The sequence below is a fragment of the Kribbella sp. NPDC004536 genome, from assembly GCF_042873835.1.
Taxonomy (GTDB): Bacteria; Actinomycetota; Actinomycetes; order Propionibacteriales; family Kribbellaceae; genus Kribbella.
This window is the reverse complement of record NZ_JBIALY010000003.1, coordinates 1,568,150-1,622,224: the sequence shown is the minus strand read 5'-3', so window position 1 is coordinate 1,622,224 and position 54,075 is coordinate 1,568,150. Positions and strand designations below refer to the sequence as shown.

Genomic DNA, 54,075 nt, shown 5'->3' with positions numbered 1-54,075 from the left:
GACTCATCGCCCGCCAGATCTACTACACCCTCCAACACCCCAAACCCACCCCGAACCAGCAGCCAACCGCCGCTTGACATCCATAGGAGCATCCAACCTCGTCGGTCGCCGCCCACGCCACGCTCAGCAACGCCCCGAGCGGACGCCGCAGGCGCTGTTGGTGAGTGCTGGCGGTACGCCTCCTAGACGACCTGGCGCCGCGAGGCGACGAGGTTGCCTGACTCGTAGCCGTCGGCGCGGAGGAGTTGGCCGGGGGCGGCGTCGAGGATGTCGAGGTTGAGCGGGCCCATCACGTCCTCGGAGCTGATCGGGCGGCCCTCCAGGTACAGGTCGACCCGATCGATGCCTTGGGCATCGACCGCGACGGTTAGCGTGCTACCGCTCAGCGAGGTCTTGAGCTCGAGCCGGCGCACCGGCATCGCGGCGAGCAGTGCGCCCGCCTTGTTCAGCAGGTCGACGTTGCCGTCGAGCACGTCGGCCCGGGTCATCCGGTGGGTCTCGTGCGGTCGCACGCCGAGGTCCTCGACCGGCGTACCGGCGAGCTTGCCGACCCGGAGCGTCCGGCGGATCGCCACCCGGAGGTTCGCGCCGTTCGGCAAGGCGATGTACGGCGAGGTCTCGTCCGGAGGCGGTGGTTCGTTGAGCAAGGACGCGAGCAGCCCGTGCGTCCACACGTTCGCGCCACCCGCACCGGTGTTGTCGTCGACGCCGAGGATGATGCCGATCTCGTGGTCGGCGAACCCCGCGGTGAAGATGTCGGTCGCCGAGTACACCCGCGCGTCGGTGATCAGTACGACCGGGCCGTGGTACTGCTGCCCGATGTCGTTCGCGCCGTCCTCGGGCGTGATCGGCTTCGCCGCCGAGTACTGCGCACCGGTCTCGATCGCCAGGTCGAGCGAGTCGAACCACGGACCGAGGTCGATCCCGGACGGGTTGAACCGGTGCCGCCGGCAGAGCTTCAGGTTCAGCGCCGTACTGATGAACTGCACCGGCTCCGGCGCGATCCGCCGCGGCGTCATCGTCTGCAGGGTGAACTCGCTCGCGTAGATGTGCCCGCCGCCGTTGTCGCGGACGTCGACGATCAGCCCGTTCTGCGGCAGTACGCCGGCCAGCCGGACGAACTCGTCCCGGAACGCGACCGGGTCGGTCACGCTGAACGTGAAGATCCGCAGCTGGCCGAAGATCCCGGACGGCGTACTGACCTCGCGGGCCCGGAACACCCCGGGCATCGTGGTCGGCAGATCCGCGCCGGTGACCGCCGCGGGGGTCGCGAGTTCGGCCGAGCTCCGACCGCGTTCGAGTTCGACGACGTCACGCACGTACAGCGTCTTCTTCGCGCGGGACTTCTCGTCGGAGTCGAGGTCGAGGCCCATCGCCGCCGAGGTCTCGCCGACCGCGTCCAGGTTCGTCATCGGCGGGAGGTTGTCGGTCACCTTCCACTGCTCGCGCAGCTCCTGGTTCGAGCCGTCGAGGCCGACGTAGGTGAGCGTCACCCAGTCCTCGTCCGGCGGCGCCTGGATGACGAGGGGGCGGAGCGTCAAGGATTCGAGACCGCGGGCGAGGTTCGCCGCCTCGTTGCTGCCGGCGAAGCGCTCGCCGTTGAGCGCGACCGCGCGCGCGATCGGCGTACCGTTCCAGTGCGTCACCTCGGCGCCCGGACCGAACTGCGTCGCCACATAGCCCGTGACCGTCTGCGTGATCAGGTAGTGCTCCTCGCCGTCCGCGTCGTAGCACTTCTCGATCAGGAACGGCAGGTACGCGATCTTCCCGGCGAACGGCGCCGGCAACAGGTAGTTGGTGTGCAGGTCGCGGACCGAGTTGACGATGCCCGACATCTCCCGGTGGAACATCCACTCGGGCTCCATCGTGTCCGGCGTCTGCCGTTCCATCCGGGCATGCATCACGCGCAGGCGTTGCACCGGGTTCACCGCGTGCATCGCGATCTTCAGCGGCAGGTGTACGTAGTTCTCGCTGAGTAGCAGAAGCGCTTGATCCACAAGGATCTTCCGCTCGTCGAGCGTCAGGCTCCCGGCCGCGTCGAGGAAGTCGGCCAGCGGGACGACGGCCGCCGTACTGGTCGCCTGCGACCGGGTGCGTCCGGCCGTGGGACGTTTGATCGTACGTGGTTGAGACATCTCGCCCCCAAGCTGCAGCAGCCCCTCCCCGGGCCACGGTTCCTCCACCGTCGTCCGCGGCCGAACCGATGTCAACGGCGGGCAGTCGACCACCTGCCTGTAAGGATGGGCGGGTGAAGGAGTTCTGGAGCAACATCACGTCGGTACAGCCGGAGCCGTCGCTGCGGCTGGTGATCGGGACAGGCGTGGTGGCGCTGCTGCTGATCGCATGGCGGCCGATCTGGAAGTACACGCGGCAGGTCGTGACGATCGCGCACGAGGGCGCGCACGGATTGATCGCAGCGCTGGTCGGGCGGAAGCTGTCCGGGATCCGGCTGCATTCGGACACGTCCGGTGTGACGGTTTCGCGGGGCAAGCCGACCGGTGGCGGCATGATCGCCGTACTGGTGGCGGGTTATCCCGGGCCGGCGTTGTTCGGGTTGGCTGCTGCGTTCGTACTGAGTCGTGGGTACGCAGTCGCGCTGTTGTGGGGACTGTTGCTCGCACTGGTGATTCTGCTGCTTCAGATCCGGAACCTGTTCGGGCTGTGGTCTGTACTGGTGTTCGGCGCGGTGGTGTTCGGTGTCACGTGGTGGGGTTCTACTTCGGTCCAGACTGCTTTCGCTCACCTGCTCACGTGGTTCTTGTTGCTTGCCGCGCCGCGGGCCGTGCTGGAGTTGCAGTCGTCACGGCGACGCGGGCAGGGGCGGAGTTCGGACGCGGACCAACTGCGGCGGCTCACCGGTGTACCCGCGCTGATGTGGGTCGGCGTGTTCGGGCTGGTGACCCTGGCGTGCTTGGCGATCGGTGTGATCTGGTCGGGCGTGTTGCCGAGCTAAACCGGTGGAAGCGTTACGCCGAAGCCTGTCACTGCCAGTCGTAGCAGGACCTGCCCTGGGCGTAGGAGGTCGGCTACCTTCGCTGCACTAAGCACCTCCAGCTCTGCTAGCCGCTTGTCGTACGTGCCGTCCAGACGTGCGTGCTGGAGCTCCACGGTGTTGTGCCAGACCTTCTGGCGCGACTCGCGGAGGAATCGCTGCGAGGACAGGCGGTTGAGTGGAGTCAGCACGCGGTCCAGCAGGCTCTTCGCGCTGCTTGCTGCGAGTTCGTCGTCCTCAGCACCCACTCGCTCCGCGAGCACCCCGTCGATCCGCTCATGGTCCCGCCGGCGCCGATCCATCAACCGCTGGTCGAGAAAGTCCTCGTCACTGATCACCGCGAGCAGAGCCTGCGGCAGGTCGTAGTTCACATGCGCGTTGATCCCCAGCAACACGTGCGCCAACGCCGGCAATGTCTCCGGCGCATCGAACGCCAAGCGCCACGGCCGTGCGACCAGCTTTCCGTCATGAGCTTGCAGATAGAGCTCGGCGAACTGTACGTCCCAGCGCTCCACCCAGTCGGGGTCCTCGAAGCGGGCACGGTCTATTGCCCGGCCGACCGCCTCCGTGGTGCGTAGGTACGTACTGAGGAAGTACCGGCGGTGGGCGAGTTCCTCCGGCAGCGTGTCGAGCCGGTCCTGCATCCGCGCGACAACGTCCGCGATCGGATTACCATCAGTCATCGAACCTCCCCCGAGGAGGGACACATGCGAACAGGACCACTGTCCTTCGACCCGGTGCTCGTCGGCAACCGCGAGACGGACGCCTGGGCCGCCTACTACCGGCACGAGTGGCGCACGTTCCTGACCGCGGCAGTCGGAATGGTCGCCGCAGGGTTCGGGATGGCGGCGCACCGAACACTCTCCGGAGCCTGGTACGTACTACGCGCCAACCAGGCGTGGGCGCCGTACCCGGACAACCACCCGGACGCGGCCCGCGCGTACATGCGCCGCTTCTACGAACTCGTCGCGTTGTCCGGCGGCCTGTCGCTGGAGCCGGTCGAGGCCGCCCGCCTGGAGGTGGAATGGTGGCGCGTCCACCGCGCCCACCAGCACTCGCAGGACGTCACCGAGGAAGAACTCGTCACCGCCCTCGTGGACCTCTACTCGTACGTCTACTGCACCGACCGCGACGCCGTACGGCCGGCCGCGGAGAAGCGGGTCGACGCGATGGACCTCTCGGACCGCTGGGTCCGGGCGGGGTGCGATCGCGACGACCCGCTGCTGGCGGCGGAGCGGCGTGCGCTGGTCGCCTCGTACGCCGCCTTGCGTGCTGCCGTGGAGCGTTAGTGCTTGATCGGCTGACCTGACATCGGGTCCAGGGGCAGCGTCTTGTTCTTGTGGTGGAAGTCGAACAAGTTGTCCAGCGAACCCGCCTTCGCGTCGAAGGAGAAGTTGCCGATCGGACCGGTCTGCCAGTTGTCCTCGACGAACTTCAGGATCGAGGTCTGGTCGGTGACACTGTGGTCGACGAAGTTCTGCCGGGCGTACGGCGAGACGACCAGCAGCGGGAGCCGCGGGCCGTAGCCGCACCGGTCCTGGAACCCGCCCGCGATCCGCGCCGGGTTCGTACCGCAGTTGGTCCCCGTGAGCGCGTCGTGCACCGGATCGTTGGACTGGTTCACCACCGGCCCGACCTGATGGTCGTACCAACCGTCACTGTCGTCGTACGCGATGACGACCGCGGTGTTCTTCCAGTCCTTCGACTTCTGCAGCCGGTTGATGGTGCCGACGACGAACTGCTGCTCGTCCAGCGGCGTCGAGTAGCCGGCATGCCCGTCCTGGAAGGCCGCGGCCTTCAGGTAGCTGACCGCGGGCATCGAGCCGTGGTCCACCGACGCCCAGAAGTCCGTGAGGTCGTACTGGTGGTTGGCAGGTCCGTTGTGACCGATTTCCGCCACCGAAGCGGGCGGAGTGTGCTGCAGGTTCTGGGTGCTCTTGTAGTACTGGAAGGGCTCGTGGTGCGGGATGTAGTCGACGCTGCTCACACCGCCGACGTCCGTGTGCTTCGCCGTACAGTCGGCGAAGCCGCCCTCGAACCAGCCCCAGCTGACGCCCTTCGCGTTCAGCAGGTCACCGATGTTCTTGTTGTTCGGGTCGGTCACGGTGGAGCTGTCCCGGGTGTTGCACTTGTCGCCGGCCGGCTGCGGATCACCGATCATCGTGCCGGTCGCCGCCGGGACCGCCTCGCCGTCGGCGCTGAAGCCGTGGGTCTGTCCCGACACCAGGTTGATCGCCCCGACCGAGGACGGCCCGTACGTGGTGCCGTACGAGTTGTCGCTCATCGCGTACTGCTGGGCGTAGTTCCACAGACCGGTGACGGTGTTGCCGTCGTAGTACCCCATCACCAGGCCCTTACCGTGGCCGTAGTCCGCGCAGGTACCAGCGCCGCGGCCTACCGTCTCGACGACCTTGTCCATCAGGCCGGCGTCGACGGCCTTCTGCTCGTCGAGGTAGTTGTGGTCCTGGTCGCAGGTCTGCGCCTGGTCACGGCCGAGCCGGAACGGCTGCGCCGAGTTCGGGTTGTTCGGCGCGGCGAGCGGGGTGTTCAGGCCGTTCACGCTCGGCGTCCCGGCGGCCGCGGTGAAGCGCGGCTCGCCGGCCGGGTTGGCGGCGTTCGGGTACGTCGCGAAGTAGTGGTCGAACGCGACGTTCTCCTGGAAGATCACCACCAGATGTTTGATCGGCGTCGTGGTCGGCGCGCCCTGGGCATGACCAAGGGCGACGGCCGGGATCGCGGCCGCGGCCACCAGGGCCGCGCCGAGACCGGCGACCAGGGGAAGTCGGCGTTTGCTGCGGAGGGACACGTTCCAACTCCTTCGGGCTCGAGGAACCGGGCCCGCCAAGCCTCCACCACACTCCTGCTCCGCGAAACCCCTCAACCAAAACTCCTGGCGAACGGGCAGATTTTCCCAGCTCTCGTCAAAGTGTCCGAAGCGGAGACTACGGTGGCCGGTATGAAGACAAGTGAAGTGCTTCTCGACGGCCACAGCCGGGTCCAGGAGGTCGTGCACGACGTCGTGACCGGTCTGGACGACAAGACGCTCGCGACGCGGCCGGGTGACGCGGCCAACTCGATCGCGTGGCTGGTCTGGCACCTGACCCGGGTGCAGGACGACCACCTGGCGGACGCGGGCGGATATGAGCAGGTCTACACCACCGACGGCTGGTTCGAGCGGCTCGGGCTGCCGCTCGCCGCGGCCGACACCGGGTACGCCCACACCTCCGAGCAGGTCGGCCTGGTCAAGCTCTCCGCGGAACAGCTCCTCGGGTACTACGACGCCGTCCACGCACGTACGGTCGAGTTCCTGAAGACCGTGACCGACGAGGGCCTGGACCGCATCGTCGACCGCCGGTGGAACCCGCCGGTCACGCTCGGGGTGCGGCTGGTGAGCGTGATCGACGACTGTGCCCAGCACGCGGGCCAGGCGGCCTACGTGAAGGGTCTGCTCAGCTGAGCCTTAGGTAAGTGTGGTCTGCCAGAGCGAGGTGCCGGCGATCAGGTAGAGCTTGTGACCGGGCATCAGTACGGCGGCGGTCGGCGTGCCGTCCGGACCCTGTGCGTCCTGCACGGTCCAGTGCCCGTCCTGCCCGCTGAGCACCTTCACTTTGTTGTCCTGGGCAATCACCTGGACGATCTTGCCGTCGCTGAGCACCGGCGCCGGCAGCTTGTCCTTGTCCCCGACCGGGATCGACGGCACGCCCTGCAGGCGTTTCGCCGTACCGGATACGTCGAGTTGCCAGATCGCCAGCTGACCGTCGACGTAGCCGGAGATCACGCAGTCCTTCGCACAGGTCGCCGTGATCGCCTGGCTACGTCCGCCCGGGTCCGGCAGCACGATCCGCTTCCATCCCGCGTTGAGCTTGCTCGACTGCCACACGGCGGCCTCCTGGGCGACGACTCCCGACGCGAGCCGAACCTGGGAGCCGACGAGTACGATGCTCTCGCCGAGGGTCGTTCCGGAACTCGGACCGACCAACAGCGACGGCGTGCTCTGCAGAACGGTCTTCGCGGGACTCTGCCTCGTCCACTTGCCGTCGCTCTGCGGCAGCCAGACCATCGCGTCGTTGCCGGTCTCCACACCGCCCCACGAGCCGAGGAGCGCCTCGCCGCTCGGAGTGATGACGGCGCTGTACAGGTCGCCGGCGTCCTGGCCGCCGAACGTGAAGAAGTTCTGCGGGTGTTCGACCAGACCGGTCTGCGGCGTGCCGGTCCACACGGTCCAGCGGGTGTTCGAGTGCGCACCGCCCGCGGCTCCGCCGAGCGCGAGGAGCTGCTTGCCGTCGTACGCGATCGAGTACCAGATCGCCTCGAAGGCGTACGGGCTGGCCGGGTTGGGCTTGACCGCGATCGGCGTCCGGGTGCCGTTCTCCAGGAGCTGCAGTTCGGGGACGACTTTCGCGCCGCGGTGCCGCAGGCCGATCAGCAACTGGTTGTCGTGCGCGGTCAGCGTGACGGGCTCGGCCTGGCCGACGTCGACCTTCGTCCACGCGACAGGCTCCGGTGCCTTCTTTTCACTGCAGGCGGTGACGGTCGCGAGCAGCAGTATCGCGACGACAGTGAGGCGGCGGCGCATCTCAGCGGCTCTGCGGCAGCTTGGTCGTACGCTTCCGGCCGGTGCGCGGCGCCGACGGTGGCGGGACCACCGGGCCGATGTCGCCGTCCGGTGCGGTGTCGAGGTCGACGATCACCGGGGCGTGGTCGCTCGGACCGGTGCCCTTGCGGGCCTTGCGGTCGATCCACGCCGCCTGCACGCGTTCGGCGACGCCGGCGGTGGCGAGCATCAGGTCGATCCGCATGCCGAGGTCCTGGTGGAACATGCCGGCGCGGTAGTCCCAGTAGCTGAAGATGCGGTTGTCCGGCCAGCGGTCGCGGACCACGTCGTGCAGGTCCTTCGCGGCCATCAGCTCCGCGAGCGCCTGCCGTTCGGGCGGGGTCACGTGCGTCTGGCCGACGTACGCCTCGGGGTCGAAGACGTCGGCGTCGGTCGGGGCGATGTTCATGTCACCGCAGACGATCTGGTCGTCCGGTCCGTTCGCCACCACCTCCGCGAGAGCCGCCAGCCAGGCGAGCTTGTACTGGTAGTGGTCGGAGTCGGGCACGCGGCCGTTCGGCACGTACAGCGAGTGGATCCGGATACCGCCGCAGGTCGCGGCGACCGCCCGGGCCTCGGGGTTCGGGAAGCCCGGCGCGCCGGCGACGCCGGTCACCACGTCCTCCAGCCCGACCTTCGACAGCAGGGCGACACCGTTCCACTGCAGTTCGCCGTACAGGCCGATCTCGTAGCCGCGACCGGTCAGCTCGGCACCGAGCAGGCTGGTGAAGGCATCGTCCGCGAGCTTCGTCTCCTGCAGGCAGACGACGTCCGGCTGCCGCTCGTCCAGCCAGTCCAGCAACCGCGGCATCCGCTGCTTGACCGAGTTCACATTCCACGTCGCCACTCGCATCCGACCAAGGTAGCGGCAGCTACGGACCATTTTCAGTCGAGAACAGGTGCCCGCCAGACCAGAGTGTGCAGAAGGTCGGTGTCGGGTCGTTCCACGCTGTTGTTGTGCTTGGGTTTGTCCTTACGTCCCCAGGCGTCGTTGCCCAGCCAGGGCGGTACGCCGAACGGCAGATCGCGCGCCGGGATCGGCGCGTAGTCGGCCTCGCCGAACTTCGTCCCGTAGTTGGGCACCGTGTTGTCGCCGTCCGGATCCGGCGTCACGATCCCGCGCAGCTCCGTGATCGCCGCCCGCCAGCTGTCGATCAGCACCTTCGGACTGCGGCTCGACGGATGCGGCACCTCGAACACCGGTACGGCGGGCTTGCCGGTCCACAGGTGGACCGCCGACTTGGCCTGAACCCCGAACGCGACGATCGCCTGCAGCGGCGCGCCGGTGATCAGCTCGAGCAGCGTGTTCCGCCAGGCGAGCTGGTCGGGCCTGGAGAGCAACGGCATCGCCTGCTGCGCGCGGGCCGGGATGAGCGCGTACGAGTACGCGTTGACCAGCGTGTAGCTCCGGGTCAGACCGAGCTTGGCCAGGAACCCCTGCACGCGCTGACCGGCGTCGCCGACCAGCGTCCGCCCGGCGACCCGCTCGGTCGGCCCGGGATCGGACGCCACCGCGAGCAGCCGGGCCGTCCCGTCCAGCCGGCCGCGGTAGAACACCGGGCCCCAGTCGTACCAGAAGAATTGCCGGAAGTCCGCGTAACTGGGGACATTCCCGAAGTGCTCCGCCACCGCGACCGGTGGACCCGGATCGAAATCACCCATCGAACTACCTCCCCCTCGGCGATACGCTCGGTGAACAAAGGGGCGGCGGCTGTGATTTTAGCAACAAATCTTCGAGCCGGCTCGGCCTCACTCCAGGCTCAGTCCAGCAAGTTGTGGAACCTTCCCTCCGGTCAAACAAACGATTCGGGGAGTTGGGAAGATGGGCTCGAGCCCGCACTGCGAGCACGAGGACGCGCAGCAATCCGCTGCGAGAACGATGGACGAGTCGCCGTTCTGGGCCGGTGTGACGCCGGATAACGGAGGAACCGAACCGCCGAACAAGGCCCGCCGCCATGCGGCACATCGGCGGCCTGGAACAGGCATCCGCAGAGCTCTTGTGGCGGCCCTGGCGTCCACGGCGGTCGCCGTCCCAGTCTCTTGGATTCTGGCCTATCAGCCATCGCCGGGCGAAGCATCCTGGTCGGCCCCCTTCGTCGACCGGCAGGACGACAGTTACGTCATACCCACGACTCCAAACGCGGTGGCAAGCACGACCGCCATCCCGACAACGTCACCTTCGACGCCTTCGACGCCTCCAACCGCCGCTCCGACATCGACCACCAGTCCAGCGTCGCCTGCCACACCCGGCCGTTCCGGCAGCACGGCAGCCCCAACAGTTCCTCCGACACCGAACGACAGCCTGCCCGCACGTCGCGTGACGCCGTCCCAGTCGGTTCCACACTCGCCTCGACCTCAGGACACCGCACCACCGCCTTCCACTGCGACGCCGGTGCCTAAACCGTCACCTGCTCCAACGACTCCGGTTGCGGAACCGGGCGACGACCCCGGAAGCATGACTGAAGATGAGCTCCAGCTCTTTCAACTGATCGACAATGCGCGAATCAGCCAAGGTTGTACCCCGCTCACTCGCGACACTCATCTCACCAACACCGCCCGGGCCGATGCCAGGAAAGGTGCGAAGTCTGGCACCGTCAGCACCGACGGCAATCGTTTAGGCGCCGGCGGCGATCGCTGGACGGTCCAACAGGCATTTGACCAGATGATGTCGCAGGACAGAACGACGGTTCTCAATTGCAGTCTGGCGACTTGGGGCATCGGTTTCGCCAGTCACAGCCACTGCAAGATCCTGCTGTGTCTCACTGGAACGATCGACCGCAATATGTGGGTAGCCGCCTTCCGCTGAATCGCCTCGAACTGCCCTATCCTGGCTTGAAGGCTACGGAGGGGGAGCCATGTTTGTACTGCGTGGAACCGTGGTCACGATGGCGTACGACGGGGCGGTTCTTCCCGGCGGCGCCGTGTATGTCGGTGACGACGGGCTGATTGCGGCGGTGACCCCGCTGGACGCGGTACCGGCCGGGTTCGAGAATGCGCCGCGGATCACCGCGGGCGGATTGATCTATCCCGGGATGATCGATTTGCACAATCATTTGATGTACAACAGCCTGCCGTTGTGGACCGAGCCCGCGCGCAAGGTCCCGTGGACGTCGCACAACCAGTGGGGCGGCGCGCCGACGTACAGCTCCCGGATCAGTCAGCCCGCCCGGCTGCTCGGCGCGGCCGCGGGGCGGGCCCTGCTCCGGTACGTCGAGACCCGCGCGATCGTCGGCGGTACGACGTCGATCCAGGGCAACCCGCGCGGCGCCGTACCGCCGGACAACGACCTGGTGCGGAACGTCGACTCCGAGAAACTCGGCACCCACGAGGATTTCATCCGGGTCAGCACGCTGGTCGCCGACGACGCCGCCGCGCTCGCGCCGTACGCCGGTGCCGTCGCGGCCGGCCGCGGATTCATCGCGCATTCGGCCGAAGGATCGGACCCGAAACTGCGCTCGGAGTTCCGGCTGCTGGAGGACGTGGGCGTGGTGCGGCCGCAACTGGTCGCGATTCACGGCACCGCGTTGAATGCGGACGACTTCTCCGCAATGCAGGCCGGGAATTCCAGTCTGGTGTGGTCCCCGTTCTCGAACCTTTGGCTGTACGGTGCGACCGCGGACGTGAAGACCGCGCACGCGATCGGCGTACGGTTGTGCCTCGGTTCGGACTGGGGTCCGTCCGGGACGCGGAATGTGCTGTGGGAGTTGAAGGTCGCCGACCTGTGGAACAAATCCGAAGGCGTTTTCACCGACGAGGACCTGGTCCGGATGCTCACCTCGAACCCGGGCGACGCGCTGACCGAGGTCTGGCCGCGCCCGGTCGGCCGGCTCGAGCGCGGCGCCCTCGCCGATCTGATCGTCGTACGCCGAACCGCTGCCGACCCGTACCGCAACCTGATCGAGGCGACCGAGGCCGACATCCGGCTGGTCGTCGTCGGCGGGCGCGCACGGTACGGACTACGTTCGCTGATGACGCCGCTGGCGCCGGCCGCCACACCGATCACGGTCGGCCGGCTCTCCCGCGCGATCGACTACGGCGACCCGAGTGTCAGCTGGAAGACCGTCCTCGCCGACCTGGAGAAGGTCCGGTCGAACCCGACCGCCGCCGCCACCCGCGCCGCCGCAGTCTTCGAGGCGCTTGTCGCTTCGGGCAGCTCCGTCCCCGCCGACTCGTTCGTCCTGCTGCCGGACATGCCCGCACCGGAGCTCTCGGATGACGCTCTGACCCGCGCTGCCGCCCCCGGCCCGGTCGTCGTCCCACCAGTCGAGCCATTGACCACGGGCCGCGCCTGGTTCGACGCCGTCGACGCGAACCCGTTCCACCACGGCCTGCTCAGCGGCCTCCGCTCCTACGCCTCGTAGTTCTCCTAGGCCTCGTAGTCGAAGATCCAGTCGGTGCTGTGGTCGCCGGCCGCCTTGCGCAGGAAGATCGGCAGCATCAGGTCCCGGATCGCCACCGCGATGCGGGACTTCGACACGCGCTTCTGCTTGTCGATGCCGGTGGCGTACGCGACGAGCGCCTCGGCCCGCGGGCGGCGAGCGGCTTCGTACTGCTGGAACGCCTTCGGGAAGTCGTTCGCCTGCAGCTCCTTCGCGAGTACGGCCGCGTCCTCGAGCGCCATCGACGCTCCCTGGCCGGCCGACGGGCTGGTCGCGTGTACGGCGTCGCCGAGCAGCACCGCGCGATCCCGCGACCACGGCTGGACGGTCGGCAGCTTGAAGATCGGGTACACGGTGATCGGGCCTTCCGTCGCCGCGAGGATCTGCGGTACGGGCGCGGGGTCGTCCGAGTGCAGTTCGCGCAGGCGCTCGAGCCAGTCCGCGGACGTCGCGCCGCTGCCGACCAGGCCGGACCGGTCCTGCGGCGGGGCGTCGGCCGTGAGGTTCGCGAACCAGTAGACCGTTCCGTCGTCGCGCACCAAGTACCCGAAGAAGGACCGCGCGCCGAAGACGAAGTGCTGGAACCCTGGCGTCGGCTCGAGCCCCGGGACGCGGGCGAAACCGCCGCTGCCGAGGAGCCCGCTGAAGGTCGGTACGACGTCAGGAGCGACGTACCGCCGTACGGCCGAACCGACGCCGTCGGCGCCGATCACGATGTCGCCGGTCTCCTCCGTACCGTCCTCGAACCGGACCGTCACGCCGTCGTCGTGATGTTCGATCTCGGTCAGCCTCCGCCCGTTGGTGATCTTCACACCGGCCTGCTCGGCGCCCTCGCGAACCACCTGGTGTAGCCAGGACCGCCGGACGACCACGCCACCGTCCTCGGGGCGCTCCGCCGGACCGTTCGGAACGGTCCCGAGCTGCTTGCCGCGCCCGCTCCACATCGCCATCCGCGGCGCCGGGTGCGCGTCGCTCAGCAGGCGTTCGGCGAAGCCGAGCGTCGAGAGCACGCGCCGCCCGTTGACCGCGACGTTCAGGAACAGGCCGGCGAACGGGTCAGGCTCGCTGCGCGCCTCGAACACCGGGGCGTCCCAGCCGCTGCGCGTGAGCAGGGTGGCGACGGCAGGACCGGCGACTCCGGCACCGACGACCAGGGCCTTGGGCATACTCGCTCCTCGTCAGTTGGATGTATTATCTCTCTGAGCGAGAGAGTATCTGAAGGAGAGACCAATGACAAAGCGGGCGTCCCTGCTGGACGACTCGGCGCGGCTGATGCGCGACTTCATGACGTACGCCGTGCTGTTCCAGGACGCGGTCGCGCGCGCCGCCGGCCTGACCGCGAGCGATCTGCAGGCGCTCGGGCTGCTGATGAACGACGGCCCGGCGTCGCCTGGCACGTTGGCCACCCGGACGGGCATCAGCGCGGGCGGGGGGATCACCCAACTGGTCGACCGGCTCGAGAGCGCGGGCTTCGTCCGGCGCGAACGCAGTGTCGAGGACCGGCGGCGGGTTGTCGTCACTCCGGTCCTGGCGGAGGTCGAGCGGCGGATCGGGCCGCTGTACGCGACGATCGCGGCCGAGTGGGGGGCGTACCTGGAGTCGCTGTCCGACGACGATCTGCAGGTGTGCGTGCAGTTCATGAGTGCCGCCGTGGAGATCAACCGGCGGCACGTCGAGGACTCACCGTAGTTATCCACATACTTGAAGTCACCGGTCCGCAGGGCCCGGAATCACGGCACTCTCTTGGGCAAGGAGATTTTCGGAGAGAGGGACGGATGGCCGATCTCGACTGTGATCCGGCGGACGTGACCGCGCTGGTGGCGTACCTGCGCGACATCGGGCAGCACGAACTACTGACCTTGGAGGAGGTGAACGAGCACTCGTTCTGGATCGAGGCGGGGCTGCTCGCGGCGGAGCGGCTGAGCGTGGATCCGACGTACCGCGACCCGGAGGAGCTGCGCCGGGTGGTGGCGCTCGGGCAGCGGTCGTGGCAGGCGATGGTCGAGGGCAACCTGCGGCTGGTGGTCTCGCTCGCCCGGCGGTACGGCGGGAAGGGGATCTCGCTGCTCGACCTGATCCAGGAGGGCAACATCGGGCTGATGCGGGCGGTCGAGCGGTTCGACCACCGGCTCGGGAACAGGTTCTCGACGTACGCGATCTGGTGGATCCGGCAGGCGATCGGGCGCGCGATCTCGGACCGGTCGCGGCTGGTGCGGATGCCGGCCCAGGCGTACGCGGACGCCTCCCGGGTGGGTACGGCCCGGCACGATCTGACGCAGGAGCTCGGCCACGAGCCGAGCACTCCGGAGCTCGCGCGGGCGACCGGCCTGAGTATCTCGCGGATCGAGCGGGCGCAGGCGTGGCGGGTGCAGCCGGAGACGCTCGACGTGGATGAGTCCGAGCCGGTGATCGACGACGACCCGATCGTGCTCCGGGCCGCGCTCCGGCGCGACCTCGCGTACCACCTGGAGTTCCTCGACGACCTGCACCAGTCCGTCCTGCACCATCGCTACGGCCTGCACGGCCACCTCCCGTCGACCCCGGAGGAGACCGCCGCCCAACTCGACCTGAACCCCGCCAAGGTCCGCGCCCTCGAGCGCGAAGCCCTCCGCCAACTCCGCCGCCGCGCACTGCCGCAGCTCCGCGACTACGTCGCCTGATGACCGGCTTGGAGGTGCTGGAATGATGTGGGTGTGAGACTTCTGCGTAGCGCCTGGCCTCGGGAGCTGGCGGCGGCCGTGTCGGCGGCTGCTCGTGCCGCGACTGGGCGCAAGGAAGACGTGCTTGCCGCCGTGCAACTGGCGAACGGTCGCTGGGTGGCCGGTACGCGCGCGGCCGTCTACCTGCCGTCGGACTCCGCGGATGCGGACCGCCGGGTCGGCTGGGAGCAGATCGAGCGGGCGAACTGGGACTCCGAGGCGTCGGTCCTGCACATTTACGAGACCACTGACTTCGGTACGCCGCTGCGCGCCTCCGAGCTGAAGGTCGAGGACCCGGGCCGCTTCGGCCAACTGCTCCGCGAACGGGTCGACGCGAGCATCGTCGTACAGCGTCACGTACCGCTGGCCGGCAAGCGCGGCGTACGCATCGTCGGCCGCCGGAATCCGGCCGCGACCGGCACCGAGATCAGCTGGAACATCGTTCTGGACAAGGGGTTGGAGCCGTCCCAGCCCGGCGTCGTGGACGCCGCCGAGGCGGCGCTCCGGCAGGTCCGGGACGAGTTCGGCGCCTGACCCGGCAGCCGCCCGAATCCCGTTTTTGTAGTTCGCCGCGCGCCTGCTAACCTACTCAGGTCCTCGGGTTCGGGGCCGAAGCAACACCACGATCCCGCCTAGCTCAATTGGCAGAGCAGCCGGCTGTTAACCGGCAGGTTACTGGTTCGAGTCCAGTGGCGGGAGCAATCTCTTTCAGCCGGGTCCTGTTTCACAGGCACCCGGCTTTCGCTTTCCGTCGCCGTTGTAGGTTCGATCCCGTGACGCGCTGGGTGGGGCTGCTGGGGATCCTGTTGTTCGTCGGTGCATGCGGGACCGAGAGTGCATCTGACGGCCCCGTCTCGGTTGGTGAGCAGCCGACGCGGCCAACTCCCACACCGTCACCGACTCCCCCACCGCCGACCTGCCCGCAGTCGGGCGCCTCGATCACCGTCGGGCCGATCGACGCCGCCCTGGGCCATCGGGCCGTGGTCGTGAAGCTGACGAACTGCCGTTCGACACCGATCAACCTCAACGGATACCCGGACGTCGCGGTCCTCGACGCCGAACGCCGCCCACTGAAGGTGACAGTTGCCCACGGCATCTCATACATGGCGATCGACCCTGGCCCGACCCGGATCCACCTGAACAAAGGCGAATCGGCCCTCGCCGCGATCTCCTGGTCGAACACAGTAGAAGTCGCCGAGCACAAGGCTTCAGGCACCTACCTCCGCATCGCACACCACCCCGGCGCGAAGCCGCTCGTCTGGCCAGTAGACACCGACCTCGGAACAACCGCGCGAATCACGCTCACCGCGTGGTGCCTGAAGTTCCCGGAATAACACCCTATTGGCCTAGACCTCCAAGGCGGTGGGGGAAGTGGTTACTTCCCCTTCTTCCGGTCGATCGCACGCTGGATTCGGTGCTGTGGCTGACCGAGGATCTTCGCGAGCAGCGGCACGCGGTACTTGTACGCCGCGATCGCGCCCACCACGATCACCAGGAAAATGAACCAGCCCATCGGTGTTCCCTTCGTCCGGACGTACCCCCATCATGCCCGCCCACCGGTAACCATCCCTCCGTAAAACCCCTGACCGCCCCCTGGTTCTCAGCCGAACCTCCTCGGAACACTCGCGGCGAACTAGCGCTGACGTAGTAGCTCACGTACGAGCGCCCCGACCCACCCACTCCTCGACGCGATCCGGCGACCAGCCGCGTTCGTCGACGAACGTGCGGTAGACGTCGACGTTGCACAGGCCGGCGTAGATATCCACGGCCTCCGCCACGTTCAGCCCGGGGTGCGGCGCGTTCTTCCCCCAGGTGGAGAACACCGCAGTACGCGCCTCGTCCGCCCTGCGCCGGCCGCCGCCGTACACACCGGCCAGGTCCCGGCTCGACCCGTCCGACCTCGCGGAGCAGCAGGATGACACCACCGGCACGCTCCCACAGGCGCCGGTCGAAGCCGACCATCGCCGCAAGCTGGCGCGCCGGACCACCCTCGGCGGCCTCAAGCTCGGCAAGCTGCTCCCCCGGCCCGCCGGACAGGCCCGCGCATCGGCGACCCCCTGAGCCAGCCCGACCTCGTCGCCGCACGAGCACCCCGACCTTGTCGCGTACACGGAGTACCCCGACCCTTGTCGCGTACACGGAGTACCCCGGCCTTGCTGCCGTGCGCCGCATACACCGTTGGGCGCCTACACACCCGCCTCGCGCGCCAGGTCGCCCACGGTAGTCGCAACCCAGCCCCGGCCGACGAACATCCGGTGCGCGGCGCCGGCGATCTCGGCGCGGGCCGGCAACGCCTGGACGGTACGGCGCATCGAGTCCCCCCCCCCCGCCGCTCCACCGCGTGAAGCTCGCAATCTCCGAAGCCAACGGCCCGACCGGCCGGCTCGCCACCGCCCAGGCGCTCACCGAGAGACACACCATCACCGCGATCACCCGCCATCCGGAGACCTTCCCCCTCGCCGACCCGGCCTTGCAGGTAGTAGCAGCCGACTCCCGCGAGGTGGCGGCGGTGACCCAGGCGATCGGCGGACACGACGCCGTACGATCAACAATCGGCGTGCCGTACGGTTCCGATGCGCCGACGACGCTGTCCGAGTCGGCGACCTGCATCGTCGCTGCCACGACCACGCACGGCATCCGGCGACTCGTCTGCGTCACGTCGACGGGCGTACCTATGAAACCCGCGCCCGGCGAGACCTTCTTCTACCGCAAGACCGTCGTACCGCTGCTCCTCAAAACTCGGCCGCCCACTGTACGAGGACGCCGGCCACCTGGAACAGACCCTCGCCGCCAGCGACCTTCGGCTGGACCGTCCTCCGCCCGTCCGGCCTCTTCGACGGCGACCGCATCACCAACTACACCCTCACCGAACCCCAACACCCCGGCCGCTTCACCTCCAGACGCGACCTAGCCGACGCCCTCCTCCGCGAAGCCACCGAGACCCCCCCCCCCCCCCACCTCCACCAGGTCCTCCTCAAGAGGCCCTCCACCTAACCCCCACCAAACCCCCACCAGATACGATCAGCCGCACACGGGGCGGTAGCTCAGCTGGTTAGAGCAGGGGACTCATAATCCCTGGGCCGCGGGTTCGAGTCCCGCCCGCCCTACAGCATGAATGTATGAGTCCGGGTCATCCTTGACAGGTTGGCTCAGGCTCTTGCTTTACGTGGCTCCGGTAGATGCTTGACGGTGGCTTCGGTTGTTCCTTGACACCCGACTCATGTTGCAGGAGTTGAGCGTGCAGGAGCAGAAGTACCAGGCTGTACTCGCGGTCTTGGCCGACGGCCGGTCTCTGAGCGAGGTCGCCGAGCAGTGGGGTGTGTCACGCCAGTCGGCGCACGCCCGGCTGCGCCGCTACGAGGACGATGGACTGGCCGGTCTGGCGCCGCGGTCAACGCGGCCGGGCAGTTGCCCGCACCAGGCCGCGGAAGCGCCCCGGCCTGCAGCAGCCCGACCGTTTACAGCGGCTCCGGCGCTGGCGACAATGCCGCTAGTGTCTGCCTCGGCATCCGCGTCCTCCTCCGCGCGAACCGTGGGCCACGCAACCACATCCGCGCGTGCGAACTGCGCGAGCCACCCGCCGGGTCACGCCTCGCTCCGACCTCTGAGAGTCGAAGGGCAGCCAGACTGTACGGCGACCGCCAGCACCGTACCTCGCCACACAGTCGGCCAACGAGATGCTGGTCATCACCCGCGCCTGACCATACGCTGCCTTCACCGCTAGGGTGACGGAGGTGGCGCGGATGCGTACTGCTGGGGGCCGTGCGCAGGCAGCGGTTCTGCTGTTCGCGCCGATCGCGGGCCTCGCGGCGTTCGCAGTACTCAAGTGGACAGGCGGCGGCGAAGGCCCCGATCCGGCAGCCCGCGCAGGCGCTGTCGAGCTGGCCGTCTGGCAGTACCTCATCGCGGTGAGCGTAATGATCTGGGTCCTGTTGGCCGGGCTGGGTCTCCTGCTGCTGCGGCGGCTGACCGCAGACGGCGTCACGGCCGGTCGTGGTGCGACCGTCCGCTTCGTTGCCTTCGTGTATACGGTGACCGTCGTACCGCTCGTCATCGGCGCTGCCGCAGGATTGCGGAACCCGTACATCATGGAGGGCCAGAACTGGAAGATCCCGCTGCTTCATCTGATCGCAGGAATCGCCAACCTGCCACTGCTGGCGGTGCTGAAAGGTATCGAGACAACGGCCGCTGACGACCGCGGCTGGTCGACCACGCCGAGTGGGATCGCCCGCCTGCGACTGGTTCGCCGTACGACGCGACTCGCGATCGCGGCGCTCGGTGGCGTGATCGCGCTGGCGGTGATCGCGACAGGAGCCCTCCGGCAGGCAACCGCAGCAGCCGGCCTGACGCCGCTGCCGGACACCTTCGGCATCGTGTACGGCGCCGCGTTCACCGGCGTCGTCGCCGGCGTGTACCTCTACGTTTCCTCAGCGGTCGAGCAACGAGCGCGCCGCCTCCTGGATCAGATCGCACCGTTGCCGGACCCGTCGACGACCACACCGCAGAAGTTCAGCGCCGGCCGCTCGTTCCGGGCCGAGGTCGCGGAGGAACTGGAACTGGGTGCGGATCCCCGCGCCGACCTGCAGAGCCTGCTGGCGGTGTTGTCGCCGTTGATCGGAGCCCTGCTGACCAAGGTCGGCGGTCTCTGAGAACTGGTGCTTCCCGTTCATCGCGTTGAGGGATGAGCAGGCGCACTGACCCACCGCGATGAGCCGGAAGCAATCCAGGGGCCGCGACCGGCAGTTGGCGACGGGCCGCCGGACTCTGCCCGTCCATTGGTCGAGGCATATATCCAAGCAATCAGCATCACCCTGCGCGGAGTTGGTGACACGTTTCTTACCGACCCCCACTTGTTGCACGTCAGGTGGACGAGTTCAGTAAAGGAACCCCATCTCACTTCGGCTCGTACCGGGTTCCTCCCACCAGCTCATGACGTCCGGGGATCTGCTCGACAGCCTTGGCCAGCACGACGTCAACCGGTCCTGTCAGACCGGGCGGGATCGGCACCCGCCCATCAGTACGACGTCGGACCGGACTCACCGTGACCCCGCGGCCTCTGGTGCTGAAGGTGGTGACCGAACGGCGGCCAGGCCAGGCTGCCGCTCGCGTCCGCCTGCTGGTTCTCGCTGGCTGAGGCCTGGGCAGTGGAGCTCAATGATCGCCGAGGCCGGCCGAGCGGGCCCGGATGATGGCTTCCGCGCGGTCGGCAACCTGGAGCTTGGCGAAGATGCTGGTGATGTGGTTGCCGACCGTGGCGGTCGCCACTCCGAGCCGGCCGGCGATCGCCGCGTTGCCCAGCCCGCCAGCGATCAGGTCCAGCACCTCGCGTTCGCGGGGCGTCAGCTCGGGAAACGCAGGCTGGTCGGCGCGCGGCCCGGACAGGTACGCCAGCGCCCGGCGAGCGACCCCGGCCCGAAGATGGCCTCGCCCGCGGCGACCGCGGCGGTCGCCCGGATCACGTTGTCCGGCGCCGCACCCTTCAGCACGTGCCCCTGGGCGCCGGCGCGCATCGCGGCGAACACCGACTCGTCGTCGAACATGGTCAGCATCAGCACAGCGAAGCCCGGCGCGACCCGGCCGATCTCCCTGGTCGCGTCGATCCCTGACAGCCCGGGCATCTGAATGTCCATCACGAGGACGTCGGGATGCAGCGTCACGGCCGCACGAACCGCCTGCTCCCCGTTCGCCGCCGTACCGATCAACTCGTAGCCTTGGTGTGCCGACAGCAGCGCACCGAGGCTCTCCCGGACGATGCCGTGGTCGTCGGCCACCACGATCCGCAATGTCATGGCTGCAGCTGGAGTACGGCGGGTCCCAACGGCAGGACGACGCTGACCGTGCACCCGGTCCGGTCGTACCGGATGTCGCACTCGCCACCGAGTTCGGCCGCCCGCTCGGTGATCGACGTGAGCCCGACACCCGGGTTGCCACTGCGGCCCGTCGTTCAGCCCGTTGTCGCGCACCTCCAGCCGGAGCCGTCCGTGCTCCACTGCCAGCCGGACCCCGGCCGTGGTCGCGCTGGAGTGCCGGATCACGTTCGTCAACGCCTCCGTGACGATCCGGTACGTCGCGACCTCGACCGCCGCAGGTAGTTCGCCGAGCTCGGCCGGCGCATCGACCGTGATGCCTAGTGCGCCACCATCACTGCGCCGGCCCGCGGTCACGGCGTACTCCCGAAGCGCGCCGAGGAGGCCGAGTCCGTCCAGCGCGGCCGGCCGCAACTGGTCCACGAGCCGGCGAATCTCCTCGACCGCCCCGATCGTCAGGTCGCGCAGGCTCGCCAACAGGACCGAACTCCGTCCGCGATCCGTCTCGAGCAGGCGCAACGCGGCTTCGGCGTTCAGCACCACCGCGGTCAGCACGGGACCGAGTCCGTCGTGCAGATCGCGCCGGAGCCGCCGACGCTCTTCCTCTCGGCCGGTGATGACCCGCTCCCGCGAGTCCCGCAGCTGATCGGCCAGCCGCCTGGCCTGTACCGCCACCGCGAGCGGCGCGGCCAGGAGCGTGAGTACTCGTTCGTCCGCCGGATCGAGCCGCTGTTCGCCCGAACGCAGGCCGACGACCAGTTCGCCGAGTCGCTCGGCTCCGGAGCTGAGCACGATCGCGTGCCGTGCGGCGGGCAGTTCGCCGTACGCCGAAACCCGGCTCCGGTCGACGAGCACAGCTGCCGCCGGGAAGCGCATCACCCCGCACAAGGCGGCGAGCACGCCGTCCAGCCCGGAGCCCGCCGCCGTACCGAGCCGGGCGCCGACCTCGACCATCGCCCGGACCGGATCCTGACGCGCGCCGTAGAACGCCCGCTGGATGAACCGCTGCAACCAGACCCGCACGGGGTTGAAGGCGAGGGCGATCACCAGCACTGAGCGTGAGACCACCAGCCGGATGTCGAGCAGCTGGTACCGAAGGATGGCGATCGCCACGGCCGCCGGGACAAGCAGGATCGGCAACACCCCGAACAGCAGGGACTCCGAACCGGCCGCGGTCGCGACCGCGAAGCACCCGACCATGAGAATCGTTGCGAGCAGCAACCAGAGGACCTGTCGGCGGACCTGCTCGGAGCCGCGCCGGTAGCGGACGACGACCGCAGCGAAGGCCGACAGGTACCCGGCCGCGCTCACGTCCTCGAGCCAGACGATCTGCTGGAATCCGGACCAGGCCGGGTATCCCGGAACGCCTAGCTCGGCCGTCATCCCGCCGTTCGGATCCAGGACTCCGGCCGCGGTCCAGCTGACGCCGGTGACGATCAACATCGCGACGACCCAGCGCCAGCGCCGGCTCGGCAACCGGCCGTCGGGGAACAGGACGAGCGACACCGGCAGGAGCGTCGCCAAGGTCCACGTCCAGCCGCCGTTCGTCACTGTGGCGATTCCACGCCAGAAGGCCCGTGGCTCCCCCAGCCAGGCGATGACACCGGTCCCGAGCGCGGTCGAGCCATAGCAGACGCCGCCGACGAGGAGCGACCAGCCGACCAGGTTGCGCGGGTGACGGTCCGCGATCGGCCGGCCCGCCAACGCCAGGCACAACCCGATCAGGGTATTGGTGACGACGAACAGGTCCACCAGTCGCGACCAGCTCAGCCCGGACGCCGCCGCGGCGACGACTGTAACGACGGTACCGAGCAGTGCCAGACCGAGCACACCGAGAGCCACCGACCGCAGCCGGCGGTCGGTCCGCCCCGTGACCTCCGGATCGGCGCTCACGAGCCCATCATCAGACGTTGAACCCCCACGCGAACAGGGGTCTGCCCCCAGCGGACCCAGGAAGATTTCCGGGGGCGGGTGTGAGCCGCGAACCTGCCGCCTGGGGCCGGCCCGGTTCGATTCTGAGATCTCCAGCGCTGACCCGGCGCACTCTCGAAGGAGTTGCTCATGTCCACCACAGCCCACAACCCCGTCAAGACGGTACGGAAGCCGCGTGACGTGCGCGGCTTCTGGCGAGTACAGCTGGCCGTCATCGCCCCCGTTCCGATGCTGCTGCAGGGAATCGTCTACCTGATCAGCCCGGTCGACGGCGACGCGCCGTTCGGCGAGACCGTCACGGCGGTCGCGGCGGACCAGGGCCGGTTCGAGCTCATGCAGTGGCTGCAGGTGCCCTTCTTCCTGCTGGTACCGGCGTGCTTCGCCGTCGCGTGGGTCTCGCGCCGACGGGTACCGCGACTGTCCACCGCCGGTGCCATCGTCACCACGGGCGGTCTCGGCGCCGGGCTGTTCCTGCTCGGTGGTCCGGTGACGCCGGAGTACCTGACCGTCCACGAACACCTCGACGCGGCGACGATGGAGAAGGTCCGGTCCGTGATGGACACGCTGCCGATCTTCGCGGTCGGAAGTCTGCTGTTCATCCTCGCCATCACGATCGGCCTGTTGCTGCAGGGGATCGCGCTGGCGCGGAGCCGGGTCACGCCGGTCTGGATGGGGATCGCGCTCGCCGTCGGCGGCGCCACGCACCCCTTCATGCCTGGGCACGTGGCTGCCGGCATCGGGCTCGTGGTCACCGCAGTCGGCTTCGCCGGAGCCAGCGTGGCCCTCCTGCGCACCCCCAACGACGCCTTCGACCTGCCACCACTGGGCTGAATCATGGACCGCAATCGGGAATTGCTTCAGCGGTTGTGGCCGACAAACGGCCAACTCACGTTATCGGCCGAGGCGGAACACGAGATGCGCGCCGAGGACTACGTGCTGGAGATGCCGCAGTCCGGTGAGCGCATCGTCGGCCGGGACCGGATGCTGGCCATGCAGCGCGAATACCCGGCACCACCATCGATCGAGATCCTCCGGATCACGGGTGCCGCGGATGATTTCGTCGTCCTGGGGCGGTCGGACTACGGCGGCGACGTGTACTACGTAGCGAACATCGTCGAGTTCCGCGACGGACGAATCGCCCGCGAGACGCGCATCTACGGCTCGCCGTTCGATCCACCGCAGTGGCGCGCGAAATACGCCGAATGATCGCAGGTCAGAGGCGCCATCTGGCCTCTGACCTGAGTCGGCCCGACGCGCATCGGGCGCCGACGACTTCGTACGTGGCCCCTCGGCGTTGAACCGCAGGCCGAGTTGCACCATCTCCGCTGCGAGGAAGGACTCGGCGGGCTTCACGCGAAGTGCGGGAATCGGATCGTTGCCCACGGCTCCGGTGTGCGGCCGCCAGCCTGGAGCTTCGCGGAGGCCCGCCAGCGGGCCTCGATTGAGTCATCGGCATGTAGTTGATCGAACCTGCGCATGTGCTCTTCGGCTCGAAGCCTCACCTCGCGCGGGCGGCCATTGCAACGATCCGCCGCAAGCTGATCAACGTTGCGGCACGGGTCGCGACCTTGGTTCGATCAGCCTGCACCTACCAGAGTTCTGGTCCCGGGAGACCGCCTGGATCGCGCTGTTCGACTGGGTCGGCGGCCCACCAACAGCTCTCGCTGCGTGACCACCCAGCAGCCCCAGTTGCGCCGCCGGAGAATCACCGTGGAACACCCCGGACAGCGCGGTCCGCCAGATCGGCACCCCTCGACCGCTCTCCACAGGGCGAGCCGAATCGCGCGACCACCGCCAGGTTTGTCGGTGGTTCGAGGCTTGGTCCCGGATTCCGGTAGACGCGGACGCTACTGACCGATCCCCTCGACAGGCCCGATCTCCGGTCGCATACTCGGCAAGGGGCGCGACATCGTGCTGATCGCCGTCTTGGAGCACTCATCAGTGACTCCCGGCCGGGCTCGATGACGGACGCGCATGAGCTGCCGGATAGGGCGTAGAAACGGGGGGAAACATGACACTGGTGCGCACTCTTCGTGGACGTGTCGGGCCGATCACCGGGATCGCGGCGCTGCTCGCCGGCCTCGCCATCGCCGTCCCGACGGAGACAGCCGGAGCCGTGGCGTCGGGAAAGCTGCACGCGGCGGCCGGCACGCCCATCGCCGGCAGCTACATCGTCGTCTACAAGAACCAGAAGGCGTCCAAGGCTCAGGTGCGCCGCACCGCCGAGGGCCTGACCGAGTCGCACGGCGGCCGGGTCAGGTTGTACTACGGCGCTGCGCTGCGGGGCTACGCCGCGGAGATGTCGGCCAGCCAGGCCCAGCAGGTCGCCGATGACCCGTCCGTCGCTTACGTGGAGCAGGACAGCGTCATGCGCGTCGATGCCACGCAGTCCAACCCACCCTCGTGGGGTCTCGACCGCATCGATCAGCGCAAGCTTCCGCTCGACGGCAGCTACACGTACTCGTCGACGGCGTCGAACGTGACTGTCTACGTCATCGACACCGGGATCCGGACGACGCACCAAGACTTCGGCGGCCGCGCTTCGGTCGGTTTCGACGCCATCGGTGATGGCCTGGACGGCCAGGACTGCAATGGTCATGGCACCCATGTCGCAGGCACCGTCGGCGGTGCGCAGTACGGCGTGGCCAAGGGTGTCAAGCTCGTCAGCGTCCGGGTGCTCGGCTGCACGGGCTCGGGCCCGACGTCCGGCGTCATCGCCGGCATCGACTGGGTCACCGCGAACGCGGTCAAACCGGCAGTGTCGAACGTCAGTCTCGGCGGCGCCTTCAGCACTGCGGTGAATGACGCGGTGCAGAGCTCCATCGCGAGCGGCGTGACCTACGCCATCGCTGCGGGCAACGCAAACGTGGACGCCTGCACCGGTTCGCCGGCGAGCGCGCCGAACGCGATCACGGTCGCGGCTACCGACATCAACGATGTCCGAGCGAGTTTCTCGAACTTCGGCAGCTGCGTCGACATCTTCGCGCCAGGTGTCGCGATCACGTCCGACTGGGCCACATCCGACACGGACGTCAATACGATCAGCGGCACGTCGATGGCTGCACCACACGTCGCTGGCGCGGCAGCTCTCTATATCGCGGCCCACCCGAAGGCAAAGCCGGCCGACGTCGCCAAGGGGCTGCTCAACTCGGACACGCGCAAGGTCGTCGGCCTTCCGGGTGCCGGGTCGCCCAACGAACTGCTCTTCACAGACTTCATCCAGCCCTAAGCGTAGGCCCCTCGCCCGGTGGAGCAGGGGCCTCAGGCTGGTCTACCTCTGCGCCTGCTCAGCCTCATGACGGAGGGGCCGCGGGTTCGAGTCCCGCCCGGCCTACTTGGTGGTTGTGGTGGAGCTGAGGAGGTGCACAGTTTCACCAGGTTGTGGTTGCTGGATCGCAGGGTGTTGGACATCTGGGGGTCACGCAAGGGCTGTAGTGGGCGCATAGGTATGGGGTCGCAGGTTGGTTCGAGTCCTGGAGATGCCCATGTCGAAGTACGCGCGTTCGGTTGTGGTTGGTGTTGTGGGGGTGTTGGTTGCTGCGGGGTCGGCTGTTCCTGGTGGCAGTGCAAGCGCCCAGGTGACACGCCCGTCTTCCGGCAAGCATGTGTTGCTGGTTTCGGTTGATGGGATGCATCAGGGGGATCTTGACTGGTATGTGGCTACGCATCCACGGTCCGTGCTTGCGGGGTTGACGCGTGGCGGGCGCGAGTACACGCGGGCGGTGACGTCGAATCCTTCGGATTCTGATCCGGGTGGTACGGCGTTGATGACTGGTGGGAACCCTAAGTCGACCGGGGTGTACTACGACGTCGAGTACAGCCACAAGGTTGATGAGCCAGGGGCGGCTTGTACTCCTGGGCGGGCGGCTACGGGTGGTGATGTCGTGTACGACTCGCCTGACGATGCGCTGCCGGGTGTGCCGGATCTCAGTACCGGGGCGGCGCACGCGTTTCCCTCGTTTGATGAGAACGGGTCGATCTACGGGCCTGATGGGGTTGATCGCGACCCGGCGCTGATCATGAACCTGAAGAACGACGCGTCGTCGTTCGATCGGACCACCTTCCCGGTCGACCCGGCGACCTGCAAGTACATCATGCCGTGGGACTACCTGGGCGATAACTCGATCTTTCAGGTGATCCACGCTGCCGGTCTGCGTACGGCGTGGTCCGACAAGCACGCGGTCTACCTGTCGTTCAACGGGCCGGGGTCGCAGGGCAAGAGCATCGACGACTTCTTCGGGCCGGAGATCGACTCGCAGGCTGTGATGCCGGACGGCAAGCCGTACCCGCAGGACGACGACTGGGCGCACATCGATGCCGCGACCAAGCAGTACGACGGGTACAAGGTTCAGGCGGTACTGAACGAGATCGACGGTCTCGACCACTCGGGCAAGGACCACGTCGGTACGCCGGCGATCTTCGGCATGAACTTCCAGACCGTCTCGGTCGCGCAGAAGATCCGTTCGACCGCGGCCGATCTCATCTCGGACGGGCATGGCGGCTACACCACCAGTGCGCCGCAGCCCGGCGGCTACCAGTGGGTCAACGGCAAGCTCGTACCAGGCCCTGTGCTCGCGAGCGCCTTCGACTCCGTCGACGCTCAGCTCGGCCGGATGGTCGCGGAGCTCGCGAAGCAGCACCTGACGGGCTCGACGACGATCATCGTCACCGCGAAGCACGGTCAGTCGCCGCAGGATCCGAACAAGCTCGTCACCGTGCAGGACGGTCCGATCGTCGACGCGATCAACACCGAGTGGGCCAAGACGCACCCGGGTAAGACGTTGATCGTCGCGGGTACGAACGACGACCTTTGGCAGTCGTACCTGTCGGACAACTCGCAGGCCGCCGGCAACTTCGTCAAGAGCTACCTGTGGAACCACACCGCGCAGGGCTTCGACGTCGACAAGAAGCCCGTCACCGTTCAGCACTCAGGTCTGACCCACATCTGGGCGGGTGCTCAGGCAGCGCGGTTCTTCGGGGTTGCGGTCGGCAACGGCCGGTATCCCGACGTCTTCGGCAAGGTCCTGGAGGGTGTCGTCTACGCGAAGCCGACCAAGCTCGCCGAGCACGGCGGTATGGACACCGGCGATCAGCATGTCCTGATGATCGTCAGCGGTGCGGGCGTCCGGGCCCAGGTCGTGGGCACGCCCGTCGAGACGACGCAGGTCGCTCCGACGGTCCTCGCCCTTCTCGGGCTCGATCCGAACAAGCTGCGCGCCGTCCGGGTCGAGGGCACGCGGGTACTTCCGGGCGCCGTGCCGTCGACGCGTCGGTGATCGGTCTGATGTAGCGGCTGGGCCTCGGCAGGTGGCTGAGGCCCAGCGGGGTGTCGGTCAGCTGGTTGGTGGGTTGTTCTTGGACGGGGTCGGCTTGGTGTGGCCGGTAGCGGGTCTTGGGGCGTTGAAGACCTGGGTGTCGTAGGCCATGTGGCCGACCATGTTGGCGAAGGTCTTCGACATCCAGGTGAGGACCTCGGGGTCGTTGTTGTTGAGGTTGTCGCACCAGCGGAACGGGTTGTCGACGCAGCCGCCGTCGGTGCTGGGGATGTTGCCCTCGAAGTTGCCCTCGGTGCCGCCGAAGAGGGCGACGTCCGAGGCGAGCTTGCAGCAGTCCTGGCCGGTCAGCACGCCGCTCGCCGGTACGCCGGCCAGCTGGAACTCGAAGGCGTCCGTACCGTCGGCCGAGAACAGGATGTGGTTCTTCCCGATCGAGTTCAGGTAGTCGATGCCGAAGTCACGCCCGATCGCCGACGGGGCGAAGATGCTCGGCGGCATCGGGGTTCCCGGAGCGCGGCCGAACAACGTGACGCCGTCCTTCGGGTCGAGCACCCCGGCAACGTAGTTCGGTGTGGCGGTGACGTCGGCGTCGAGGTCGAACTTGATCTTGGCGAGTTCCGCGGGCGGGAGCGTGTTGACGTAGAAGTCCGAACCGAGCAGGCCGAGTTCCTCGCCGCCGAACCAGATGAAGCGCAGCTTGTTCCGGGTGTTGGTGTTCTTCAGCTGCTGGGCGATGTCGAGGATCGTGGCCGAACCCGACGCGTTGTCGAGCATCCCGGCGCCGAAGATCGCGTCCAGGTGCGCGTCGATCACCAGGATGTTGTTCGGGTCGCCGCCCTTGGAGTCGGCGATCACGTTCCAGTCGGAGCGGTTCGGGTCTGTGATGGCCTTGACGTCGACGGTGATCACCGGGCCGGTCCCCGGGACGTACTGACTCAACAGCTGGGTGCCGACGGCGTACGTCGTGAAGATCACCGGGATGTGCTCGTTGCCGGACAGGCCGCCCGTGAAGACGCCGGTACGGCCCGGGTTGCCCTCGTTGAAGATGACGGCCGCGGTGGCGCCGGCCGCGGTGGCGTTGGCCACCTTCGTGGCGAAGGTGCAGGTGCCGCGCTGGATCAGCGCGATGTTGCCCGGTACGAACCCGGCGAAGTCGGCCGCCGTACAACCGCTGGCCGAGCTGGGCGTCGGTGTCGCGGGTACGACGATGCCGAGCGCCGGCTGGAGTTTCGTGGTGGTCGTACCGACGACCTGGCCGGGGTTGAAGTCGACGCCGATCGCGAACGAGTGCGGGTTCGGCGACTCCTCCCGTAGCACGGGGGTGCCGACGAAGCTGAAGTACGGGAACTTGTACTCCTGCAACGTCACGCTGTATCCCGCGGCTCGCATGACGGCGGCGACGTAATCGGCCGAGGCCTTGTAGCCGGGCTCACCCGAATTCCGCGACGGGTGACCGTCCGCGCCCGGATTGGCGTCGGCGATCTGCTGGAACTTGACCATGTGCGCCCAGAGGTCGGCCTTGTTCACGCAGTCGACGAGCTTCTGCGGGGTGTCGTTGACCCGCACCGAACAGGCCGTCGGATTGGTGTCCGCGGTCACGGTCGTACTGCCGGCGCTCGACGGCACCGGTGACAGGGCGCCGGCTGCCGCGAAGGCGGCCGCGGCGACCATCGCCAGACTCCATCCCCGGCGCCGTCCTTGTCGTGGGCTCATCGTGATTTCTCCCTCCCCTGACCACGAAGCCCGTCGGCATCGTCGTCGACGAGCCTTTCGTGCTACTGCCGTGATACGCCCGGAAGGCGGCCGGATGAAGAGCTCGGGCCCGTTGCGTACGGCATGCTGGGGAACTCACGAAGGGACTCCGATGCACTGGAGAGAGTTGCCGAGGGTCGAGCGCCCGCTGGGCGGTGAGGTCGAGATGTTGTTGTACGCGCTGGATCGGGCGCGGCAGCAGTTCGGGTGGAAGACGGGTGGTCTGGGCGCCGAGGAGTTACGGCGAACACACGCTCCGTCGACCATGACGCTGGCCGGCTTGGTCAAGCACCTGGCGTTCGTCGAGGACGGGTTCACGGCGCGCGCGGCCGGCGAACCGATCGGACCGCCGTGGGACGTGCGCGGGTGGGTCGAGAACGACCGCTGGGGATGGGAATCGGCCCTGACCGACGCCCCGGACGAGCTGTACGGGCTCTGGTATACCGCGGTCGAGCGGTCTCGAGGCCGCCTGGTAGGAGCCTAGTGATCCTCCTGCTTGAGTCGGTGTTGAAGGGGGTGTATGGGATTGATGCCATTGAGGTGTGCCGGATCGAGGCCGGGACCGTCACGGTCAACTATCGGGTTGTCGATGGTGACGGGCGGCGGTGGTTTGCCAAGGTTTATCGGGGTGGTCTGGAGCAGGAGCGGGCTGCGATCGAGTTGACGGCCTACGCCGGGCGTGGGGCGGTGCCGCTGGCGGAGGTACGGCGGACGCTTACCGGAGATGTCATCGACGGGCGGATGCCGATGTCGGTGTGGGAGTTCGTCGACGGGGAGACGGCCGAGGGTGGGATCACCGGCGAACGCTGGCCGGCGGTCGGTACGGTCCTGGGCCGGCTGCACCGCCTGCTCGCGGAACATCCGGCCGCGGCGCCGACCCTCCGACCGGCCACCGGCGTGCGGGACATCGAGCGGTCCAAGAGGCAGTTCGACGAGCTGATCACAACCTTCCGTAGGCGCCATCAGTTGAGCTCGTTCGAGGAGTGGGCTTGGGAGGCGGCGCTCGAGCGGCGGGCGTTGCTTGGGCGGGCCGAGGCGATCCTCGCGGAGTTGCCGCCGTTGACTGTGCGGGTCCTGCACGGTGATCTTGCCTCGCCGAATCTGATGCTGAATGGCGACGCGGTCGCCGCGGTGATCGACTTCCAGCCGCCGCGACCGGGCTTCGCTGCCTGGGAGATCGCGCGGATCGGCGCCGACCCTCGCACGGTGATGCTCGGCGACCAGTGGATCGACGGCTTCGGCGTACTGCTGGACGCCTACCGCGACGAGCATCCCGCAGCCCGGCCGGACGATCTCCTGTCCGCACTCGCCGTCGGTTGTGCACACACCCTCGGCTCGACGTTCCCGCTGGCCGAGCCGTCTCCCGTCTCCCCGTCCCTCGAGCTGTACGCACGAGCGCGCCATGCTGCCTCCCTTCAGATCCTCGAACGACTTCCCGAACTACGCGAGCGGCTCAGACCGGGATCGTGACGTTGAACAGCCGCTCGGCGTTGTGCAGCGACTCGGTGACGATGGCCTGTCCGTTCGTGACGACGTCCTTCTGGTACGTCGCGAGGTCCTCCCCCGACGTCAGCGCCCGCGTCAACCGGGCCGCGTCCCACAATGCGGTGTTCGCGCCGGCCCCCGCGGCCGGGGTCATCGGGTGCACGGCGTCGCCCAGCATCGTCACCTTCGACGACGACCAGGTCGGGACCGTGAGGCAGGTCCGCAACGTGATCGGGAACGCCGCCTCGGGCTCCCCCGCGTCGATCAGCGCCCGGATCGACGGATGCCAGTCGGCCACCAACCGCCGTACGAGCGCCCACAGGTCGGCCGCATCCATCGCCTGCAGCTCCTCGTCCGAGGCGCCGAGCACCGCGTTCGTCCCGGTCAGCACCGACATCAGGTAGTCGCCGTACTCCGCCGGTGGTTCCCGGAACATGACCGGGCCGAACGCCGTACCGAGGCCGGCCCCGTCACTCACGAAGCAGAACCCGCGCAGGAACGCCTCCGGCGCGAGCGACCGAACGGCTGACGTCAACGGCACCTTCCCGTAGATGCACCGCACGCCGATGTCGATCACGTCCTGCGCGGGCACTAACTGCGACCGCACCCGCGAGCCGACCCCGTCCGCTCCGACGAGCACGTCGGCCGTCACGGAAGTCCCGTCCGCAAAGGCGATCTCGACACCCTCGTCGGTCTCGATGTACGACGTGAACTGCTTGCCGAACTGCAGTACGTCGTCCAGCCCGGTCATCAGCGCCCGGCGAAACGCATACCGATCGACGGACGTCACGGCGTCCGGCCCCGCGACCGGGAACACCTGCTCGAACTGCGTGTTCAGCTGCGCGTCGAACCCCGCCACCAGGTCTCCAGGATGCGTCGCGGTCGCGATCACCCGGCGCCGGACGGCATCCGGCAGCGTCGCCGCGAGCGCGTCCTCCCCAACGTTGCTGATGTGGATCCGGTAGCCCTGCTTGCGGTGCTGCGGGGAGGGATCGCGCTCGTACACCGCGACGTCCACGCCTGCCGCGAGCAGCCCCTGCGCGAGCGTCAGCCCGCCGATCCCCGCACCCATGATCGCGACCTTCATCACCGACTCCAATCATCCGTTCATCAAACTCTGTCATCCGTCTGGTTGATTAAGTTAGCACGCCGGATGGAAGTCCGCTAGGATGATTTTCGTGCGGAGATCACCGGGCCCCGACGAGCGCCAGCGCGACCCCGAGCGCAGCAAGCAGTACCTGCTGGACGCCGCGGTGGTCGAGTTCGGTCTGCACGGGTTCAGCGGCGCGCGGGTCAGCGAGATCGCGGCCCGGGCCGGCGTCAACAAACAGCTGATCTCGTACTACTTCGGCGGCAAGGAAGGGCTGTACCGTGCGGTCGCGGACCGGTGGCGGGCCGCCGAGCCGGAGATCTCCGCCGGTGCCGAGACGCTCGGCGAGGTCGTCGGTGCCTACGCGCGGACGTCGATCGCGCAGCCCGACCTGCTCAGGTTGCTGGTGCGTCAGGCCGTCGACGTGACGCCCCCGCTGGACCTGGAAGGGCAACGCGAGCGGTTCCAGGCGATGATCGACGAGTTCCGCGGGCGGCAGTCCGACGGCGAGCTCGCCGCCGACCTCGACGTCGCCTACACCGGTCTGGCGTTGTTCGGGATGGCGGCCGCGCCGGTCGTCTTCCCGCAGATCGCCCGTGCGCTCGGCCTCGACCCGGACGCCGAAGACTTCAGCGAGCAGTACGCCGCGGAGGTCGCGCGGCTGGTGTCATACCTAAAGGGCGCCTGAGATCGCCCGGTTGCGGAGCTCGGCCTTGTAGGCCTCGAGCGCGATCAGTTCGCCGAACATCCGGTTGTACTCGTCGGCGCGGTCGATCGGGTTGGTGCGCTGCAGCTTCGACTTCAGGTCGGCGATGCGGCGGGCGCAGGTGAGCTCCTGCAGGCGGGCGAGCAGCGCGAGCGCGTACGGCTCGTCCGGCTCGCGGCCGAGCCGGAGCGGGTCGACCGCCAGCGCACCGACGACCGCGGCGGCGGGGTCGTTGCCGATCGCGTCGCGGACGGCGACCACCCAGGCCTCGCCGGGGGGTGCCGCGGCGGGTCCGCCTGCCTTGGCCATGCCGGCACGGATCGCGGCCAGCCACGGGTGGGTGAAGTCGTGGTCGTCGAGCTCGTCGAAGGCCGTACCGACGAGGGCCGGGTGCTGCATGGCGACCTTCAGTACGTCCCACTCGATCACGAACCGCTGGTCCCGCGGCGACGGAAGGTCAACGCGCGGGGCGGGAGCAGGTCCGACGGTCCCAGAGGCTGCGACCGAGACCGACGCGCCGAGCGCGGCGCCCGCGGTGGCGGTGCGCCCCTCCCCCGAGCCCGCGCGCGATGCAGCGCGGTAGACCTCGGTGCGGACCTGGTCGACCTCCATGCCGAGGTGGCCGGCCAGCTCGCGGGTGAAGGCGTCCACCTTCGACCGGTCGCGGATGCTGATCACCAGACGGGCGGCCTCACGCAGCGCGTCGATCCGGGTGTCCGCGCGATCCAGGTCGTACTTCGACAGCACGTTCCCCAGCACGAACCGGTACAGCGGGACGCGTCGCCCGATCAGCTCGCGGACAGCCGCGTCGCCCTTCTGCAGGCGCAGGTCGCACGGGTCCAGCCCATCCGGCTCGACCGCGACGTACGTCTGCGCCGCGAACGCCTGGTCCCCCGCGAACGCCTTGAGCGCCGCGCGTTGACCGGCCTCGTCACCGTCGAAGGTGAAGATCACCTCGCCGCGGAACTGGTCGTGGTCGAGCAGCAGTTGCCGCAGCACCCGCGCGTGGTCCTCGCCGAACGCCGTACCGCAAGTAGCGACCGCGGTCTGCACGCCGGCGAGGTGACACGCCATCACGTCGGTGTAGCCCTCGACCACCACCGCTTGCCGGCCCTTCGCGATCTCGCGCCGGGCCAGGTCCACGCCATACAGCACCTTGGACTTCTTGTAGATCGGCGTCTCGGGCGTGTTCAGGTACTTCGCTTCGATCCGGTCGTCGTCGAACAACCGGCGCGCGCCGAACCCGATCACGTCCGACGACGCGTCCCGGATCGGCCACATCAGCCGGCCGCGGAACCGGTCGTACAGCCCGCGCTGGCCGTCGGCGGCCAGACCGGACGCGACCAGCTCGGCGTTGGTGAAACCGCGGCCGCGGAGGTGGCTGATCAGCGCCTCGCCACCGCGCGGCGAGAACCCGACGCCGAACTGGACGGCGGCGTCCTTGTCGAAACCGCGCTGGTCCAGGAACTGCCGCCCGGGCGACGCCTCGGCCGCGCCGAACAGCTGGTCGACGTAGAACTCGGCCGCCACCTTGTGCGCCTCGACCAACCGCGGCCGCTGGTTCCCCGGGCCGCGCTGCACCGGCGCGCCGGTGTCCTCGTACCGGAGCTGGATGCCGACCTTGGCGGCCAGCGTCTCGACCGCCTCGGAGAACGTGATCTGGTCGACCTTCTGGATGAAGTCGATGACGTCGCCGCCCTCTTGGCAGCCGAAGCAGTAGAAGAACCCGCGGGCCGGGGTGACGTTGAACGAGGGCGACTTCTCGTCGTGGAACGGGCAGAGACCCTTCAGGTTGCCTCCGCCGGCGTTCTTCAAGGTCACGTACGAACCCACGACGTCGTCGATCCGGGCTCGCTCGCGCACCAGCGCGATGTCCTCTTCCTTGATCCGGCCTGCCACGCCGTGAGTCTAGCCCGGCCGATCACGTAGGTTGACGGGTATGCCACGTACTCTTCGCCAAGGTCAGCGGTCCGAGCTGTACGTCGTCGACGTCGCGCGCAACGAGCACCGGCTGGTGTTCAGCTCCGGCGAGGTGCTGTTCGAGGCGCCGAACTGGCTCCCGGACGGCACGTTGGTTGTCAACGGCAACGGGCTGCTGTACCGGGTGGGTGACGGGCTGACCGAGATCGGGCTCGGCGGGGTGCCGCCGATCAACAACGACCACGTGGTCAGCCCGGACGGGCGAACGGTGTACGTGTCGGCGGGCGACGGGCACATCTACGCGGCGCCGATCGAAGGCGGCGCCGGACGGCGGGTGACGAACGACCGGGGCGAGGGCTTCCATCACTACCTACACGGGATCTCTCCGGACGGTACGACGCTCGCGTACATCGGGCTGGAATGGGTCGGCGAGCAGCGGATCACCAACGTCTGGACGATCCCGGCCGCGGGCGGTGCCGACGTCCAGGTGACCGACGACGAGTACGCCGACGACGGGTCCGAGTACGGGCCGGACGGCGAGTGGATCTACTTCAACTCCGAGCGCGCGGGGCAGGCGCAGCTGTTCCGGATCAAGGCCGGTGCAGCCGAACAGTTGACGTACGACGAGCGCGTCAACTGGTTCCCGCACCCGGCGCCGGACGGCTCCGCGATCGCCTACGTGAGCTTCCCGCCCGGCACCGAGGGGCACCCTGCCGACATCGAAGACGTACGCCTTCGGCTGCTGATGCGCGACGGCGAGATCCGCGAACTGACGAGCCTGTTCGGCGGCCAGGGCACGATGAACGTCCCCAGCTGGTCACCGGACAGCTCGTCGTTCGCGTACGTCACCTATCCGCTCTAGACCTCGGACAGCTCCACGGAGGTGTCGGCCAGGCGGTCCGGGTCGACCTCCTTGCCGGAGCGGACCAGGTCGCGGATCGCGTCGGTGGCGCCCCAGGTGTTGACGTGCATGCCGGCCAGCACGTGGTGGTCGTCGGCGAGCCAGAACGCCACGTAGGCGCCGGACTTCGGGTCGCCGCGGAGGACGACCTGGTACGACGTGCCGCGCGGGACCTCGCCGACGTACTCCATGCCGAGGTCGAACTGGTCGGTGAAGAAGAACGGGATCGCGTCGTGCGACACGTCCTGGCCGAGCATCGACTTCGCGGCCGCGGCGCCGGTGTCCTTCGCGTTCTGCCAGTGCTCGACGCGCACCGAGCGGCCGAACAGCGGGTGGTCCCAACGGACCACGTCACCGGCTGCGTACACGTCGGCGACCTTCGTCTGCAGGTCCGGGCCGGTGACGATGCCGGAACCGTTGTCGGGGGTCGCGACCTCGATGCCGGCCGCCTCGGCGAGCTCGGTGTTCGGGCGGACGCCGACGCCGACGATCACCAGATCCGCCGGAATCACCTCGCCGCCGGTCACCTTCACACCGGTGACCTTGTCCGTCCCCTCGAACCCTTCCACGCCGGTCCCGAACCGGAACTGCACCCCGTGCTGCCGGTGGAACTCGGCGAACAGCTCGCCGACCTCTTCCCCGAGTACAGCGGCGAGCGCGGTCGACTGCGGTTCGACGACCGTCACCTCACAGCCACGCTCACGTGCCGCGGACGCAGCCTCCAGACCGATCCACCCGGCGCCGACGACGACCACGCGCGGCTTCGCGGCGTACGCGTCGTCCAGGGCCTGCGACTCCTCGGCCGTACGCAGGTAGTGCACGCCCGGCAGGTCCGCGCCCGGTACGTCGAGCTCACGGACGCGGCTGCCCGTCGCGATCAGCAGCTTGCCGTACGAGAGCTGGGAACCGTCGTCGAGGGTGACGGTGTGCGCGGCCGGATCGATCGCGGTCACGGTCGTACCGAGGCGGAGGTCGATCGTGTTGTCGTCGTACCACTGCTGGTCGTGCAGCTGCGCCGAGCCGGTCTCGGCCTTGCCGAGCAGGACGTCCTTCGACAGCGGTGGTCGCTCGTACGGCAGTGCCGACTCGCTGCCGATCAGGACGATGCCGCCCGTCCAGCCGTTCTTCCGAAGGGTCTCGGCAGCGGTCGCACCGGCAAGGCTCGCTCCGACGATCACGATCTGTTCATCAGCCATGCACCGACTTTAGTACCCGCCGAACTCTTGCCGGACGGGGTCTCGATGACTACGTTGTCGCGGGACATCAGACGTCCTATGTCCTCCTGGGAGAGCCATGCGCGTACTCACACCGGGCCGTCTCGCGACCGCCGCCCTGCTCGTGTTCGTCAGTCTCGCCGCGCCACCAGCGCACGCTTCGGAACCCGCCGGCGCGCCGTTCGTCGAGGACAGCGTGTTGTTCCAGCAGAAGACCGAGGGGTACGCCTGCTTCCGGATCCCGGCGATCGTGCACGCCAAGAACGGCGACGTGCTCGCGTTCGCCGAAGGCCGCGTCGCGGACTGCGGCGACGACGGCGACATCGACATCGTGCTGCGCCGTTCGTCCGACGGCGGTAAGACCTGGGGACCGCTGCAGGTCGTGTCCGAGGGCAACGGCAGCACGAACGGCAATCCTGTGCCGATCGTCGACAACCGGACCGGCCGGGTCGTCCTGGTGTCGACCCACAACGGCCCCGACCCGTGCCCGAACGGTTGCGACCGCGATCCGTACGTGCAGACCAGCGACGACAACGGCGCCACCTGGACCGCGCCGCGCGAACTCACCGACGCGAAGCTGCCGAGCTGGAACTTCTGGTACGCCACCGGCCCGATGCACGGCATCCAGCTCTCACACGGGCCGCATGCCGGCCGGTTGATAGTCGGCGCGAACTTCGAGACGTACGACGGGGTCGGGCCGCATGTCTACGGCACCCACCTGCTGTACTCCGACGACTCGGGCCAGACGTGGCACATCGGCGCGACCACCTCAAGGGACGACGGCACGGTGATCGCCCAGGAGGTCACGGTCGTCGAGCTGCGGGACGGGCGGATCTACGCCCTCGCCCGGGAGCGCGGGACGGATCCGGGCAACCGGGCGTACGCGATCAGCAGCGACGGCGGCGAGACGTTCGACAGGCCGTTCACGACGATTCCGAAACTGGTGATGCCGGATGTGCAGGGGTCGTTGCTGCGGTTCGACTCGCACCGGATCCTGTTCTCGGCGCCGGCGCACCCGGCGGCGCGCGAGGTGATGACGGTGCGGTCGTCGTACGACGAGGCGCGGACGTTCGGGACCTGGCAGCAGGGCAAGGTGTTCTGGTGGGGCCCGTCGGCGTACTCGGACATGGTGCGGCTGGACGGGGATCAGGCCGGGCTGCTGTACGAGGCGGGTGTTGCGACGCCGTACGAGTCGATCCGCTGGGCGCGGTTCAACGAGGCGTACCTGTCGACGCCGAACGGGACACCGCCGGGCATTCCGGCGCCGCCCGCGCCGGGTCCGCTGACGCCTGATGTTGGACCTGCCCACAATCCGGCGTACGTCCGGGGCGGCGCGACCGTTGCCGAGGGCAAGTTCGGGAACGGGCTCTCGCTGGACGGTGTGGACGACTACGTCGAGGTGCCGTTCGACCGGTCGATCGATCTCGGTGCGGACGACTTCACGATGATGACGTGGATCAAGTACGGATCGACGACCGGGTCGCATGCGATCCTGTGGGCTTATCGGACTGGGTCCGGGAGTACTCCGCAGGTGTGGTTGCGGGCGGAACCGGAGAGCAAGCGGATCCGGGCGCTGTTGTCGGTCGACCGGTTCAACGTCACGGTGCAGTCGGCGTCGGCGTACAACGACAACCAGTGGCATCACGTCGTACTGGAACGGGCCGACGGCAAGCTTCGGCTGCTCGTCGACGGGGTCGAGGTGGGCTCCGCGACGGCTCCGGCCGGATCAGTCACCGCGGGCAAGGAGTTCGGCGTCCAGGGAATCCACGTAGGCCAGCGGGTCGACGGCGCCAACCGTTTCCAGGGGAGCGTCGACGAGGTCCGCATCTACCGCCGAGCACTCTCCGACGAGGAACTGGAGCAGATCCGCCTCACCAACAAACCAGACAACATCCGCCTCGGCCTGAACCTCCCGTTCACCACCATCCGCTAAGAACCGCGCCCGCCGCCCCTGCGGGGCGGCGGGCGCGGGAGGTGAACCAACTGGTGCCTGCGAGGCGGTAGGCGGGGGTGGATTAACACGTGCGAGGAGGCGGAGGCGGGGGCGGAGGCGGGGTGGACCAACCGGTGCCTGGGATGCGGTGGCCGGGGGTGGATTAACACGTACGAGGCGGCGGAGGCGGAGGCGGGGTGGACCAACCGGTGCCCTGCAAGGCGGGAGGTGGGTGCCCTGCGGGGCGGTGGGCGGGGGTGGATCAACCGGTGCCTGCGGGGGGTGGGCGGGGGTGGATCAGCGGGTGCCGGAGACCAGCTGTTGGTGCCAGGCTAGGGCTGAGGGGTCGGTGAGGCTGGCTACCTGGTCGATGATGACGCGGAGGCGGCCGTTGTCGTCGGGGGCTTCCGCGAAGTCGGACTGGAACGGAATGTCCAGGTTTCGCGGGGCCGTCTTCCAGAGGGCTTCCACCAGTTCGGTGAGGAGTTCGCGCTGGACGGCCCGGCGGGCCTGGCGTTCCGGGGACTTGAGCACGTGGTACATCCCGACGCCCTTCAGCAGCCCGATCTCGGTCCGGATCCCGGGCGGCACCACCAGATCCGCCTCGTACCGGATCAGCTTCGACCCGCCGAACACGGCGTGGGTCGCCTGCTCCGCGGCCGTCGCGAACCGCCCGATCAGCTCACTGGTCAGGTCCTTCAGCCCACCGAGCGCCCGCCGGCTGTCGTCGAACGGCGCCGCCGGCCAGTACCGCAGCGCCCGCAGCCGGGCCCACCCCTCGTCCAGCTCCGCGTCGGTTGCCTCCGGCAAGTACATCTGCCGGACCGTCTCCCAGTACGGCTCCGGCACCGTGTCGACCGCGGCGAGATCGATGTGGTGAGCAACGATCCCGTCCTCGACGTCGTGCACGGAATACGCCACGTCGTCCGCGAAGTCCATCACCTGCGCCTCGAGACAGCGCCGCTCCCCCACACCGGGCCGCAACCAGGTGAACACCGCGAGGTCGTCGTCGTACACCCCGAACTTCCGCTCGCCGGGACGCCGGGCCCATGGGTACTTCGTCGCGGCGTCGAGTGTCGCGCGGCTGAGGTTGAGCCCGACACTGCGCCCGTCGGCGTCGAACGTCTTGGACTCCAGCCGGGTCAGCAGCCGCAGCGTCTGGGCGTTCCCCTCGAAGCCGCCGATGTCCGCGGCGACCTGGTCCAGCGCCCGCTCGCCGTTGTGCCCGAACGGCGGGTGCCCGAGATCGTGCGCCAGACAGGCCGCGTCGACGATGTCCGGGTCGCAGCCGAGCGTCGCGGCCAGCTCACGGCCGATCTGCGCGACCTCGAGACTGTGGGTCAACCGGTTCCGGACGAAGTCGTCGCTGCCGGCGGTCACCACCTGCGTCTTCGCCGCCAGCCGCCGCAACGCCGCACTGTGCAGCACCCGCGCCCGATCACGCGCGAACGCCGTCCGCCCCGGCCGCTTCACCGGCTCGGCGACCCACCGCTCCGCGTCGTGCTCGTCGTACCCCTCATGCTGCTTCCTCATCACCGCCCACACTATCCGCGCCCACCGACATTCTGGTGAACGCAATAGCGGGTCCAGATGACGCCGTCCTCGAAGACTTCGGTGCCGGCGTGCTGGAGGTGCAGGCGGTGGGTGTCGTACCAGGGTGCGCCGCCGATCAGCACTGGGTGGACCAGTAGGGCGAGCTCGTCCACCAGCCCTTCGTCCAGGCAGGTTCTGGTGAGCGCAGGCGAATCCACGCGCACAGTCTGTACGCCCCGTCGGCCCAGGACTGTAAGTACTTCCTGCAGGTCGACCTCGTTGTAGCCGGTGATCAGTTCGCGGGTGGTGGCGTCGGCGGGGCGGGCGGGGGTTTGGTCGGCGTACAGGGCCAGTACGTCGGACCAGTAGCCGAGTTCGCGGAGCGCGTCCCAGGTGTGGACGCGGGCGCGGTCGTCGACCACCGCGAGCAGCGGGCCGTCGGTGCGGGTGCCTCTGCGGGGCGCGGCGCGGACTTCGTTCTCCTGGGCAACGATCGTGGCCGCGTCCATCAGCGTCACGTCCTCCTGCCACAGCGTCGCCAGCGCATAGAACCGCGCGAGGTCGACGCCGAACCCCGACGTCACCCTGTCCAGCGAGATGGCCAACTGAGCCACCACCTGAGGCCGCATACCCCCAACCTAGGGACGGCCACCGACAGAATGACTCACCAGGGTGTTGGCGTAGCGGGGACGATGGCTGATTCCAGGCGGGTGCGGATGGCCTGGCGGGCCTGGTCGTAGCCGGCCAGGTCGCCCTGGAGGAGTGACGCGAAGTTGGCGGCCTCGTAGTACGCGTTCAGGTCGAAGGCCAACTGCTTGGCGTCCCCAACGAGTTCGCCGCGCTCGACGGCCGCTTGTACGACGTCCTCGAGCAGCTTCATCCACTCCCAGTGGACCTCGAGGAGCGCGTCGTGTACGGCGCCCTCGCGGCCGGCGTACTCGTGGGACACCTTCTGGAAGAAGCAACCACCGGGGAACACGCGCTGCCGCGAGTAGTCCAGCCAGCAGGAGCTCAGTGCCCACACGCGCCCCAGCCCTGGATCGACTTCGAACGCCGGCGTGACCACGGTGTCGGCGTAGATCCGCCGAGCGGCACGGATCGTCGCGAGCTGCAGCTCCTCCTTCGAGCCGAAGTGGGCGAACAGGCCGCTCTTGCTGATTCCCAGGTCGGCCGCGAGCCGGCCGATCGACAGTCCTTCGAGGCCGTCGACCGAGGCGATGTCGACCGACCGGCGCAGCACCGCACGCCGGGTCTGGTCACCGCGCACCAACCGTCCGTCGACCTTCTCCACGGCTCCTGATCCTAGTGGTGTTGACGTTCCGCTTCTGACAAACTAATAATACGACCGTTCGTATAGTTTGATGAAGGGGTTGCCATGCAGAAGCTGGTCAGTGTCGGATTGCAGACGATCGGAGCGGTGTCACCGCGGCTCGGCGGGCGGCTCGCGTTCAACCTGTGGCGGCGCCCGCTCGCCCGCGGCCGGGTCCGGGCCGACGAGCAGCTCGTGCACGACGCCGCGAAGGTCGAGATCATCTACGACGCCGCGGGCCCAGGCAGCGCAGCCGGCGGCCGCGCGGGCACCCGGGCAGGCAGACGGACAGGCGGACGGGACGGCGCGAGCCGACCGGGCGGGCCGGGCGGGCCGGGCGGTGTGGGTGTACGGACCTATGCGTGGGGCGACGGGCGGCGGCCGGTGTTGCTGGTGCACGGGTGGCGGTCGCGGGCCTCGCGGTACGCGGCATTCGTCACCCGGCTGCTCGAGCTCGGGTACAGCCCCGTGTCGTACGACGCTCCCGCGCACGGGGACTCCGACGGCGAGGTCACGTCGATCCTCGGGCACCAGCGGATCATCCGCGCGCTGGAGGAGCGGCACGGCCCGTTCGAGGGCGTGATCGCGCACTCCCTCGGCGTACCGTTCGCGCTCTACGCGGTCCGCGAGGGTGTCGCCGCGAAGCGGATGGTGATGATCAGCGGGGTCGCGGACTTCGGGTACCTCGCCGACACGTTCTGCGCCGAACTCGGCCTCGGCCCGAAGCTCAATCGCGAACTCCGGCGGTCGATCGAGCGCGGGTACTTCGACGGCGACCAGGACGTCTGGACCCGGTTCTCGGTCGGCCCCGGCAAGATCGAACTCCTGGTGATCCACAACGACGAGGACGCCGTCGTCGACCCCGGACAGGCGCAGGTGCTACTGCGGAAGTACGGCGAACACGCGCACTTCCTGCCGACCACCGGCCTCGGCCACCGCCGGATCCTCTCGGACCCCGCGGTGATCGCCGAAGCCGTCGCGTTCCTGCAAGACGCGGATCAGGACTCAGATGTCCCGGAAGGTCTCGATCTGAGCGCCTAGCGAGTTCAACCGGGTCGCCAGGTCCTCGTACCCGCGGTTGATCACGTAGATGCTGCGCAACACCGACGTACCCTTCGCGGCCAGCATCGCGATCAGCGCGACCACGGCCGGGCGGAGCGCCGGCGGGCACATCATCTCGGCGCCGGAGAAGTGCGTCGGGCCCTCGACCATCACCCGGTGCGGGTCGAGCAGCTTGACCCGGCCGCCGAGCTTGTTCAGGTCGGCCAGGTAGATCGCCCGGTTCTCGTACACCCAGTCGTGGATCAGCGTCTGCCCGGTCGCGGTCGCCGCGATCACCGCGAAGAACGGCAGGTTGTCGATGTTCAGGCCCGGGAACGGCATCGGGTGGACCTTGTCGATCGGCGCGTGCAGCTTCGACGGCCGGGTGGTCAGGTCGACCAGCCGGGTCCGCCCGTTCTCGGCCAGGTACTCGGTACTGCGGTCGTAGTCGAGGCCCATCTCCTCGAGCAGCGCGAGCTCGATCTCGAGGAACTCCACCGGCGCCCGGCGGATGGTGATCTCGGACTTGGTCACGATCGCCGCGGTGAGCAGGCTCATCGCCTCGATCGGGTCCTCGGACGGCGCGTAGTCGACGTCGACGTCGATGTCGGCCTTGCCGTGCACGGTCAGCGTCGTCGTACCGATGCCGTCGATCCGTACGCCGAGCAGGTCGAGGTAGAAGCACAGGTCCTGGACCATGTAGTTCGGGCTGGCGTTGCGGATCACGGTGACGCCGTCGAAGCGGGCCGCGGCCATGATCGCGTTCTCGGTCACGGTGTCGCCGCGCTCGGTCAGCACGATCGGCTTGCCCGGCGCGATCGCCCGGTTGACCAGCGCGTGGTACTGCCCGCCGGTCGCCTTCACCTCGAGGCCGAACGGGCGGAGCGCGGTCATGTGCGGCTCGACGGTCCGGGTACCGAGGTCGCAGCCGCCGGCGTACGGCAGCTCGAACGCGTCCTCGCGGTGCAGCAGCGGACCGAGGAACATGATGATGGAACGGGTCCGGCGGGCTGCGTCGGCGTCCATCGACTCCAGGTCGAGCTGCGCCGGCGGGACGATCTCCAGGTCACCGGCGTCGTTCAGCCAGGTGGTCTTGACGCCGATCGAGTTCAGCACCTCGAGCAGCCGGTTGACCTCCTCGATCCGCGCCACCTTGCGCAGCGTCGTCCGACCCTTGTTCAGTAGCGCGGCGCAGAGCAGCGCGACCCCGGCGTTCTTGCTGGACTTGACGTCGATCGAACCGGAAAGTTGCCGGCCGCCGACGACACGGAGGTGGACCGGGCCGCCACCGAGAGAGACAATTTCGGAGTCGAGCGCCTCGCCGATCCGGGCGAGCATCTCGAGGGTGAGGTTCTGATGACCCTTCTCGATCCTGTTCACCGCACTCTGGCTGGTGTTCAGTACTTCCGCGAGCTGCGTCTGCGTCCAGCCGCGGTGCTTGCGGGCGTCCCGGATGAGGTTTCCGATCCGGCTCAGGTAGTCGTCGGTCATGCCCCGGACCATATCTCACATGTGAGATACACCTGCGCCGACCCGCCGGTACGAGCGTAGCGAACATCACTTCGCGACCGCGCAGGACCCGCCCGACCTGCTGAAACGCCAGCAGCCTAGAGTTACCCCACACTCCCGCCGCCACCCGGAGAGGACCCAGCAGATGCCCGACGACACCTCCGCCGCGGTGGTCAACGAGTTCGAGGCGGAGTCCTGGCCGCTGGACGCGGCCGCGGACAGCCTGCACCAGGTCATCGACGGGTTCTACAACGGCGACACCCGGCCGCTGGTGATCGGCGACGGCGACCAGCCGGTGCTGGTGGTGCTCGCGATCTCCGACCTCGCCGACTTCCGCGCCCGGATCGCCGAGCTGCTCGGCAACCCGGTCGACGCCGGCTGGCTGCGGTACTACCTGCGCTCGAACTTCGACATGAGCTCCGAGCGCCTGGTCGAGCTGCTCGGCGTCGACACCGACCACGGGCTGTCCTCGCTGGCCAGCCAGGTCAACGTCGAGCAGGCCGCGACGCTGATGCAGGACCACGTACGACGTACCGAGGCCGGCGGGAACCCGCTGATGCTGATCGGCGACGGCACGATGGCGACCGCTGCGCTGCTGTCCTTCCAGGCGTTCCAGGTGCTGCTCGCAATGGAGGGCGACGGGAAGAACGACGACGACTCCTGCGCGCACGACGACGAGGAGAAGCCGACCACGCCGCTTGAGGTGCTGGCCGAGCGGATCGGTCCGGTGTCGACCCAGCTCGTCGCGCAGATCAACGCGGGCCGCGAGCCGGGCCTGCCGCGGTACGAACTGCATTTCGAGGACGACCTGGTCGAGCACCTACGCGACCTCGAGGCGCGCGCGCAGAAGGCCCCCGGCGGCGGCGCGTACGACGAACTGCACGAACTGCTGAACCAGTTCGACCAGATGCGCAGCGGACTGGTCCAGGCCGACGAGGACGAGGAGCTCGACGAGGCGCCGTACCTCGAGGCGACCGATCTGAAGGCGGCGCTGCCGGACATCCGGGACGCGTTCCGCGAAGGCACCGACGACCCGTACCTGGTCGGTCTGGACGGCCGGCCGCTCGCCGGGCTGATCTCGTTCGATCTGTACGAGGAGCTCCAGCGGGTCTCGGTCGAGCTGGACGGGGCGGACGAGGCGCCCGTGCTCCCGCTGCCCGAGCCGCGTTGGGAGAACGGCCCGCGGCTGGTGTCGTTCGAGCTCGCGCTGGAAATGTGCGAGGCGGTCTGCGAGGACATCACCAACGGCGAGGGCTCGATGCTGTTCATCGCCGACGAGGACGAGGAACCCGAACTCGTCCTCGCTCCCCTGGTCTGGCTCTGGGCCTACGTCGACCACCTGAATCTGGAAGACGCCGACGCCGTCAGCTGAACGGGAACAGCGGTTGCCACTCGGCGAGGGTGGCGAGTTCGTAGACGTTCGCCGGGGTGTACGGGTCCTTGGCGAGGATGTCGCGGAGTTCGGCTTCGTCGGCTACGTCGTAGACGAGGAGGGCGCCGGTGCCGTCGGCGAAGGGGCCGGCGGCGACGAGCTTGCCCGCGGTCTTCAGCTCGGCGAGGTACTCACGGTGGGCCGGACGGACTTCCAGGCGGCGGTCGGTCTCGGACACGTCGAAGCGCAGCTGCACAACAAATTGGGCCATGGCCTGAAGCCTACAACGGCCTTGTAAACAAGAAGATTTGGTGCGGGTAAGGGAGTCACGAGCCGCCACAGCGGCTGGTTCAGGTCAGACCCGAAAGTCGACGAGTGAACTCCCTTCCCGCCCGGATATTCTGACCAACCGGCGTACCGCTATGCAAGAGGTTGGTGAAGACAAATTCCTACGGACAGTTGATTGAGGTAACGCTTGGTGATCGAACCGCCGGAGCGGTCGATATGGGTGCCGATGCAGTCGTACAGACGGTCACGCCGCTCGGTTGTCAAGGCCCGATGCCCCGAATACGAGGACAGAACTTCGAGATATTCGACTCTCGAATAGGTCGCTTCCCAGACGTACTTGCTGCACTCCACGGACTCGAAGAAGCCGGTGTCTGCGAGGCCCGCCGGGTCGGGTGGTACGTCCTCCGCGGCGATCAGCCGCTCCGCCGTCGGGTCAGGGTCGAACCTGTCGTAGCAGGTCTGCACGTCGGCGAACAACTGCTCCGAGCCGCCGGCGACGTGGTAGGTGGAGACGACTGCGAGGGCGCCGCCTGGCTTCACTAGTTCCACACATCGTTGGACGCGGGTCTCGGGGTCGAGCCAGTGGAAGGCGGTGGCGGAGATGACGAGGTCGTACTCCGCCGGGCGCAGGTCCCAGGTGTCGAAGTCTGCGACGATGACCTCGATTGTCGGGTACTTCCGCTGTAGAACCTCCGCGAGCCCAGGACTGAGTTCGAGGGCGGTGACGTTCCAGCCTCGTTCCAGCATGGCGGCGGTTGCTTGGCCGGTGCCGGGGCCGATTTCCAGTACGCGGGGATGGTGGGCGCCGACCTGCCGCGCGAGGTTGTCGAAGAGCTCGCGCGGGTAGGTCGGGCGGACGCGGTCGTACAGTTCAGCGTCCTCGCCGAAGGTGGTGCGGAGGGTCTCGCGGCTCACTGCGGCAGGCTAGCGGACCTGTGCCACTGACCAACCGCCTGCCGCGGCTCCGACGCAGGCTCCGGCGAGCGGGCGCCGCTCGTGCGGGCGCTCGATCAATGGCGGGCGGTCGGGGCGAACCCCAGGGCCATCACAATTGCGCACAACTTCGGCTCTCCCCGCTCACGGGCGCCGGTGGATGGCGATTGTGATGGCCTGGGGATCCGGCACCTACTCCAGGGCTGCCCGGCCGGCCTCCAGGCGAGCGACCGGGACGCGGAACGGCGAGCACGACACGTAGTCCAGACCGACCTCGTTGAAGAAGTGGATGCTGTCGGGGTCGCCGCCGTGTTCGCCGCAGACGCCGAGCTTCAGGTCGGGCTTGGTCGCCCGGCCGCGGTCGACCCCGGTACGGACCAGCGCGCCGACGCCCTCGCGGTCGATCGACTCGAACGGCGACACCGCGAAGATCCCCTTCTCCAGGTAGCGCGAGAAGAACGCCCCCTCGACGTCGTCCCGGCTGAAGCCCCACGTGGTCTGGGTCAGGTCGTTGGTACCGAACGAGAAGAAGTCGGCCGCTTCCGCGATCTGGTCCGCGATCACCGCGGCCCGCGGCAACTCGATCATCGTCCCGATCGGAACCTCGACACCGACCTCGGCCAGCACCCGCGACACCTCGTCGCGCGCCAGGTGCAGCTCCTGGACGGCGCCCACCAGCGGAATCATGATCTCCGGCCGCGGGTCCTTGCCCTGTTCCCGCAGCTCGACGGCAGCAGACGCGATCGCCCGTACCTGCATCGCGAACAGCCCCGGAATCACCAGCCCGAGCCGTACACCCCGCAACCCGAGCATCGGGTTCTGCTCGTGCAACCGCTCGACCGCCGCGAGCAGCTTCTCGTCGTGGTCCGACGAGGCGCCCCGCTCGCGCGCCACCGCGACCTTCACCGCGAGTTCCTCCATCGACGGCAGGAACTCGTGCAGCGGCGGATCGATCAGCCGGATCGTCACCGGCAGCCCGTCCATCGCGTCCAGCAGTTCCAGGAAGTCCCCACGCTGCAACGGTTCCAGCTCCGCCAGCGCCGCCTCGCGGTCCGCGTCGTTGTCCGCGAGAATCAGCCGCTCGACGGATTCCCGCCGCTCGCCGAGGAACATGTGCTCGGTCCGGCACAGCCCGATCCCCTCGGCCCCGAACCGGCGCGCCCGCGCCGCGTCGTCGGCGGTGTCGGCGTTGGTCCGTACGCCGAGCCGCCGGACGTCGTCCGCGCGCGTGATCAGCCGGTGTACCGACGCGACCAGCTCGTCGCCGTCGGTCGGTGCGAGCGTGCCTTCGAAGTACCGCACGACGGGCGACGGTACGACCGGGACCTCGCCGCGGAACACCTCACCGGTGGTGCCGTCGATCGAGAGCACCTCGCCGGCCCGCAGAACGGCACCCCGGACCGTAATGGTGCCCTGGGCAACGTTCACGTCGAGCTCCTCCGCGCCGCAGACACAGGTCTTGCCCATGCCGCGGGCAACCACCGCCGCGTGCGAGGTCTTGCCCCCGCGGCTGGTCAGGATGCCCTGCGCCGCGATCATGCCGTGCAGGTCGTCGGGGTTCGTCTCCCGGCGTACCAGGATCACCTTCTCGCCGCGCTCGGCCGCCTCGACCGCGGCGGCGGACGTGAACACGACCCGGCCCGACGCCGCACCCGGCGACGCCCCGATCGCCTTGGTCACAAGGTCCTTCGTGGCCGCGGCGTCGAACCGCGGGAACATCAGCTGCGCGAGCTGCGCGCCCTTGACCCGGGTGAGCGCCTCGTCGGTGTCGATCACGCCCTCGTCGACCAGGCTGGTCGCGATCCGGAACGCCGCCGCCGCGGTCCGCTTGCCGACCCGCGTCTGCAGCATCCACAGCTTCCCGCGTTCGACGGTGAACTCGATGTCGCACAGGTCGCGGTAGTGCCCCTCGAGCGTCGCCATGATGTCCATCAGGGCGTCGTACGAGTTCTTGTCGATCTGCTCGAGCTCCGCCAGCGGGACGGTGTTGCGGATGCCCGCGACGACGTCCTCGCCCTGCGCGTTCTGCAGGTAGTCGCCGTACACACCCTGCTGACCGGTCGCCGGGTCACGGGTGAACGCGACGCCGGTGCCGGAGTCCATGCCGAGGTTGCCGAACACCATCGAGCAGATGTTGACCGCCGTCCCGAGGTTGCCGTCGATCCGCTCCTGCCGGCGGTAGAGGACGGCGCGCTCGGCGTTCCACGAGCCGAACACGGCCTCGATCGCGAGATCCATCTGGGTCCGCGGGTCCTGCGGGAAGTCACGTCCGGTGTGCTCGCGCACGGCGTGCTTGAAGGTTTCGACCAGCGCCTGCAGGTCGGCGGCGTCCAACTCGAGGTCGGTCCGCGCGCCCTTGGCCTCCTTGGCCGCGTCCAGCGCCTGCTCGAACACCTCGCCGTCGATGTCGAGAACGGTCTTGCCGAACATCTGGATCAGCCGGCGGTACGCGTCCCAGGCGAACCGCGGATTGCCGGACTGGTGCGCCAGCCCGGTCACCGAATCGTCGTTCAGGCCGACGTTCAGGACGGTCTCCATCATGCCGGGCATCGACGCCGCGGCTCCGGAACGGACCGAGACCAGCAGCGGGTCGTCAGCCTGGCCGAGCTTCTTGCCCATCTTCCGCTCGAGCAGGTGGACGTGGTGGTCGATCTCGTCGGCGAGGTCGGCCGGCACCGCACCGGTCTCCAGGTACGCGCGACAGGCGTCGGTGGTGATGGTGAAGCCTGGTGGTACCGGGAGGCCGAGGTTGGTCATCTCGGCCAGGTTCGCCCCCTTGCCGCCGAGCAGCTCTTTCATGTCCCTGTTGCCTTCGGCGAAGTCGTAGACGAGTTTCGGCACGGTCACTCCCTGGGTTGCAGGCGGGTGTTTTCGGCGCGGGAAAGTGGCCCGCTGGCCCATCGACTCCGGCGGCGGGGGCGTGCTTTCAGAGTAAGCCAGAAAACCAGTCCAGTTGAACACTGGTCTCACGATGCCGACGTGACCCTGCCCACAAGACGTTGGCCGGAAAACCCTTACAGCGTTGACAACGCGAGACAACTGCCAGCAACGCAGAAGGAGGGTGTTACCCGTCTGTTCGACGGGTAACACCCTCCTTCTCAGCCTGCTACAGCTTCCGTCTGGTCCGCAGGTAGTCGCCGACCACGGCGGCTCCGAGGCCGTCCGCGTCCGGGGCCAGGACCCGGCCGCCGCTGCGCCGGGCGAGCAGGTCGACGAACGCGTTCAGCCGCGGGTCGTCGCCGAGCCGGAAGACGGTCAGCGAGGCACCGAGCTTGGCGAGCCGGTCGACCTCGAAGATCGTCTTGCGCAGCGTGGCCGGTTCCGGCGGGTACGAGAACTCGGCCGTACCGTCCGGCTCCAGGTGGGCGGTCGGCTCGCCGTCGGTGACCATCAGCACGACCGGTTGCGCGTCCGGGTGCCGCCGGAGATGCCGACCCGCGAGCAGGAGTGCGTGGTGCGCGTTGGTGCCCTGCTCCCAGGTCCCTTCCATCCCGATCAGCTGCGGCAGCTCCACGACCCCGGCGTACCGGCCGAAGGTGATCAGCTGCAGCGCATCGTTGCGGTACCGCGTCGAGATCAGCTGGTGCAACGCGAGCGCCGTCCGTTTCATCGGCAGCCAGCGACCCTCCTGCACCATCGACCAGGACGTGTCGACGAGCAGCGCGACCGCGGCCCGCGCCCGGTGCTCGGTCTCCGCGATCTCGACGTCCGCAACGTCGAGCCGCACGCCACCCCCGCCGCGGTGGGCGGTCCGCAGTACGGCGTTCCGCACCGTCCGCGGCACGTCCCACGGCTGGGTGTCGCCGAACTCCCACGGCCGGGTCGAACCGCTCAGCTCCCCGGCCGCGCCGGCGTTGGCGGCGTCCCGTTCACCGGATCCGCGCGCGGTCCGCAGTACGTCGGCCAACGCCGTCTGGCCCAACTGCCGCAACGCCTTCGGCGACAACTGCAGCGAACCGTCCGGCGCCCGTTCGATCAGACCTTGGTCGCGCAGCTGTCGCTCCAGCTCAGACAGCCGGCGAGCGTCGACCGTCGCCTCGTCACCCAGCTGCCGGGTCAGCGCGTCGAGGTCGATGTCCTCCAGTCGCGCGCCCGGGTACGACTGCGCCAACTGCTCCGCCAGCGCATCCAGCTCGGCCAGGTCGGACATCGCCTGCGCGCCCTCGGCGAGGCCGAGCGGATCGTCACCGCTCATCCGTTCCGAGGAGTACCAGTCCTCCCCCGGCCGCAGTGCCTGCAATTGCGCGTCGAGCTGGGACAACTGCTGGGACAACTGTCCGTTGCCGAACGCCTGCTGCGACAGCTCCATCAGTTCGGCGCGCTGCTCGGGTGTCATCGAGTTCAGCATCCGCTGCGCCGCGGCCGCCCGCTGGGCGAGCGCGTCGATGAGTTCCTCGACGTTCTGCGGGTTCTCCGGGAAGAACTCGCCGTGCTTGGCCATGAACTCGTCGAACAGCTGCGGTACGTCGGGTCGCCCTTGCGCATGCGCCGCGAGCAGCGCGTTGAGGTCGGTGAGCATCTCGTTGATCCGCTCGACGTCCTCGGGCGTGGTCTGCTGCAGCGCCTCCTTCATGCCCTCGAACCGCGACCCGAGCAGCTCGCGCCCGAGCAGTTCGCGGATCTCCTCGTACTTCTGCCGGGCCTCCGACGACTCCCACTGATAGTTGGCCAGCTCCCGTACGGCGGCCGCCGTACCGGACGGCAGCGCGTCGAGCTCGGCCTCCTTGAAGCGGGCGTCGTCGGACGGGTTCGGGAAGAGCTCGCGCCGCTCGGCCTCGAGCGCTTCGTTCAGCAGTCGCTGGACGTCCTGGAGCGTGCCGTCGAGGTTGTGCCGCCGCTGGATCTCGCGGCGGCGCTCCCACAACCGGCGGGTCAGGTCGTCGAGCCCCTGGGTGTTCCGGGTGCCGCGCCGGAGCATCTCCTCCAGCGCGGACCGCGGCGACGACCCGTTCATCACGTCCCGGCCGATCTCGTCCAGCGCGTCCCGCAGGTCCACCGGCGCCTGGAGCGGATCCGGCCCGTCGTGCCACGGCCCGTACGACCAGCCTTCAGGGATTGACGACATCGTCAGGCCCCGTACACCGTCGTGTCGTCGTCGGCGTCCTTCGCGACCCGTTTCGACAGGTAGAGCATCTCCAGGGCGAGTTCGACGGCGGCCGCGATCCGGCCCGGCGAGTCGTCGGGGTGCACGCCGGCGCGGGCGGCGACATCGTGCAGTACCGGCAGCTCGGGCAGTGCGGACAGCACCTCCCGGCCGGGCACCCGCTCACCTGTGGTCACAAGGTTGCCGTCGGCAACGGCGTGGGCCAGCGGGGTCAGGTCCAGCCCGGCGAACCGTTCGCGCGCGGTGTCCGCGACCGAACGGCGCAGCAGGTACTCGAGCAGCTCGATCTCGCGGCCTTCCTCACCCGGCTCGAACTCGAGCTTGCCCCGCAGTACGGCGGGAACCGCTTCGAGGTCGACCGGCCGTGCGACGGCCGGCTCCTCGCCGGTGATCGCGGAACGGCGCAACGCGGCCGCGGCGATCGTCTCGGCCGCGGCGACCGCGAACCGGGCGGACACCCCGGAGCGCTGGTCGATCGACGTCGACTCCCGCAGGTGCCGGACGAACCGGGCCAGCACCTCCAGCAGCGGCTCGCCGACCTCGGCGGTGAACTCGGCCTCCTGCCGGATCACGTCCACCTCGGCGTCGATGTCCAGCGGGTAGTGGGTCCGGACCTCGGCGCCGAAACGGTCCTTCAGCGGGGTGATGATCCGGCCGCGGTTGGTGTAGTCCTCCGGGTTGGCCGTTGCCACCAGCAACACGTCGAGCGGCAGCCGGAGCGTGTACCCACGGACCTGGATGTCGCGCTCCTCCATCACGTTCAGCAGCGCGACCTGGATCCGCTCGGCCAGGTCGGGCAGCTCGTTGATCGCGACGATGCCGCGGTGCGCCCGCGGTACCAACCCGAAGTGGATGGTCTCCGGGTCGCCGAGGCTGCGGCCCTCGGCAACCTTCACCGGGTCGACGTCGCCGATCAGGTCACCGACGCTCGTGTCGGGCGTCGCGAGCTTCTCGGCGTACCGCAGGTCGCGGTGCAGCCACGCGACCGGGAGGTCGTCGCCGAGTTCGGCGGCGCGGCGGCGCGCGGCGGGGGTGATCGGGTCGAGCGGGTGCTCGGGGAGTTCGGCGCCCTCGATGACCGGGGTCCACTCGTCGAGCAGGCCGACCAGGGTGCGCAGCAGCCGGGTCTTGCCCTGGCCGCGCTCACCGAGCAGCACGACGTCGTGGCCCGCGAGCAGGGCACGTTCGAGTTGCGGAATCACCGTCCGGGTGAATCCGACGATGCCGGGCCAGGGATCACGCCCGGCCCGGAGTTCTTTCAGCAGGTTGTCACGGAGCTCGGCCTTGACCGACCGAGGAAGGTATCCGGCGGCCCGGAGGTCACCGGCCTTACGGGGAAGTTCAGCAGGTGCACTAGTCACTTTGACGACGTTAGCTCGGTCACCCCAAAGTGCACCCTGTTTATCTCAGTTTATGTCACCGCCTGGGCGTGACTCTGCCTGACGTGAAGACGCGCGTCGGCGTGAAGGTGACCGGTAGCCACGGATGTTCCGGTGAGTAGCGGGTGACGAAGTGGTTGCCGTCCAGCGGTTCTGTCGGCAGCAGTTCGTACTCGTGCACCGGCTCCTCGGCGAACGCGAGCCGGTCTCCGGTGGCCTGCTCGGTCATGACGAGGTGGTCGGCGCGCCTGCTGACGTCCAGCCGGACACTGGCGCGTTCGTAGCGGCCGGTGTGCCGGTCGTCGACAGGTGCTTCCGCCGGTTGCGGCGCCACGGGATGCGCGACACCGGCGTACTCGGTGAACACCTCGGAGGCGAGCGGTTCGAACAGGCGGGTGCCGTTGCCGGAGTTCGTCAGCAGGCACATGATCAGCCGCGCCTCCGGGTCGATCCGGAGGAAGGCGAGCTGCGAGATCGTCGACCCGTCGTGCCCGAACAGCCGCCGCCCGCCCCAGTCGTAGATCCGCCAGGTCAGGCCGAGGTCGACGAACCCGCCGATGCCGGCCGCGTACGGCACCTGCGGCTCCTGCATCGGGGCGTACGTCGCGTCGGTCAGGTGCAGACGCGCGAATTCCAGGACGTCGGCGGCGCTCGAGGTGATCGTCCCCGCGGGCCCGATGCTGCGCGGGAGCTGCCACGTCTGCACGCGGGACCCGTCCGCCGCGGTGTGGCCGACCGCGGCGTTGTGCAGGATCGCCTCCTCCGGCAGAGTGACGGTGTGCCGCAGACCGAGCGGCTCGACCAGGCGGGCCTTCAGCGACTCGTCCCAGGTGCGGTTGTCGAGTACCTCGATCAGGCGGCCGAGCAGGACGAAGCCGGCGTTGCAGTACGAGTACGCCGTACCAGGTTCGAAGAGCTGGTCGACGT

49 protein-coding genes, 2 tRNA genes and 1 pseudogene (1 of these 52 running past the window's edge) are annotated in these 54,075 nt (G+C 68.6%); 26 read left to right on the top strand and 26 right to left on the bottom strand.

The annotated features are described in order from the left end of the window. Positions 1-182: 182 nt before the first annotated feature. Positions 183-2,135: a S41 family peptidase gene (locus tag ACFYRU_RS33205; protein WP_387666017.1), complete on the bottom strand. Its 1,953-nt coding sequence runs from the start codon at positions 2,133-2,135 to the stop codon at positions 183-185. A gap of 113 nt (positions 2,136-2,248) precedes the next feature. Between ACFYRU_RS33205 and ACFYRU_RS33200 the strand changes: the two genes are divergently transcribed. Then, positions 2,249-2,953 (top strand): M50 family metallopeptidase, encoded by a 705-nt coding sequence (locus ACFYRU_RS33200; RefSeq protein WP_387666015.1) that lies wholly within the window; start codon positions 2,249-2,251, stop codon positions 2,951-2,953. On the opposite strand, the gene ACFYRU_RS33195 is transcribed toward ACFYRU_RS33200, so the two are convergent. Further along, positions 2,950-3,675, bottom strand: a complete 726-nt coding sequence (locus ACFYRU_RS33195) for a DUF5995 family protein (protein ID WP_387666013.1) — start codon at positions 3,673-3,675, stop codon at positions 2,950-2,952. The genes ACFYRU_RS33200 and ACFYRU_RS33195 overlap by 4 nt on opposite strands. 24 nt (positions 3,676-3,699) lie before the next feature. On the opposite strand from ACFYRU_RS33195, the gene ACFYRU_RS33190 reads away from it, so the two are divergent. After that, a complete protein-coding gene (locus ACFYRU_RS33190) occupies positions 3,700-4,281 on the top strand; it encodes a hypothetical protein (RefSeq protein ID WP_387666011.1) in 582 nt (193 codons plus the stop codon). Here the strand turns inward: ACFYRU_RS33190 and ACFYRU_RS33185 are convergent. Next, the gene (locus ACFYRU_RS33185) at positions 4,278-5,798 is read right to left on the bottom strand and encodes a phospholipase C (protein ID WP_387666008.1); all 1,521 of its coding nucleotides are present in this window, start codon (positions 5,796-5,798) and stop codon (positions 4,278-4,280) included. The genes ACFYRU_RS33190 and ACFYRU_RS33185 overlap by 4 nt on opposite strands. A gap of 150 nt (positions 5,799-5,948) precedes the next feature. Here ACFYRU_RS33185 and ACFYRU_RS33180 point away from each other — a divergent pair, with 150 nt between their 5' ends. Further along, positions 5,949-6,449: a DUF664 domain-containing protein gene (locus ACFYRU_RS33180; RefSeq protein WP_387666005.1), complete on the top strand. Its 501-nt coding sequence runs from the start codon at positions 5,949-5,951 to the stop codon at positions 6,447-6,449. Between the two features lie 3 nt (positions 6,450-6,452). Here the strand turns inward: ACFYRU_RS33180 and ACFYRU_RS33175 are convergent, their stop codons facing one another. Genes ACFYRU_RS33175 through ACFYRU_RS33165 form a run of 3 tightly spaced genes read right to left on the bottom strand, consistent with a single transcriptional unit; the run spans position 6,453 to position 9,248 of the window. Then, entirely contained in the window at positions 6,453-7,568 is a 1,116-nt protein-coding gene (locus ACFYRU_RS33175; protein ID WP_387666002.1) for a hypothetical protein, read from the bottom strand. Between the two features lies 1 nt (position 7,569). Beyond that, positions 7,570-8,439 carry an exodeoxyribonuclease III gene (locus ACFYRU_RS33170; protein WP_387666001.1) on the bottom strand — a complete coding sequence of 290 codons (870 nt, stop codon included), beginning with the start codon at positions 8,437-8,439 and terminating at the stop codon, positions 7,570-7,572. 32 nt (positions 8,440-8,471) lie between these two features. After that, positions 8,472-9,248 (bottom strand): uracil-DNA glycosylase family protein, encoded by a 777-nt coding sequence (locus ACFYRU_RS33165; RefSeq protein WP_387665998.1) that lies wholly within the window; start codon positions 9,246-9,248, stop codon positions 8,472-8,474. A 793-nt stretch (positions 9,249-10,041) separates the two neighbouring features. On the opposite strand from ACFYRU_RS33165, the gene ACFYRU_RS33160 reads away from it, so the two are divergent. Both ACFYRU_RS33160 and ACFYRU_RS33155 read left to right on the top strand, forming a co-directional pair. After that, the gene (locus ACFYRU_RS33160; protein WP_387665997.1) at positions 10,042-10,392 is read left to right on the top strand and encodes a CAP domain-containing protein; all 351 of its coding nucleotides are present in this window, start codon (positions 10,042-10,044) and stop codon (positions 10,390-10,392) included. A 49-nt stretch (positions 10,393-10,441) separates the two neighbouring features. After that, positions 10,442-11,947 carry an amidohydrolase family protein gene (locus ACFYRU_RS33155; RefSeq protein WP_387665994.1) on the top strand — a complete coding sequence of 502 codons (1,506 nt, stop codon included), beginning with the start codon at positions 10,442-10,444 and terminating at the stop codon, positions 11,945-11,947. 5 nt (positions 11,948-11,952) lie between these two features. Here ACFYRU_RS33155 and ACFYRU_RS33150 read toward each other — a convergent pair whose 3' ends face one another. Beyond that, positions 11,953-13,131, bottom strand: coding sequence for an FAD-dependent oxidoreductase (locus ACFYRU_RS33150; protein ID WP_387665992.1), 1,179 nt, complete (start codon positions 13,129-13,131; stop codon positions 11,953-11,955). Positions 13,132-13,195: 64 nt separating this feature from the next. Between ACFYRU_RS33150 and ACFYRU_RS33145 the strand changes: the two genes are divergently transcribed. From ACFYRU_RS33145 to ACFYRU_RS33125, 5 genes are all read left to right on the top strand, one after another. Next, a complete protein-coding gene (locus tag ACFYRU_RS33145; RefSeq protein ID WP_387665990.1) occupies positions 13,196-13,654 on the top strand; it encodes a MarR family winged helix-turn-helix transcriptional regulator in 459 nt (152 codons plus the stop codon). Between the two features lie 86 nt (positions 13,655-13,740). Next, a complete protein-coding gene (locus ACFYRU_RS33140; protein WP_387665987.1) occupies positions 13,741-14,625 on the top strand; it encodes an RNA polymerase sigma factor RpoD/SigA in 885 nt (294 codons plus the stop codon). A 33-nt stretch (positions 14,626-14,658) separates the two neighbouring features. Beyond that, a complete protein-coding gene (locus tag ACFYRU_RS33135) occupies positions 14,659-15,198 on the top strand; it encodes a hypothetical protein (RefSeq protein WP_387665984.1) in 540 nt (179 codons plus the stop codon). Between the two features lie 92 nt (positions 15,199-15,290). Next, a tRNA-Asn gene (locus ACFYRU_RS33130) sits at positions 15,291-15,363 on the top strand. Between the two features lie 74 nt (positions 15,364-15,437). Then, positions 15,438-15,998, top strand: coding sequence for a DUF4232 domain-containing protein (locus ACFYRU_RS33125; RefSeq protein ID WP_387665981.1), 561 nt, complete (start codon positions 15,438-15,440; stop codon positions 15,996-15,998). Positions 15,999-16,039: 41 nt separating this feature from the next. Here ACFYRU_RS33125 and ACFYRU_RS33120 read toward each other — a convergent pair whose 3' ends face one another. Continuing rightward, entirely contained in the window at positions 16,040-16,177 is a 138-nt protein-coding gene (locus ACFYRU_RS33120; protein WP_167214696.1) for a hypothetical protein, read from the bottom strand. Positions 16,178-16,316: 139 nt separating this feature from the next. Next, positions 16,317-16,487 (bottom strand): hypothetical protein, encoded by a 171-nt coding sequence (locus ACFYRU_RS33115; RefSeq protein ID WP_387665979.1) that lies wholly within the window; start codon positions 16,485-16,487, stop codon positions 16,317-16,319. Between ACFYRU_RS33115 and ACFYRU_RS33110 the strand changes: the two genes are divergently transcribed. Beyond that, complete coding sequence (locus ACFYRU_RS33110; RefSeq protein ID WP_387665976.1) at positions 16,477-16,725, top strand: hypothetical protein; 249 nt, start codon at positions 16,477-16,479, stop codon at positions 16,723-16,725. The two genes, ACFYRU_RS33115 and ACFYRU_RS33110, sit on opposite strands and share 11 nt — an antisense overlap. 125 nt (positions 16,726-16,850) lie before the next feature. Here the strand turns inward: ACFYRU_RS33110 and ACFYRU_RS33105 are convergent, their stop codons facing one another. Further along, on the bottom strand, positions 16,851-16,976 hold the full coding sequence (locus ACFYRU_RS33105) for a hypothetical protein (protein WP_387665974.1): 126 nt from the start codon (positions 16,974-16,976) through the stop codon (positions 16,851-16,853). Positions 16,977-17,005: 29 nt separating this feature from the next. On the opposite strand from ACFYRU_RS33105, the gene ACFYRU_RS33100 reads away from it, so the two are divergent. The 4 genes and pseudogenes from ACFYRU_RS33100 (at position 17,006) to ACFYRU_RS33085 (ending at position 19,313) form a co-directional block, all read left to right on the top strand. Beyond that, positions 17,006-17,575, top strand: a complete 570-nt coding sequence (locus ACFYRU_RS33100; protein ID WP_387665971.1) for an NAD(P)-dependent oxidoreductase — start codon at positions 17,006-17,008, stop codon at positions 17,573-17,575. A gap of 122 nt (positions 17,576-17,697) precedes the next feature. Then, a tRNA-Ile gene (locus ACFYRU_RS33095) sits at positions 17,698-17,771 on the top strand. Between the two features lie 116 nt (positions 17,772-17,887). Then, positions 17,888-18,085: pseudogene (locus ACFYRU_RS33090) on the top strand (helix-turn-helix domain-containing protein); the annotation flags it as partial. 322 nt (positions 18,086-18,407) lie between these two features. Next, the gene (locus tag ACFYRU_RS33085) at positions 18,408-19,313 is read left to right on the top strand and encodes a hypothetical protein (protein WP_387665968.1); all 906 of its coding nucleotides are present in this window, start codon (positions 18,408-18,410) and stop codon (positions 19,311-19,313) included. Positions 19,314-19,815: 502 nt separating this feature from the next. On the opposite strand, the gene ACFYRU_RS33080 is transcribed toward ACFYRU_RS33085, so the two are convergent. Further along, positions 19,816-19,986 (bottom strand): response regulator transcription factor, encoded by a 171-nt coding sequence (locus ACFYRU_RS33080; RefSeq protein ID WP_387665965.1) that lies wholly within the window; start codon positions 19,984-19,986, stop codon positions 19,816-19,818. A gap of 17 nt (positions 19,987-20,003) precedes the next feature. After that, positions 20,004-22,364, bottom strand: coding sequence for a response regulator (locus ACFYRU_RS33075; RefSeq protein ID WP_387665962.1), 2,361 nt, complete (start codon positions 22,362-22,364; stop codon positions 20,004-20,006). A 168-nt stretch (positions 22,365-22,532) separates the two neighbouring features. Between ACFYRU_RS33075 and ACFYRU_RS33070 the strand changes: the two genes are divergently transcribed. From ACFYRU_RS33070 to ACFYRU_RS33055, 4 genes are all read left to right on the top strand, one after another. Then, positions 22,533-23,234: a hypothetical protein gene (locus ACFYRU_RS33070; protein WP_387665959.1), complete on the top strand. Its 702-nt coding sequence runs from the start codon at positions 22,533-22,535 to the stop codon at positions 23,232-23,234. Between the two features lie 3 nt (positions 23,235-23,237). After that, positions 23,238-23,609, top strand: a complete 372-nt coding sequence (locus tag ACFYRU_RS33065; RefSeq protein WP_387665957.1) for a nuclear transport factor 2 family protein — start codon at positions 23,238-23,240, stop codon at positions 23,607-23,609. Positions 23,610-24,414: 805 nt separating this feature from the next. Then, positions 24,415-25,632: a S8 family peptidase gene (locus ACFYRU_RS33060; RefSeq protein ID WP_387665955.1), complete on the top strand. Its 1,218-nt coding sequence runs from the start codon at positions 24,415-24,417 to the stop codon at positions 25,630-25,632. Positions 25,633-25,882: 250 nt separating this feature from the next. Next, positions 25,883-27,679: an alkaline phosphatase family protein gene (locus tag ACFYRU_RS33055; RefSeq protein WP_387665952.1), complete on the top strand. Its 1,797-nt coding sequence runs from the start codon at positions 25,883-25,885 to the stop codon at positions 27,677-27,679. A gap of 57 nt (positions 27,680-27,736) precedes the next feature. On the opposite strand, the gene ACFYRU_RS33050 is transcribed toward ACFYRU_RS33055, so the two are convergent. Next, positions 27,737-29,392: a M28 family peptidase gene (locus tag ACFYRU_RS33050; RefSeq protein ID WP_387665949.1), complete on the bottom strand. Its 1,656-nt coding sequence runs from the start codon at positions 29,390-29,392 to the stop codon at positions 27,737-27,739. 151 nt (positions 29,393-29,543) lie between these two features. Between ACFYRU_RS33050 and ACFYRU_RS33045 the strand changes: the two genes are divergently transcribed. Beyond that, positions 29,544-29,915 (top strand): DUF664 domain-containing protein, encoded by a 372-nt coding sequence (locus tag ACFYRU_RS33045; RefSeq protein ID WP_387665947.1) that lies wholly within the window; start codon positions 29,544-29,546, stop codon positions 29,913-29,915. Between the two features lie 32 nt (positions 29,916-29,947). Further along, complete coding sequence (locus ACFYRU_RS33040; protein ID WP_387665944.1) at positions 29,948-30,901, top strand: phosphotransferase enzyme family protein; 954 nt, start codon at positions 29,948-29,950, stop codon at positions 30,899-30,901. Here ACFYRU_RS33040 and ACFYRU_RS33035 read toward each other — a convergent pair. Continuing rightward, positions 30,885-32,003 (bottom strand): FAD-dependent oxidoreductase, encoded by a 1,119-nt coding sequence (locus ACFYRU_RS33035; RefSeq protein ID WP_387665942.1) that lies wholly within the window; start codon positions 32,001-32,003, stop codon positions 30,885-30,887. The two genes, ACFYRU_RS33040 and ACFYRU_RS33035, sit on opposite strands and share 17 nt — an antisense overlap. A 91-nt stretch (positions 32,004-32,094) precedes the next feature. On the opposite strand from ACFYRU_RS33035, the gene ACFYRU_RS33030 reads away from it, so the two are divergent. Further along, positions 32,095-32,694, top strand: coding sequence for a TetR/AcrR family transcriptional regulator (locus ACFYRU_RS33030; RefSeq protein ID WP_387665939.1), 600 nt, complete (start codon positions 32,095-32,097; stop codon positions 32,692-32,694). On the opposite strand, the gene dnaG is transcribed toward ACFYRU_RS33030, so the two are convergent. Further along, complete coding sequence (dnaG, locus tag ACFYRU_RS33025) at positions 32,680-34,611, bottom strand: DNA primase (RefSeq protein WP_387665936.1); 1,932 nt, start codon at positions 34,609-34,611, stop codon at positions 32,680-32,682. The two genes, ACFYRU_RS33030 and dnaG, sit on opposite strands and share 15 nt — an antisense overlap. A 40-nt stretch (positions 34,612-34,651) precedes the next feature. Here dnaG and ACFYRU_RS33020 point away from each other — a divergent pair, with 40 nt between their 5' ends. Next, positions 34,652-35,494 carry a TolB family protein gene (locus tag ACFYRU_RS33020; RefSeq protein ID WP_387665933.1) on the top strand — a complete coding sequence of 281 codons (843 nt, stop codon included), beginning with the start codon at positions 34,652-34,654 and terminating at the stop codon, positions 35,492-35,494. Here the strand turns inward: ACFYRU_RS33020 and ACFYRU_RS33015 are convergent. After that, the gene (locus tag ACFYRU_RS33015) at positions 35,491-36,729 is read right to left on the bottom strand and encodes an NAD(P)/FAD-dependent oxidoreductase (RefSeq protein WP_387665930.1); all 1,239 of its coding nucleotides are present in this window, start codon (positions 36,727-36,729) and stop codon (positions 35,491-35,493) included. The genes ACFYRU_RS33020 and ACFYRU_RS33015 overlap by 4 nt on opposite strands. A gap of 97 nt (positions 36,730-36,826) precedes the next feature. On the opposite strand from ACFYRU_RS33015, the gene ACFYRU_RS33010 reads away from it, so the two are divergent. Continuing rightward, positions 36,827-38,680 carry an exo-alpha-sialidase gene (locus tag ACFYRU_RS33010; protein ID WP_387665928.1) on the top strand — a complete coding sequence of 618 codons (1,854 nt, stop codon included), beginning with the start codon at positions 36,827-36,829 and terminating at the stop codon, positions 38,678-38,680. A 297-nt stretch (positions 38,681-38,977) separates the two neighbouring features. On the opposite strand, the gene ACFYRU_RS33005 is transcribed toward ACFYRU_RS33010, so the two are convergent. Genes ACFYRU_RS33005 through ACFYRU_RS32995 form a run of 3 tightly spaced genes read right to left on the bottom strand, consistent with a single transcriptional unit; the run spans position 38,978 to position 41,504 of the window. After that, positions 38,978-40,213: a deoxyguanosinetriphosphate triphosphohydrolase gene (locus ACFYRU_RS33005; RefSeq protein ID WP_387665925.1), complete on the bottom strand. Its 1,236-nt coding sequence runs from the start codon at positions 40,211-40,213 to the stop codon at positions 38,978-38,980. Positions 40,214-40,224: 11 nt separating this feature from the next. Then, positions 40,225-40,842: a dihydrofolate reductase family protein gene (locus ACFYRU_RS33000; protein WP_387665924.1), complete on the bottom strand. Its 618-nt coding sequence runs from the start codon at positions 40,840-40,842 to the stop codon at positions 40,225-40,227. 35 nt (positions 40,843-40,877) lie between these two features. Further along, on the bottom strand, positions 40,878-41,504 hold the full coding sequence (locus ACFYRU_RS32995; protein WP_387665921.1) for a TetR/AcrR family transcriptional regulator: 627 nt from the start codon (positions 41,502-41,504) through the stop codon (positions 40,878-40,880). A gap of 84 nt (positions 41,505-41,588) precedes the next feature. Here ACFYRU_RS32995 and ACFYRU_RS32990 point away from each other — a divergent pair, with 84 nt between their 5' ends. After that, positions 41,589-42,563, top strand: a complete 975-nt coding sequence (locus ACFYRU_RS32990; RefSeq protein ID WP_387665918.1) for an alpha/beta hydrolase — start codon at positions 41,589-41,591, stop codon at positions 42,561-42,563. On the opposite strand, the gene ACFYRU_RS32985 is transcribed toward ACFYRU_RS32990, so the two are convergent. Beyond that, on the bottom strand, positions 42,528-44,054 hold the full coding sequence (locus ACFYRU_RS32985; protein WP_387665916.1) for a helix-turn-helix domain-containing protein: 1,527 nt from the start codon (positions 44,052-44,054) through the stop codon (positions 42,528-42,530). The genes ACFYRU_RS32990 and ACFYRU_RS32985 overlap by 36 nt on opposite strands. A 163-nt stretch (positions 44,055-44,217) precedes the next feature. Here ACFYRU_RS32985 and ACFYRU_RS32980 point away from each other — a divergent pair, with 163 nt between their 5' ends. After that, complete coding sequence (locus ACFYRU_RS32980) at positions 44,218-45,444, top strand: hypothetical protein (RefSeq protein ID WP_387665913.1); 1,227 nt, start codon at positions 44,218-44,220, stop codon at positions 45,442-45,444. On the opposite strand, the gene ACFYRU_RS32975 is transcribed toward ACFYRU_RS32980, so the two are convergent. The 6 genes from ACFYRU_RS32975 to ACFYRU_RS32950 all read right to left on the bottom strand — a co-directional run. Beyond that, positions 45,437-45,715, bottom strand: coding sequence for a YciI family protein (locus ACFYRU_RS32975; RefSeq protein WP_387665910.1), 279 nt, complete (start codon positions 45,713-45,715; stop codon positions 45,437-45,439). The two genes, ACFYRU_RS32980 and ACFYRU_RS32975, sit on opposite strands and share 8 nt — an antisense overlap. A gap of 149 nt (positions 45,716-45,864) precedes the next feature. After that, positions 45,865-46,647 (bottom strand): class I SAM-dependent methyltransferase, encoded by a 783-nt coding sequence (locus ACFYRU_RS32970; RefSeq protein ID WP_387665908.1) that lies wholly within the window; start codon positions 46,645-46,647, stop codon positions 45,865-45,867. Positions 46,648-46,857: 210 nt separating this feature from the next. After that, a complete protein-coding gene (gene ppdK, locus ACFYRU_RS32965) occupies positions 46,858-49,506 on the bottom strand; it encodes a pyruvate, phosphate dikinase (RefSeq protein ID WP_387665905.1) in 2,649 nt (882 codons plus the stop codon). Positions 49,507-49,771: 265 nt separating this feature from the next. Further along, a complete protein-coding gene (locus tag ACFYRU_RS32960; RefSeq protein WP_387665903.1) occupies positions 49,772-51,730 on the bottom strand; it encodes a hypothetical protein in 1,959 nt (652 codons plus the stop codon). 2 nt (positions 51,731-51,732) lie between these two features. Then, the gene (locus ACFYRU_RS32955; protein ID WP_387665901.1) at positions 51,733-53,130 is read right to left on the bottom strand and encodes an ATP-binding protein; all 1,398 of its coding nucleotides are present in this window, start codon (positions 53,128-53,130) and stop codon (positions 51,733-51,735) included. Between the two features lie 55 nt (positions 53,131-53,185). After that, on the bottom strand, positions 53,186-54,075 hold the 3' portion of the coding sequence (locus tag ACFYRU_RS32950) for a serine hydrolase domain-containing protein (protein ID WP_387665898.1). Its footprint extends 388 nt past the window's final position; the window shows 890 of its 1,278 coding nt (coding positions 389-1,278); its start codon lies beyond the right edge, outside the window; the stop codon is at positions 53,186-53,188.

Coding starts and splice junctions, on each gene's coding strand:
- ACFYRU_RS33070 (WP_387665959.1), top strand. CDS start 22,533: ATGTCCACCACAGCCCACAACCCCGTCAAGACGGTACGGAAGCCGCGT.
- ACFYRU_RS33050 (WP_387665949.1), bottom strand. CDS start 29,392: ATGAGCCCACGACAAGGACGGCGCCGGGGATGGAGTCTGGCGATGGTC.
- ACFYRU_RS33005 (WP_387665925.1), bottom strand. CDS start 40,213: ATGAGGAAGCAGCATGAGGGGTACGACGAGCACGACGCGGAGCGGTGG.
- ACFYRU_RS32975 (WP_387665910.1), bottom strand. CDS start 45,715: ATGGCCCAATTTGTTGTGCAGCTGCGCTTCGACGTGTCCGAGACCGAC.
- ACFYRU_RS33175 (WP_387666002.1), bottom strand. CDS start 7,568: ATGCGCCGCCGCCTCACTGTCGTCGCGATACTGCTGCTCGCGACCGTC.
- ACFYRU_RS33145 (WP_387665990.1), top strand. CDS start 13,196: ATGACAAAGCGGGCGTCCCTGCTGGACGACTCGGCGCGGCTGATGCGC.
- ACFYRU_RS33060 (WP_387665955.1), top strand. CDS start 24,415: ATGACACTGGTGCGCACTCTTCGTGGACGTGTCGGGCCGATCACCGGG.
- ACFYRU_RS33180 (WP_387666005.1), top strand. CDS start 5,949: ATGAAGACAAGTGAAGTGCTTCTCGACGGCCACAGCCGGGTCCAGGAG.
- ACFYRU_RS33015 (WP_387665930.1), bottom strand. CDS start 36,729: ATGGCTGATGAACAGATCGTGATCGTCGGAGCGAGCCTTGCCGGTGCG.
- ACFYRU_RS33045 (WP_387665947.1), top strand. CDS start 29,544: ATGCACTGGAGAGAGTTGCCGAGGGTCGAGCGCCCGCTGGGCGGTGAG.
- ACFYRU_RS33165 (WP_387665998.1), bottom strand. CDS start 9,248: ATGGGTGATTTCGATCCGGGTCCACCGGTCGCGGTGGCGGAGCACTTC.
- ACFYRU_RS33020 (WP_387665933.1), top strand. CDS start 34,652: ATGCCACGTACTCTTCGCCAAGGTCAGCGGTCCGAGCTGTACGTCGTC.
- ACFYRU_RS33155 (WP_387665994.1), top strand. CDS start 10,442: ATGTTTGTACTGCGTGGAACCGTGGTCACGATGGCGTACGACGGGGCG.
- ACFYRU_RS33170 (WP_387666001.1), bottom strand. CDS start 8,439: ATGCGAGTGGCGACGTGGAATGTGAACTCGGTCAAGCAGCGGATGCCG.
- ACFYRU_RS33035 (WP_387665942.1), bottom strand. CDS start 32,003: ATGAAGGTCGCGATCATGGGTGCGGGGATCGGCGGGCTGACGCTCGCG.
- ACFYRU_RS33120 (WP_167214696.1), bottom strand. CDS start 16,177: ATGGGCTGGTTCATTTTCCTGGTGATCGTGGTGGGCGCGATCGCGGCG.
- ACFYRU_RS32960 (WP_387665903.1), bottom strand. CDS start 51,730: ATGTCGTCAATCCCTGAAGGCTGGTCGTACGGGCCGTGGCACGACGGG.
- ACFYRU_RS33065 (WP_387665957.1), top strand. CDS start 23,238: ATGGACCGCAATCGGGAATTGCTTCAGCGGTTGTGGCCGACAAACGGC.
- ACFYRU_RS33150 (WP_387665992.1), bottom strand. CDS start 13,131: ATGCCCAAGGCCCTGGTCGTCGGTGCCGGAGTCGCCGGTCCTGCCGTC.
- ACFYRU_RS33105 (WP_387665974.1), bottom strand. CDS start 16,976: ATGCGCCGTACCGTCCAGGCGTTGCCGGCCCGCGCCGAGATCGCCGGC.
- ACFYRU_RS33195 (WP_387666013.1), bottom strand. CDS start 3,675: ATGACTGATGGTAATCCGATCGCGGACGTTGTCGCGCGGATGCAGGAC.
- ACFYRU_RS33160 (WP_387665997.1), top strand. CDS start 10,042: ATGACTGAAGATGAGCTCCAGCTCTTTCAACTGATCGACAATGCGCGA.
- ACFYRU_RS32990 (WP_387665918.1), top strand. CDS start 41,589: ATGCAGAAGCTGGTCAGTGTCGGATTGCAGACGATCGGAGCGGTGTCA.
- ACFYRU_RS33085 (WP_387665968.1), top strand. CDS start 18,408: ATGCGTACTGCTGGGGGCCGTGCGCAGGCAGCGGTTCTGCTGTTCGCG.
- ACFYRU_RS32980 (WP_387665913.1), top strand. CDS start 44,218: ATGCCCGACGACACCTCCGCCGCGGTGGTCAACGAGTTCGAGGCGGAG.
- ACFYRU_RS33205 (WP_387666017.1), bottom strand. CDS start 2,135: ATGTCTCAACCACGTACGATCAAACGTCCCACGGCCGGACGCACCCGG.
- ACFYRU_RS33190 (WP_387666011.1), top strand. CDS start 3,700: ATGCGAACAGGACCACTGTCCTTCGACCCGGTGCTCGTCGGCAACCGC.
- ACFYRU_RS32985 (WP_387665916.1), bottom strand. CDS start 44,054: ATGACCGACGACTACCTGAGCCGGATCGGAAACCTCATCCGGGACGCC.
- ACFYRU_RS33055 (WP_387665952.1), top strand. CDS start 25,883: ATGCCCATGTCGAAGTACGCGCGTTCGGTTGTGGTTGGTGTTGTGGGG.
- ACFYRU_RS33010 (WP_387665928.1), top strand. CDS start 36,827: ATGCGCGTACTCACACCGGGCCGTCTCGCGACCGCCGCCCTGCTCGTG.
- ACFYRU_RS33000 (WP_387665924.1), bottom strand. CDS start 40,842: ATGCGGCCTCAGGTGGTGGCTCAGTTGGCCATCTCGCTGGACAGGGTG.
- ACFYRU_RS33140 (WP_387665987.1), top strand. CDS start 13,741: ATGGCCGATCTCGACTGTGATCCGGCGGACGTGACCGCGCTGGTGGCG.